39 protein-coding genes, 3 tRNA genes, 3 rRNA genes and 1 pseudogene are annotated in these 42,046 nt (G+C 38.8%); 19 read left to right on the top strand and 27 right to left on the bottom strand.

What is annotated here, in order from left to right; genetic code table 11:
- From F3H01_RS02335 to F3H01_RS02305, 7 genes are all read right to left on the bottom strand, one after another.
- Positions 1–1,323 (bottom strand): class I SAM-dependent methyltransferase (locus F3H01_RS02335; RefSeq protein WP_149724756.1); only part of this gene is annotated, 1,323 nt, incomplete at its 3' end.
- Between the two features lie 8 nt (positions 1,324–1,331).
- A complete protein-coding gene (locus tag F3H01_RS02330; protein WP_149724708.1) occupies positions 1,332–1,829 on the bottom strand; it encodes a redoxin family protein in 498 nt (165 codons plus the stop codon).
- A gap of 48 nt (positions 1,830–1,877) precedes the next feature.
- Positions 1,878–2,555 (bottom strand): molybdate ABC transporter permease subunit, encoded by a 678-nt coding sequence (gene modB / locus F3H01_RS02325; protein ID WP_149724707.1) that lies wholly within the window; start codon positions 2,553–2,555, stop codon positions 1,878–1,880.
- Positions 2,552–3,409, bottom strand: coding sequence for a sulfate/molybdate ABC transporter ATP-binding protein (locus F3H01_RS02320; RefSeq protein WP_149724706.1), 858 nt, complete (start codon positions 3,407–3,409; stop codon positions 2,552–2,554). Before F3H01_RS02320 ends, modB begins: the two co-directional genes overlap by 4 nt.
- Positions 3,406–3,801 (bottom strand): TOBE domain-containing protein, encoded by a 396-nt coding sequence (locus F3H01_RS02315; protein WP_149724705.1) that lies wholly within the window; start codon positions 3,799–3,801, stop codon positions 3,406–3,408. Before F3H01_RS02315 ends, F3H01_RS02320 begins: the two co-directional genes overlap by 4 nt.
- Positions 3,798–4,553, bottom strand: a complete 756-nt coding sequence (modA, locus tag F3H01_RS02310; protein WP_149724704.1) for a molybdate ABC transporter substrate-binding protein — start codon at positions 4,551–4,553, stop codon at positions 3,798–3,800. The genes F3H01_RS02315 and modA (F3H01_RS02310) overlap by 4 nt, the downstream gene beginning before the upstream one ends.
- Positions 4,554–5,336: a TOBE domain-containing protein gene (locus F3H01_RS02305; RefSeq protein WP_149724703.1), complete on the bottom strand. Its 783-nt coding sequence runs from the start codon at positions 5,334–5,336 to the stop codon at positions 4,554–4,556.
- A 165-nt stretch (positions 5,337–5,501) separates the two neighbouring features.
- Here F3H01_RS02305 and F3H01_RS02300 point away from each other — a divergent pair, with 165 nt between their 5' ends.
- From F3H01_RS02300 to F3H01_RS02290, 3 genes are read left to right on the top strand one after another with little or no spacing between them, the layout of a single operon-like run.
- A complete protein-coding gene (locus F3H01_RS02300) occupies positions 5,502–6,212 on the top strand; it encodes an MlaA family lipoprotein (protein WP_149724702.1) in 711 nt (236 codons plus the stop codon).
- Positions 6,213–6,214: 2 nt separating this feature from the next.
- Positions 6,215–6,817 carry a Tgt2/MlaC family protein gene (locus tag F3H01_RS02295; protein WP_107691983.1) on the top strand — a complete coding sequence of 201 codons (603 nt, stop codon included), beginning with the start codon at positions 6,215–6,217 and terminating at the stop codon, positions 6,815–6,817.
- Positions 6,817–9,261 (top strand): efflux RND transporter permease subunit, encoded by a 2,445-nt coding sequence (locus tag F3H01_RS02290; RefSeq protein ID WP_149724701.1) that lies wholly within the window; start codon positions 6,817–6,819, stop codon positions 9,259–9,261. Before F3H01_RS02295 ends, F3H01_RS02290 begins: the two co-directional genes overlap by 1 nt.
- A 7-nt stretch (positions 9,262–9,268) precedes the next feature.
- On the opposite strand, the gene F3H01_RS02285 is transcribed toward F3H01_RS02290, so the two are convergent.
- Entirely contained in the window at positions 9,269–9,844 is a 576-nt protein-coding gene (locus F3H01_RS02285; RefSeq protein WP_149724700.1) for a BON domain-containing protein, read from the bottom strand.
- 75 nt (positions 9,845–9,919) lie between these two features.
- Between F3H01_RS02285 and F3H01_RS02280 the strand changes: the two genes are divergently transcribed.
- A tRNA-Sec gene (locus tag F3H01_RS02280) sits at positions 9,920–10,017 on the top strand.
- A 6-nt stretch (positions 10,018–10,023) separates the two neighbouring features.
- On the opposite strand, the gene F3H01_RS02275 is transcribed toward F3H01_RS02280, so the two are convergent.
- Entirely contained in the window at positions 10,024–10,683 is a 660-nt protein-coding gene (locus F3H01_RS02275; RefSeq protein ID WP_107812047.1) for a molybdate ABC transporter permease subunit, read from the bottom strand.
- Between the two features lie 8 nt (positions 10,684–10,691).
- A complete protein-coding gene (gene modA, locus F3H01_RS02270) occupies positions 10,692–11,390 on the bottom strand; it encodes a molybdate ABC transporter substrate-binding protein (RefSeq protein WP_149724699.1) in 699 nt (232 codons plus the stop codon).
- 124 nt (positions 11,391–11,514) lie between these two features.
- On the opposite strand from modA (F3H01_RS02270), the gene F3H01_RS02265 reads away from it, so the two are divergent.
- The 11 genes from F3H01_RS02265 (at position 11,515) to F3H01_RS02215 (ending at position 20,287) form a co-directional block, all read left to right on the top strand.
- Entirely contained in the window at positions 11,515–12,603 is a 1,089-nt protein-coding gene (locus F3H01_RS02265; RefSeq protein ID WP_149724698.1) for a nicotinate phosphoribosyltransferase, read from the top strand.
- Positions 12,604–12,611: 8 nt separating this feature from the next.
- Complete coding sequence (locus tag F3H01_RS02260) at positions 12,612–13,109, top strand: chemotaxis protein (protein WP_149724697.1); 498 nt, start codon at positions 12,612–12,614, stop codon at positions 13,107–13,109.
- Positions 13,110–13,221: 112 nt separating this feature from the next.
- Positions 13,222–14,037: a menaquinone biosynthesis family protein gene (locus tag F3H01_RS02255; RefSeq protein WP_410470348.1), complete on the top strand. Its 816-nt coding sequence runs from the start codon at positions 13,222–13,224 to the stop codon at positions 14,035–14,037.
- Positions 14,034–14,303 carry a flagellar biosynthesis protein FliQ gene (gene fliQ / locus F3H01_RS02250; RefSeq protein ID WP_223154231.1) on the top strand — a complete coding sequence of 90 codons (270 nt, stop codon included), beginning with the start codon at positions 14,034–14,036 and terminating at the stop codon, positions 14,301–14,303. The genes F3H01_RS02255 and fliQ overlap by 4 nt, the downstream gene beginning before the upstream one ends.
- Complete coding sequence (locus F3H01_RS02245) at positions 14,300–15,097, top strand: UDP-N-acetylmuramate dehydrogenase (RefSeq protein WP_149724695.1); 798 nt, start codon at positions 14,300–14,302, stop codon at positions 15,095–15,097. Before fliQ ends, F3H01_RS02245 begins: the two co-directional genes overlap by 4 nt.
- An 8-nt stretch (positions 15,098–15,105) precedes the next feature.
- Positions 15,106–15,594, top strand: a complete 489-nt coding sequence (locus F3H01_RS02240) for an addiction module antitoxin (protein WP_149724694.1) — start codon at positions 15,106–15,108, stop codon at positions 15,592–15,594.
- Between the two features lie 62 nt (positions 15,595–15,656).
- A complete protein-coding gene (gene recA / locus F3H01_RS02235; RefSeq protein WP_087580781.1) occupies positions 15,657–16,754 on the top strand; it encodes a recombinase RecA in 1,098 nt (365 codons plus the stop codon).
- On the top strand, positions 16,754–18,004 hold the full coding sequence (gene eno, locus F3H01_RS02230; RefSeq protein ID WP_149724693.1) for a phosphopyruvate hydratase: 1,251 nt from the start codon (positions 16,754–16,756) through the stop codon (positions 18,002–18,004). Before recA ends, eno begins: the two co-directional genes overlap by 1 nt.
- The gene (locus F3H01_RS02225; protein ID WP_149724692.1) at positions 18,001–18,291 is read left to right on the top strand and encodes a septum formation initiator; all 291 of its coding nucleotides are present in this window, start codon (positions 18,001–18,003) and stop codon (positions 18,289–18,291) included. The genes eno and F3H01_RS02225 overlap by 4 nt, the downstream gene beginning before the upstream one ends.
- A gap of 5 nt (positions 18,292–18,296) precedes the next feature.
- On the top strand, positions 18,297–19,157 hold the full coding sequence (locus F3H01_RS02220) for an AMIN domain-containing protein (protein ID WP_149724691.1): 861 nt from the start codon (positions 18,297–18,299) through the stop codon (positions 19,155–19,157).
- Between the two features lie 68 nt (positions 19,158–19,225).
- Positions 19,226–20,287 carry a tyrosine-type recombinase/integrase gene (locus F3H01_RS02215; RefSeq protein ID WP_021091832.1) on the top strand — a complete coding sequence of 354 codons (1,062 nt, stop codon included), beginning with the start codon at positions 19,226–19,228 and terminating at the stop codon, positions 20,285–20,287.
- Positions 20,288–20,509: 222 nt separating this feature from the next.
- On the opposite strand, the gene F3H01_RS02210 is transcribed toward F3H01_RS02215, so the two are convergent.
- The 7 genes from F3H01_RS02210 to F3H01_RS02180 form a co-directional block, all read right to left on the bottom strand.
- Positions 20,510–23,500, bottom strand: a complete 2,991-nt coding sequence (locus F3H01_RS02210; protein ID WP_149724690.1) for a molybdopterin-dependent oxidoreductase — start codon at positions 23,498–23,500, stop codon at positions 20,510–20,512.
- Between the two features lie 13 nt (positions 23,501–23,513).
- Entirely contained in the window at positions 23,514–24,251 is a 738-nt protein-coding gene (locus F3H01_RS02205; protein ID WP_149724689.1) for a 4Fe-4S dicluster domain-containing protein, read from the bottom strand.
- A gap of 193 nt (positions 24,252–24,444) precedes the next feature.
- Positions 24,445–25,578 carry a glycerate kinase family protein gene (locus tag F3H01_RS02200; protein ID WP_149724688.1) on the bottom strand — a complete coding sequence of 378 codons (1,134 nt, stop codon included), beginning with the start codon at positions 25,576–25,578 and terminating at the stop codon, positions 24,445–24,447.
- On the bottom strand, positions 25,575–26,969 hold the full coding sequence (locus tag F3H01_RS02195) for a GntP family permease (RefSeq protein WP_149724687.1): 1,395 nt from the start codon (positions 26,967–26,969) through the stop codon (positions 25,575–25,577). The genes F3H01_RS02200 and F3H01_RS02195 overlap by 4 nt, the downstream gene beginning before the upstream one ends.
- A 166-nt stretch (positions 26,970–27,135) precedes the next feature.
- A complete protein-coding gene (locus tag F3H01_RS02190; protein WP_223155328.1) occupies positions 27,136–28,104 on the bottom strand; it encodes a phospholipase A in 969 nt (322 codons plus the stop codon).
- On the bottom strand, positions 28,094–28,669 hold the full coding sequence (locus F3H01_RS02185; protein WP_087586027.1) for a molybdenum cofactor guanylyltransferase: 576 nt from the start codon (positions 28,667–28,669) through the stop codon (positions 28,094–28,096). The genes F3H01_RS02190 and F3H01_RS02185 overlap by 11 nt, the downstream gene beginning before the upstream one ends.
- Before the next feature lie 105 nt (positions 28,670–28,774).
- Complete coding sequence (locus F3H01_RS02180; protein ID WP_087586026.1) at positions 28,775–29,263, bottom strand: DUF7832 domain-containing protein; 489 nt, start codon at positions 29,261–29,263, stop codon at positions 28,775–28,777.
- A gap of 129 nt (positions 29,264–29,392) precedes the next feature.
- On the opposite strand from F3H01_RS02180, the gene F3H01_RS02175 reads away from it, so the two are divergent.
- A complete protein-coding gene (locus F3H01_RS02175) occupies positions 29,393–29,650 on the top strand; it encodes a SemiSWEET family transporter (protein WP_021091682.1) in 258 nt (85 codons plus the stop codon).
- 65 nt (positions 29,651–29,715) lie between these two features.
- Here F3H01_RS02175 and F3H01_RS02170 read toward each other — a convergent pair whose 3' ends face one another.
- The 4 genes from F3H01_RS02170 to F3H01_RS09370 form a co-directional block, all read right to left on the bottom strand.
- Positions 29,716–30,183 carry a hypothetical protein gene (locus F3H01_RS02170; protein ID WP_149724686.1) on the bottom strand — a complete coding sequence of 156 codons (468 nt, stop codon included), beginning with the start codon at positions 30,181–30,183 and terminating at the stop codon, positions 29,716–29,718.
- A gap of 8 nt (positions 30,184–30,191) precedes the next feature.
- On the bottom strand, positions 30,192–31,457 hold the full coding sequence (leuC, locus tag F3H01_RS02165; RefSeq protein ID WP_149724685.1) for a 3-isopropylmalate dehydratase large subunit: 1,266 nt from the start codon (positions 31,455–31,457) through the stop codon (positions 30,192–30,194).
- Positions 31,458–31,540: 83 nt separating this feature from the next.
- Positions 31,541–33,526, bottom strand: a complete 1,986-nt coding sequence (locus tag F3H01_RS02160; RefSeq protein WP_223155339.1) for a TonB-dependent siderophore receptor — start codon at positions 33,524–33,526, stop codon at positions 31,541–31,543.
- Complete coding sequence (locus tag F3H01_RS09370; protein ID WP_223155327.1) at positions 33,511–33,684, bottom strand: hypothetical protein; 174 nt, start codon at positions 33,682–33,684, stop codon at positions 33,511–33,513. Before F3H01_RS09370 ends, F3H01_RS02160 begins: the two co-directional genes overlap by 16 nt.
- A 234-nt stretch (positions 33,685–33,918) precedes the next feature.
- On the opposite strand from F3H01_RS09370, the gene F3H01_RS02155 reads away from it, so the two are divergent.
- The 3 genes and pseudogenes from F3H01_RS02155 to F3H01_RS09365 all read left to right on the top strand — a co-directional run.
- Positions 33,919–35,241, top strand: a complete 1,323-nt coding sequence (locus tag F3H01_RS02155) for an NFACT RNA binding domain-containing protein (RefSeq protein WP_149724684.1) — start codon at positions 33,919–33,921, stop codon at positions 35,239–35,241.
- A gap of 2 nt (positions 35,242–35,243) precedes the next feature.
- Positions 35,244–35,588: a hypothetical protein gene (locus F3H01_RS02150; RefSeq protein WP_107696099.1), complete on the top strand. Its 345-nt coding sequence runs from the start codon at positions 35,244–35,246 to the stop codon at positions 35,586–35,588.
- Positions 35,589–35,649: 61 nt separating this feature from the next.
- Positions 35,650–35,853 (top strand): annotated as a pseudogene (locus F3H01_RS09365) (Rrf2 family transcriptional regulator); the annotation flags it as partial.
- Between the two features lie 145 nt (positions 35,854–35,998).
- Here F3H01_RS09365 and F3H01_RS09670 read toward each other — a convergent pair.
- The 6 genes from F3H01_RS09670 to F3H01_RS02115 form a co-directional block, all read right to left on the bottom strand.
- Complete coding sequence (locus F3H01_RS09670; protein WP_149724683.1) at positions 35,999–36,442, bottom strand: ComEA family DNA-binding protein; 444 nt, start codon at positions 36,440–36,442, stop codon at positions 35,999–36,001.
- A gap of 180 nt (positions 36,443–36,622) precedes the next feature.
- Positions 36,623–36,741, bottom strand: a 5S ribosomal RNA gene (gene rrf / locus F3H01_RS02135).
- A gap of 133 nt (positions 36,742–36,874) precedes the next feature.
- A 23S ribosomal RNA gene (locus F3H01_RS02130) occupies positions 36,875–39,777 on the bottom strand.
- Between the two features lie 326 nt (positions 39,778–40,103).
- Positions 40,104–40,179 (bottom strand) — tRNA-Ala (locus F3H01_RS02125).
- A 12-nt stretch (positions 40,180–40,191) separates the two neighbouring features.
- A tRNA-Ile gene (locus tag F3H01_RS02120) sits at positions 40,192–40,268 on the bottom strand.
- 94 nt (positions 40,269–40,362) lie between these two features.
- Positions 40,363–41,873, bottom strand: a 16S ribosomal RNA gene (locus tag F3H01_RS02115).
- Together the 16S, 23S and 5S rRNA genes with 2 tRNA genes alongside form the textbook arrangement of a ribosomal RNA operon.
- Positions 41,874–42,046: the final 173 nt, after the last annotated feature.

Genomic DNA, 42,046 nt, shown 5'->3' with positions numbered 1-42,046 from the left:
GCTAAATTTATTAGCAAAAACAACATCGTCATTATTTTTATGATTTAAAAAATATCTTACATAATTTATTAAATTTTGACTAAGTCTTGAATGTCCGGGCCTATACTCGATATTTTTTTGCTCATCTTTTAGGATCATTGCATCAGACGAGTTTGTTAAAATTCTTACAAAAGCGCTATAAACCATAAGCTTATCTTCTGGCAAAATTTCTAAAATCTGAGAAAGGTTTATGCTAGCTGGATACATCTTATAAAATACCTCACAAAGCCATGATATGTCTTGTGGCATAGCGCCATAACTATCTTGCCACTCATTATCTTTTTTTATAAAATCTGCCACAACGTGAATTTTGTTAATATCGCTTGGACCTATTTGTTTATTGGCTATGCTCTCATAAGTTTTGCTATGGACTATTAGGCTTTGTCTAAAGACTTTGTTGCTAATCATATCCATGAATTGCTCTAGATCGATCCTGTCTTTAAACTTGTTATTTTTGTATTCATCTACTACGGCCGTGCCAACATCTGGGGTAAAAATATCATCAAGTGTATACTCACAAAGATAAGTAAGCTCATTTTTGGCAAGCATGGCATTAAAATCTTTAAAATAAAATGGATCATTTGTGTATTCTAAAAACTCATGAGCTATGTAAAAGTCATCTTTTGAGAGCACATGTTCTGTTACAAAAAGAAGCATCTTAAGAGGTATTTTTCCCTCATAAATTTCTTCATCTCTTGTTAGCAAATATTCTTTATAGACTAAAAGTGCTTCTTTGGCTGCTTTTAACCTCTCTTGCATGCTCTCTTTATCTTTTGCGGCAAGTAGCATTATATCTCTTACGATGTCTTTTACTTTCCAACCAGGATAAACATTATAGGAGATAAATGCTACGCCATTTGCACTTAAATTCTCTCTTACAACTTTTAATATAGCTTCTTTTACAAAGTCAGGTACCCAGCTAAAAACGCCATGAGCGATAATGTAGTCAAATTTCTCATCACTTTTAAATTCGCAAATATCGCCGTGTATAAGCTCTAAATTTGCAAGCCCCATCTCTTTAACGATCTCTTGCCCACGCCTTATCTGCTCGCCGCTAAGATCTATGCCAACTACTTTTGCATTTTTGTTATTTACTGCAAATGGGATCAAATTTCCGCCAAAGCTACATCCTATCTCTAAAACTCTTGCATTTTCGCATGGAGGTGGAGTTATGCCAAGAAGTGTAGCACAAGCTTCAAGCCTATATGGCGACGATTGGGCAAAAGCTATTGATTTATAAGTTAGCTCATCATAAGACTTTTCGATTTTGCTATTTTGGCTCATTTTAGCTCCTAGTAGTCTTTTTCTTTGATTTTTTCTAGCATATTTTTAGCATCATTTTCTGGATCATCCACTATATATGCGCGCCTTATCTTACCATCTTTTATGATAAGTGTTTGTCTAAAATAAAATTTATGTCCATTTGACGCAGAAAAAACTGGAAGCTCAAGCGCCCTTTCAAGCATAAACTCACTATCGTTTAGAAACATAACACCAGTTGAAGTCTCTTCTTGAAATTTCTTTTGAGCTGCGATATCTTGTGAGCTAATGGCCACTACCATGAAACCAAGATCGTTAAAATCTTTTAAAAATTTCTTGTAGTTTATCGCTTGTTTAGTGCAGCCCTTCATGCCAGGTGTATTTTGTAGTTGCTCACTTAAAAGACTAAAGTCCTCGCCTATCTTTGGATAGATGAAAATAACGCAGTCATGCGTCCTTGCAAAGGCGGTAAAATCAAATTCCTTACCGTCTAGGGTATTTAAATATATACTTGTAGGCACGTTTATCATATTTCATCCTTTAAAATTTTTTACTATTATATCTTTATAAGCTTTGTCTTAAGCTTTTTTAGAATTTAAAAGATAAACTATAAAAAGGACAAAAAAGCTAATTATTAACATCAGAAGTGCATAGACATGAGCCTTGGTGTAATCAAGCATTTCAACTGCTTCAAATATCGCAATACTTGCAACCTTGCTCTCTCCAGCTACGCTACCGCCTATCATCAAAACAACACCAAACTCACCCATAGTGTGAGCAAAGCTAACGACAGTGGCTGTTAATAAATTTGATCTGATGCTTGGCAAAATTACTCTAAAAATAGTCGTGAGTTTGTTTTTACCAAGACTATAGCTCGCTTCAAAAAGGCTCTTTTTTAGGCTATTTAGTCCAGCATAAATCGGCCCAAACATAAATGGCAATGAATAGATACAACTTGCCACAACAAGACCTGTGAAGTTAAAAACAAGCCTAACTCCAAAAATTTCTTCGATAAATTTACCAAAAGTGGAATAAGGCGAAAGAAAAATGAGCAGATAAAAGCCAAGAACGCTTGGCGGCAATACCAAAGGCAGTGAGATTATCGACTCTAAAAATGATTTGCCAAAGAATTTTTTCTGCGACATAAAATAAGCAAGCGCAATGCAGGCAAAAAACAAAATAAAAGTAGTTATAAAAGATAGTTTTAACGAGAGCCAGAACGGTTCGTAATCGATACTTCTTAACTCGTCTATCATGCTTTTTCCAAATTTACGCTAAATGCTTTTGTGCTAACTACTACCATATCGCCTGCTTTTAGATTCATTGCTTCGCTGCTACTTAGCACCACTTCACAAATTTGGCGGTTTATTAATACATTTGCCACATAAATAGCATCACGTTTTTTTATCTCTAAAATTTTAGCATTAAAGGCAAATTTCTGTGATCCTGCACTCTTTAAAAATATCTCACTTGCACTACCTGATCTTGAAATTTTGCCGTTTTCAAGGACAAAGACTTTATTGCAAAGCTTATAAATTTCAGCGATATCATGGCTTACTAAAATAATGCTCATCTTAAACTCATCATGAAGTGTTAGTAAATAGTCTTGAAGTTTCTCACGCATGGCGTTATCAAGTGCACTTAACGGCTCATCAAGTAGTAAAATTTCAGGCTTTCTCATAACCGCACGAGCCAAAGCAACACGTTGCTTTTGACCGCCAGAAAGAGTGCTAATTTTTGCATTTTTTAGGCTTGTTAGACCGCAGATATCAAGAAGTTTATTTGCCAGGCTTATGTCATCTTTTGCAAAGAGCAAATTTTTAAAGACATTCATATTTTCAAACAAAGCATAATCTTGAAATAAAAAGCCAATATTTCGTTTTTGTGGAGCTAAATTTCTCTTTTCATCAAAGAAAATTTTATCCCTAACCTTTATAAATCCGCTTTGTGGCGTTTCAAAACCAGCAATCAATCTTAAAATAGTAGTCTTTCCGCCGCCACTTGCTCCATAAAGTGCGACAAAATCGCCATTTTCAAAGCTAAGGTCTGCCTCAAGTAAAAATTTTCTGCCACCGCCATTTAGCTCTTTTTTACAAGAAATTTCTATCATTTTTGAGTACTTATGTGAATGCTTGTAGATTTTATATAGGCAAAGACTTCATCGTTTTCACCTATGTTCATAGTTTTTAATGCGTGATTTGAGATAATAGCTTCAAAGTAAATTTCGCCACACTTTAAGCTAACAACACTTAAAATTTCACCAAAATTTATAGCTTCAATCACGCACTTTAGCTCGTTTTCAAGCGAGCTATTATTTAGTTTGTCTTTTGCCAAGATAACATCGGAGCTTTTAAAACCTAAGTCAATCTCATCATCTAAGGCAAATTTGCTAGCCTCATTCAAGACTAGCATAAATAAATTTGCCTCTAAATTTAGACCCTTTAGCTCAAATAAGCTAACGTCATCTTTAGTTAAAATCCCAACGATCTTTGCTCTTATCATTTAGCTGGAACGTTGTAACCAAATTTCTTGAAAATTTCTCTTGATTTATCACCTAAGATAAACTCATAAAATGCTTTTGCATCATCATTTTTTTCAGCATGTTTTAGAAGAACGATACCTTGATCGATCGGAGTGTATAGCTCTTGCGGAACAAAGATGTAATTAACGCCCTCTTTGTATTTTGACATTTTCTCATCAAAGAGTGCACTAGCAGCTATAAAACCTACATCAGATGCACTTAATGCCTGAGATAGAGTTTCAGAAATTTTTTGAGCATAAACGATATTTTTTTCTACTTCATCATAAAGTTTTGCATTTTTTAGTGCTTCTATACTAGCTTTGCCGTATGGTGCAGTTTGTGGATTTGCAATAGAAATTGCCTTTAAGCCACGAACAACCTCAATACCTTTTTTAAAATCAACATCTCTAATAGAAAAAATAGCAACAGCGCCTTGTGCATAAACTTTTGGCTCAGTGCTTGCAAAGCCTGTATCATAGGCTTTTTGTGCAAAGCCCATATCAGCAGCCATGAATATATCAGCTGGAGCTGAATTTTGTATCTGTGTGACAAGACCACCGCTTGCACCAAGGGTTAGGTTGATTTTAGTATCTGGATGAAGCTTATTAAACTCTTTTATAAGCTTTGGAAATGCGTATGTTGTGTTTGCTGCTGCATATACATTTACTTCAGCGCCAAATGCGTTTATGGCAAGCAAAGCTGCCGCACATAAAAATTTAAAAACTTTTCTCATTTAAACTCCTATAATGATTTGAGATGATTTTACTATTGCTAAAAGTGTATCGCCAACACCTATTTTCATCTGGATAGCACTATCTTTTGTAATGATGGCAGTTAAAGTCTGTTCATTACTTAGTTTTAAAGTGATTTCAGCATTTACAGCACCTATCTTTGCTTCGATCACCTCGCCTTTTAATTGATTTTTTGTGCTTATTTTTATATCTAGATCCTTAGCCAAAATGACAGCTGGAGCTTTAAAAATATAAATAACTTTTTGTCCAACTTTTAGGCCTAAATTTTTCTCACTTTCAACCGTGATGTTTGACTCAAGCGTGCAGCCATTACTTAGTTTTGCAATTATTTGAGAATTTACCGCACCGCGGTTTATGCCAATAATCTCGCATGAGAGCTGATTTCTAGCACTTAAGTTCATATTCATTCTTTGAAGATTTATAATATCTACATCCTCAAAATCTACTTTTTGACAAATTTTTTGTAAAAAGTCCTTTTGGGTCTCGAGAATGGTATCATAAATTTTTATCAGTTTATTGGCATACTCGCTTAGCTCAGAGCCACTATTTTTTTTATTTCCATCAGCTCTAATAATAAGCGGCTTGCTGCTTTTGTTATTTATCGTATCAAGGCAGTCCCAAGCATTTTTGTATGATATGCCAACCAATTCTGCTGCTTTTGTGATACTTTTTGTCTCTTTTATGGCCTTTAATAATGTAATATGTTTAGCTAAAACCTGTGTATCTTCGCCTAAAAATAGTTCTAAATTTATATCTGCTTTCAAAATTTTTACCTTTACTATATTGGAGAATAATTTGTGAAGTATATCTAATTATATTAATCCTTAAGCTTAAAGATTTAAGCCAATTTATAAATTTCTCTTAATTTCTTGTAAAGTTTTTAAAAGATAAAATCGAGCTACATTTTATAAATAAAAATAAGGCTTAGTATGAAATTTTTGCTTTCTATCTTTTTTAGTTTGCTTTTAGCCTGTGCTAATACGGACATAAATACGAATAGCGAAAGCGACGAATTTGATGTTGAATTTGAAGCAAAAAAAGATGTTTTTGACCCGCTTAGTGGTTACAATAGAATGATGACACATGCAAATGACTTTATATATGTAAATATGCTAACTCCGGTGGCAAAAGGCTATGCCTATGTTGTGCCAAAAACAGCTAGAACAATGGTTTCAAATTTCTTTGATAATCTGCTTTTCCCGGTTCGCTTTGTAAATAATCTACTTCAGTTTAAATTTCAAAACGCTGGCGAAGAGACATTGAGATTTTTAGCAAATACGATAATAGGCTTTGGCGGACTAACAGACGGAGCAAAATACTACAACCTCAAAGCTCACGATGAAGATTTTGGACAAACGCTTGGATATTGGGGGCTTGGCAGCGGTTTTCATATCGTTTGGCCACTTATTGGACCATCAAATTTAAGAGATACTGGTGGCATGGTCGGAGATTATTTTGCTGATCCTATTAGCTACGTTGATCCTATACTTTTATCAACTGGCATTAAGTCATATAGAGCGTTTAATAGCTTTTCGCAAGATCCAACTGCTTATGAAAAACTAAGAAAAGATGCTATTGATCTTTATCCATTTTTACGCGATGCTTACGAGCAAAGACGTGACAAGCTTATCAAGGAGTAAATATGAAAATTTTAAAAATTCTAACTATGATTTTACTTTTTACAAATAGCCTTTTTGCTATTTCAAAAGAGCAGATCAAACCTGAAGTAGAGATGAAAACAACAAAGGTTATTGAAATTTTAAAAGATACAAATTTAGACAATAATGCAAAGACAAAAGAAATTTTTGCTCTTCTTGATTCATTTTTCGACTATAAGCAAATGGCAAAGATTAGCCTTGGTAAACGTTACAACAGCTTAAGTGGCGATGAGCAAGCCAAATTTGACGCAGCATTTGAGCAAAAACTAAAAAGCTCATACATAGATAAACTTTTAGGATACAAAGATCAAGAGATACATATAACTGGCGAGAGCGAACCTCAAAAAAATAGATATTGGCTCACATCTGAGCTCATAAATGATGGCAAGAGCTACGAATTTGTCTATAAATTTTATGACGCTAAAGAGCGTGGCTGGCTCATTTATGATCTTGATATCGTTGGTGTAAGCATCATTCAAACTTATAGAAGTCAGTTTGGTGATGTGCTAAATAACGCTGATTTCAATACTCTTTTACAAAAGCTAAACGAAGCTGTTTTGCCTGATCAAAATAAAACCAACCCTTAATGCGACAAATTTTTAAATTTATCATTGCCAAAAACAAGCTTATTATTGCTCTAATTTTAGCTTTAAGCGTAGTTTTTGGCTATCTTAGCACTAAGCTTAGCGTTGATGCGTCAGCTGAAACGCTACTGCTTGAGCATGATCCTGACTTAAAAGCTTATAGAGAGATAGCCAAACGCTACGACTCACCTGGATTTTTAGTGGTTGCTTTTACTCCAAAAGATGATCTTTTTTCATCTAAAAATTTAGAACTTATTAAAAATTTAGGCGATGAACTAGCTAAAAACGATATGGTAAATAGCGTCATCTCTATAATAAATATTCCGCTTTTAAATAGTGTAAAAGGCGGGATTACTGGTATCTTAGATCATACTCCAACGCTAAGTGATAAAGATATAAATATTTCAAAAGCAAAGCTTGAGTTTGCCAAAAGCCCGATTTACAGCGGAAATTTAATAAGCAAAGATCTAAAAACCACAGCAATTGCTCTAAATTTAAAACAAGATGAAAAATTTAATGAGCTTGTAAATGAGAGAAATTTGCTTAGCCAAAAAGAGTCAAACGGCACTATCACACAAGCTGAGCGACTTAAGCTAGAGGCTCTTGCCTATGAGTTTAAAGCCTACCGAGATGAGCTTAGAAAGAGCGATCACGAAAACCTTGAGGCCATAAAGGCAACTATAGCTAAATTTAACGCAAATGACGAGCTATTCTTAGGCGGTGCAAATATGATCGCTGATGATATGATAGGCTTTATAAAGAGCGATCTTTTAGTCTATGGCTTAAGCGTACTTGCTCTTCTTAGCTTTAGTTTGTGGCTATTTTTCAGGCAGGTTAGATGGATCGTTTTACCGATGTTTATATGTGCTATAAGTGCCATTTTTACGACCGGAATTTTTGGCATATTTGACTGGGAAGTGACGGTCATTAGCTCAAACTACATCGCACTTCAGCTCATCATTACCATTTCAACTGTGATTCATCTTGTCGTTAGCTACCGAGAATTTTACGCAAAGCATCCAAAATATAGCCAAAATCAGCTAATTTATCTAACGCTTCGTGATAAATTCTCTCCATCTTTTTGGGCGATATTTACCACGGTTATTGGCTTTAGTTCGCTTATGAGCGCTGACATAAAGCCAGTTATCATGCTTGGCATTATGATGAGCACTGGCATTAGCGTTTCGCTTGTACTTGCGTTTTTGCTATTTGGCGCGATAAATGTAAATTTAAATAAATTAGCTCCCATTAGAACCTTTGAAAATAGCTTTAAATTTACAAAATACTGCGCAAATTTAGCCCTAAACTCAAGAAAGATTATTTATATAGTTTGTGCGCTAGTTGTCTGTTTTGGCGTTTATGGTATCAGCAAGATAAAGGTTGAAAATAGCTTCATTGGCTACTTTAAAGAAAGCACAGAAATTCGCCAAGGAATGCAAGTTATTGATACCAAACTTGGCGGCACGATACCAGTTGATGTGATAGTGAAATTTAAAGAACAAAAACAAGATAAAAATACTGAGCAAGATGAGTTTGAAAATGAGTTTGAAAGCAACGCTAAGGATGCAAAATACTGGTTTAATAGCTATCACACAAGGGTTGCTGAGAAGATTCACGACTATATAAAAGAGCAAAAATTTGTCGGACATGTAAGCTCGCTAGCAACCCTTATAAAAGCCATAAAAGAGCTAAATAACGGTGTAAGTGATGATTTTTTATTAGCTGCGATGTATGAGAAATTGCCACAAAATTATAAAAATATCTTATTAAGCCCCTATGTAAGCGTTGAAGATGATGAACTTAGATTTAGTATAAGGATCGTCGATAGCGACTCTGAACTTAGACGAAATTTATTTCTAAAGGAGCTTAGAGAAGGGCTAGCACAGCTTACTGAAAATGACAATGTAAGCATAGAAGTTGCTGGAATGATGGTGCTTTATAACAATATGCTTCAAAATTTACTTAGCTCACAAGTTGATACTTTTGGACTAACTGTCGCTATACTTTTTGTCATATTTTGCTTTATTTTTAGAAGTATAAAGCTAGCAACCATTGCAATAGTTTCAAATTTAATCCCGCTTTGCACGCTCTTTGGTGTGATGGGATTTTTTGGCATTCCACTTGATGTGATGAGCATCACGATCGCAGCCATTAGTATTGGTATTGGCGTTGATGATATCATTCACTATATCCACCGCTTTAAAGAAGAAATGCTTACAAAAAGCGTTTTTGAGAGCATTAAAGTCGCGCATGCAAGCATCGGATATGCGATGTATTACACATCGTTCACCATTTTTCTTGGCTTTAGTGTGATGATAACTAGCAATTTTATTCCAACTATATATTTTGGCTTACTAACCGATCTTGTTATGGTATTTATGCTTCTTGGCGCACTAATCATCTTGCCAAGCCTAATAGCAAGCTTTGTAAAAAAGCGCGATATTTAAGCTAAATTTATTTGATAACTTTGATGAACGAGTAGACATCTGCCACGCCATCAATATGCTTAGCGTACCAAATAGCATGTTTTTCTTGCTCAATGCTATCAACTACGCCACTAAATACAACATCGCAACCAACGATACTAACACGCACATTTGTTCCTTCGACTATACTATCTTTGAAAAGGTTTTGTTTTAAATTTGCAAGGATTTTTAGACTATCGCATGGATATTCTGGCTTTTTTATGCGAAGATAGGTGTAAATTTCTCGTACACCATCTGTATTTTTAGCTAGTTCTACTAGCTTATCTTCAAGCTCTTTGCTATCAACCAGCCCTATAAGGTAGACATCGCCGTAAAAACACTCGATCTCAATATCTATATTGCTAAGACCTTTTGAAAATAATATTTTACTTTGTAATTTGCTTTGGATAAATTTGTCACGAGTGATAGAGTAAATACCCCTTTTATCGCGTGAAATAGAGTACGCATCATATACATTTAGCGGCGCAGTTGCTGGAGAAAGAACCGAAGAACAAGAGCAAAAAAATAGAGCAAAAAATACAAAAACGCTAAATTTTAAAATCAGAAATCCTTTTGTAATTTCAAAAAGTTTATAGAAAATGGGCTAAAATTTATCTAAATCTGCTAGAATAACGCACACGGAGGATAAAGTAATCTGGTGATGCTCACGGGCTTCAAACCCGATGACTGGGCGGTTGACCGTCTGGTGGGGAGTTCGATTCTCTCATCCTCTCGCCACTCACTTTAAATTTTACTTTTATCAAGCAAATTTATAATCCCAAACAAAATAAAACTTAACACAACCAAAACAAGGCTTAAAACCAGCGCTTCATCACTTTTGCCATCGTATACGGCATTATAAATGGCAAGCGAAATAGTGTCGGTCTTTCCTATTATATTTCCACCAAGTATAAGTGTTATGCCAACCTCGCCAAGCCCACGCGAGATCGCTAAGATAAAAGCCGCTGCTACGCTTTTCGCAACGCATGGAAAGAGCACGAAAATAGCTGTTTGAAATTTATCTTTCCCAAGGCTGTATGCTGCTTCACTTAGGCTTTTTGAAAGTGAGCCAAGAGCAGAAGCGACAGGCTTTACAAATAGTGGTAAAGAGGCTATAAAAGCAGCTAGCACAAGAGCCTTAAAACTAAAAATAATTTCTAAATTTAAAGCCTTGCCGACGATGCCATTTTTACCAAGTAGATAAAGCAGTAAAAATCCAGTCGCAATGGGCGGAAAGATGAGCGGAAAAGTTACGATCATCTCTAAAATAGCTTTAAATTTAGCCTTTCCAAAAGCTAAATAATAGGCTAAAGCCAGCCCAAAAATGATAAGCAAAGCCCCTTGGCACAAAACGACCTTTATGCTTAAAAATAGCGGATCAAACAGCCAAGAGAGCTCTTGCAAATTTCGCCTTATCTTATGCCAAATTTAGTGTAAATTTCTTTTGATCTCTCACTTTTTAGCTCATTTAGAAATTTCTCACAATCAGCCTTTTTATCGCATCCTTCAAGCTTTGCAGCTACGATGTTTGCTGGAGCGTAAAGCGATTTGTCTATCAAGACAAAACTACCAAATTCATCTTTGTGTGCATTTAGTTCGGTCTGATTAATAAATCCAGCATCAACTTCGCCGTTTAATATATAAGTAACAACTTGTGGCACACCAGCAACTGCTAAAATTTTATCTTTTAGCTCGCTGCTTAAGTCTGCTTTTTGCATAAATTCATTCGCTCTTTTGCCATAAACTGTCTTTACGGCATCTGGGATAGCGATCTTAGAAAGAGCTTTTAGCTCATCAACTTTTTCTATTTTCACGCCCTTTTTGGTAGCTAGCACCAAAGCGCCTGAGCCTAAATTTACATACTCAGCGATCTTTAGATCAGACTTTTTCAAAAAGTCTTCATCGCCCACAATGACGTCAGTTTTGCCCTCTTTTGCCTGCGCCATGATCGCTGTGATGTTTGCAAAAGAAGTGTCGATATTTACGCCATCTTTTTTGAGATTTTGCGCGACTGCTTCGACTATCTTTTTATATCCACCACCCGCACTTACTAGCAAATTTTCATTGCCAAATGCAAATAGTGCAACCATTAGAAGTAAGAACTTTTTCATATTTTTCCTTTAAAAGTAAAATTTCAAGATTTTATAAAATATACTCTTATACATTCTTAAAATATATTTTTATAATTTTCACTTTTCTACTAAAATGCTATAATCACGCTAAAAAAGGACAAATATGAACGAACTTGAGCTAAAGATGCAAGGCAAGATAAAAAGGCTAACAGATAAGACTTTTAGGCTAGATCCAAGGATCGGCGAGGGCTACTTCACGGCGAAATATTTTTTAAAAGTAAATGAGATAATTAAGCAAAATTTACCAGATCAGCACGTGACGATGCAGTTTTTCCAAAGGCGTGATGATATCGTGCTTTGCGGCATTGACGAGGTTTTAGCCATCATCAATAAATTTGCCAAAGACCCAAGTGAGCTTGAAATTTATGCACTTAATGATGGCGATATAATAAATGCAAACGAGCCAGTTTTAAAGATAAGCGGCAAGTATGAAAATTTTGGCTTTTTAGAAAATGTGATCGACGCGACGCTTACTAGAAGAAGCTGCGTGGCGACAAACTCCAGAGACGTGATAAGAGCGGCAAATGGCAAGGACGTTTTTAGCATGGCAGACAGGCAAGATGACATCTGCACGCAACCAGGCGACGGCTATGCATCATTTGTAGGCGGTATCAAAAAGGTCGCCACAGATGCTCAAGGCGAGCTTACTGGGCTAAAAGGTGGTGGCACCATGCCTCATGCGCTTATTCAAATGTGTGGTGGGGATATAGTAAAAGCCTCAGAAATTTATGCTAAAACCTTTGAAAATGAGAAGGTCACGGCCTTAGTGGACTATAACAACGACGTGATCACAGATGCATTAAGGGCTGCAAATGCCCTAAAAGAGAGGCTTGGCGCGGTTAGGGTTGACACTAGTAAAAATTTGATAGATAAGTATTTTGAAGGCAAAGATACGAGCAAATTTGACCCACATGGCGTTTGCAAGGAGCTTATATTTGCTCTAAGAGAGGCGCTTGATAAAGCTGGCTTTAAATACGTTAAAATCGTCGTTAGCTCAGGTTTTAGTCCTAAGATTATAGAAGATTTTGAAGCTCATAACACGCCGGTTGATACTTATGGCGTGGGAAGTTATCTTGTCAAAAATGACATTTGTGGCTTTACTGGCGATTTAGTCGAGCTAAACGGCAAAGATGAGGCAAAATTTGGTAGGAAAAATTTCGCCTCAGATAGGCTAAAGAGAGTGAAATTTTAAGAGAAAAGATGAAATTTATAAAAATTTTAACGTTTCTAGCGCTTTTTCTAACCGCTTGCACCGCCGCAAACTACGCTAATGCCTTTGAAAAGGTTGGCATCCTTGAAGACGGAGTTTATCGTTTTAGCAAAAATGGACTTGGCGTCAAAAAAGACCTGCTTGTAAAGGTAATCTCTGTGCAAAACGCAGAAATTCCTCGCAAAAAGATCATCTCCATGCTAAATATCCCTAAAAAATCTAAAATAAACGACTTTAAAACAAACGATGCAGGCGTGATAGTCTGGCCATTTTACGAGTTTGAGGGCAAATTTATAACGACAATAATCGTTGAAAATATAAAAAAAGAAGATAGCGATCAAAAACTGATTAAGATGCTTGAACTTAAGCATCCGTTTTACTCGACGATCCTAGCACGAAGAAAGGGTACTAAAGACGCTATAGACGTGAAATACGTGCTAAATTTCAAAGAGGCAAAGCTGGTAAAATCGTTTAAAAACCGCCCTTAAAACTTTATTTTAAATAAATTTCATTAAAATGGCGTAATCAAAAAAAGGATCATCTTTGCACAATCTAAAAACTATAAACGTCGCTCACTCGCCTGATGCTGACGATATTTTTATGTATGCCGCGGTCAAATTTGGCTGGGTTAGCAGTAAAAATTTAGCCTTTACATCAAAGGCGCTTGATATAGAAACACTAAACGAAGAGGCGCTAAAAGGCACTTATGAAGCCACAGCGATCAGCTTTGCACTCTATCCTAAAATTTGCGATGAATTTGCACTTTTACGCTGCGCGGTGAGCTTTGGCAAAGGCTATGGCCCAAAGCTTATCAAGCTAAAAGGCAAGCAGCTAAAGAGAAATTTTAAGGTCACACTTTCAGGCAAAAATACGACAAATGCTCTACTCTTTCGCATAGCCTACCCAGAGGCAAGGATAGTTTATAAAAATTTCCTTGAGATCGAAAATGCTGTACTTAGCGGCGAGGTCGATGCTGGTGTGCTTATACATGAAAGCATCTTAAATTTCTCAGACCAGCTCTGTGTAGAACGTGAAATTTGGGATATCTGGAGCGAGCTAAATGGCGAAAATTTACCGCTTCCACTTGGTGGCATGGCACTTAGACGAAGCCTACCCATAACCGACGCGATCGAGTGCGAGAGAGTGCTTAGCGAGGCGGTTAGGATCGCCACTTCGCACAAGCCATTTTTATCTCACATGCTAATGGAGCGAAACCTCATCAGAGTTGGCAAAGAGGATCTTAAAGCGTATCTAAATTTATACGCAAATGACGAGTCAATAAGCATGAACGAAACGCAGCTAAAAGCGCTAAATAAGCTCTATCAAATAGGCTATGACAAAGGCTTTTTCGAAAAGCCAATCGACGTAAACGACTATTTAATTCCAACTGAATACAACGAAGTAAGGTTTAGCTGATGCAAAGTACGCTTGTCTCGCTTGGAGTTGAAACCTTTAAGATCGCCCTTTACATCAGCCTTCCGATGCTGCTAAGCGGCCTAATCGCAGGTCTTATCATCTCCATTTTTCAAGCGACCACGCAGATAAACGAAACCACGCTAAGCTTTGTGCCAAAAATTTTGCTAGTCGTCGTTGTAATCATATTTTTAATGCCTTGGATGATCTCGATGATGGTTGAATTTACCACTCGAATGCTTGATTTTATACCGGAATTTATCCAGTGACGAGGTTTGTTGATTTTTCTAAATTTACCTCGGTTAAGATAGGCGGCGTGCATGAAGTTTTTGAGCTTAATTGCCTTGATGATCTAAATTCGCCTGAATTTTTGGGTGCTGTGATGATAGGCGGAGGCAACAACCTACTCATCTCGCCAAATCCTCCCAAAATGGCGATGCTTGGCAAGAGTTTTGACTATATAAATTTAGAAATTTGTGATGAAAAAATTTGCCTTGAGATAGGCGCTGCGACAAAGTCAGCCAAAATTTATAACTTCTGCAAACAAAACAACATAGCTCACCTTGAGTTTTTAAAAAATATCCCAGGCACACTTGGCGGACTTATCAAAATGAACGCTGGGCTGCTTAAATTTAGCATAAGCGACAACCTCACGCATGTGCGTCTGGCTCGTGGCTGGGTGAGCAAGGATGAGATAAACTTTAGCTACCGCCACAGCGGCATAGATGAGGCTATTTTGGGAGCTAAATTTAAGCTTCAAAGTGGCTTTGACGCAAGTATATCTGAAGCTATAAGTGCTAAGAGAGCAAATCAGCCAAAAGGAGCTAGCTTTGGCAGCTGCTTTGTAAATCCTGAGGGGCACTTTGCAGGGGCGCTGCTTGAGGCAGTTGGGCTAAAGGGGTACGTGATCGGCGGAGCGAAATTTAGCGAAGAGCACGCGAATTTCTTGATAAATTTTAACCACGCAAGCTTTGAGGACGCCACTAGCCTTATAAATTTGGCAAAGGTTAGGGTTTTAGAGAAATTTGGCGTAGAGCTTAAGACTGAAGTTTGCATTTTATAAGGATGATGATGAGTGAGTTTTTGAGCGAAGTTTTTACCCTTTCACTTTTGTTTATAGCTATCGGTCTTTACGCTGTTTATAGGGCTAAAAAGGCGCAAAGCAAGCATGAGAAAAACGTGGCTAGTTATGATAAAAATCTGCTAAATTTTGCCAAAATTTTAGATGTTCAAAATCACATCGATCTAGTTAAATTTGATGAAATTTTGGCTGAAGCCTTAAAAGAAAAACTAATTTTTAAATTTAATAAATCCACCTCTCAAGAGAAATTTATCTCTTTTATAAAAGATGGAAATTTCAAAACCAAACCACAAATTTCACAAAATAGTATCGACGAAGCCTTTCTTACACTTTGCGCAAGCTCACTTGTAGAGCCACTAAAGCTTGCGATACTAAAAAACGAAGATCAATTTTATGGATTTTTGTTTGAAAAAGAGCATCTTTTTGCTCTTATTGATAGCGCTGCGCTGCTTGGCGAAAATATTATAATTTGCGAGTAAATCAAGTAAAATTCATCTCTTTTTAGGTAAAATCAAGCCAAATTTCAACTATAAGGTAAAAAATGGCAAAAGAAAAAGATAGTGACAAAAAGATAGCTATCCCAGAGAGCGAAGCGGACAAGAAAAAGGCGCTTGAGCTTGCGCTAAAGCAGATCGATAAAGCTTTTGGTAAAGGCACGCTTTTAAGACTTGGCGACAAAGAGGTTGAGGCTATCGAGTCGATACCTACTGGCTCGCTAGGGCTTGACCTAGCTCTTGGCATAGGTGGCGTTCCAAAAGGCAGGATCATCGAGATCTACGGACCAGAGAGCTCTGGTAAGACCACGCTCACGCTTCATATCATAGCTGAAGCGCAAAAAGCTGGCGGAATTTGTGCATTTGTCGATGCAGAGCACGCATTAGACGTAAAATACGCTTCAAATTTAGGCGTAAATACCGACAACCTTTATGTCTCTCAACCAGATTTTGGCGAGCAGGCACTTGAGATCGTTGAGACACTTGCAAGAAGTGGTGCGATCGATCTTATTGTAGTTGATAGCGTCGCTGCTCTTACTCCAAAGAGCGAGATAGATGGCGACATGGGCGATCAGCACGTTGGTCTGCAAGCTAGGCTTATGAGCCAGGCGCTTAGAAAGCTAACTGGAATTTTAAGCAAGATGAAGACAACTGTTATCTTCATCAATCAAATTCGTATGAAGATCGGTATGATGGGATATGGCACGCCAGAGACCACAACTGGCGGTAATGCGCTTAAATTTTACTCATCTGTAAGGATTGATGTGAGAAAGATAGCCACACTTAAACAAAACGACGAGCCTATCGGCAACCGCACAAAAGCAAAAGTTGTCAAAAATAAGGTCGCGCCTCCATTTAAAGTGGCTGAATTTGACATCATGTTTGGCGAGGGTGTGAGCAAAGAGGGCGAGATCATCGACTATGGCGTAAAGCTCGACATCATCGACAAATCAGGCGCGTGGTTTAGCTACAAGGCTGAAAAACTAGGTCAAGGCAGAGAAAACGCCAAAGCCTACCTAAAAGAGCACCCAGAAATTTCTGATGAGATAGTAGCGGCGATCAAAGGCTCAATGGGGATAGATCACCTAATAAGCAGCGGTGCAAAAGATGAAGATGATGAAACAAACGAAGCAGGAGATGAATAATGGTATTTATTGAAGATGTAGAAGCTCACGAGGTTTTAGACAGCAGAGGCAACCCAACAGTTCGTGCGACAGTTAGACTAAGCGACGGAACCGAGGCAAGTGCGATCGTACCAAGTGGCGCAAGCACTGGTAAGCGCGAGGCGCTAGAGCTTCGTGACAAAGACGAGAGATACGCTGGTAAAGGCGTTTTAAAAGCCGTTTCAAACGTAAATGAAAAGATCGCTGAGGCGATAATCGGCCTTGATGCCTACAATCAAAAAGCAGTCGATGCTGAGATGCTTGAGCTTGATGGCACGCACAACTACTCAAATTTAGGCGCAAACGCAGTCCTTGGCGTATCTATGGCGGTAGCTCGTGCAGCTGCAAAGAGCCTAAATATCCCGCTTTATCGCTACCTTGGCGGTGCAAACGCCAGCATCTTGCCAGTGCCGATGTTTAACATCATAAATGGCGGCGCACACGCAAACAACAGCGTTGATTTTCAAGAATTTATGATCATGCCATTTGGCTTTAGCACATTTAGCGAGGCGCTAAGAGCCGCAACTGAAATTTATCACAAGCTAAAATCTATCCTAAACGCAGCTGGACACAGCACGGCTGTCGGCGATGAGGGTGGTTTTGCTCCAAATTTAAAAGACAACGAAGAGCCACTAAAACTGATCTCACAAGCTGTAAAAGAGGCTGGATATGAACTAGGCAGTCAGATAAAGCTAGCCCTTGATGTTGCTTCAAGCGAGCTTTATAAAGACGGCAAATACGAGCTTGAAGGCAAGAAATTTAGTAGCGACGAGCTCATTAGCTACTACGAAAAACTTTGTGAAAAATATCCGATATTTTCTATCGAAGATGGCCTTAGCGAGGACGACTGGAGCGGCTGGGCTGAGCTTACAAAAAGGCTTGGCAGCAAAGTGCAGCTAGTTGGCGATGATCTTTTTGTCACAAATGAGAAAATTTTACGCGAAGGCATTGAGAAAAAGATCGCAAATGCAATCCTAATTAAGCCAAATCAAATAGGCTCAGTCACACAAACCATGCAAACTGTCCGCCTTGCTCAAAGAAACGGATATCGCTGCATAATGAGTCATAGAAGCGGCGAGAGCGAAGATGCGTTCATCGCTGACTTTGCAGTCGCACTAAATACTGGCGAGATAAAGACAGGTGCCACTTCAAGAAGCGAGCGTAACGCAAAATACAACCGCTTACTTGAGATCGAACTTGAGACTGGAGAGTTTTTGGGGGATAATATTTGAGCGAAATTTTAGACGAATATGGCAACACTGATGGCATATTTCATAAAATTTTAAAATACATTAGACCAACATTACGCTATGTCATAGCCACCATTTGTGTGGCTATGTTTGCTTTTTATGTAGGCAATATAATGTTTGGCAAACGCTCACTTGATGTTATGCTAAGCCTTCAGAGTAAAAAAGAGAGGCTTAGCGAAGACGTGGAAATTTTAAAAAAAATGAACGCGCGTCTGCAAAAAGATTATTTTGAATTACAAGGCCTTGAGCCAGACTTTAATAAAAAGTAGGAATGATGAAAAAATTTTGGTTAGTTTTATCTATATTTGCAGCAAGTATGTTTGCTAGAGAGAACCCATTTATGCCTATTAGCGAGCTAAATACAAGCGTTATGACAACAAATATCATAGAAAAATTTGATAGATTTGATTCTCTTTCGTTTAAATTTCCAAGCGATGCGGCACTTTTACTAGATGTCACCATAAGATATAGGGCGAATGACGGTACTATAAAGGAAAAAAGGCTAGCTGATATAAATAAAACTATCGATTACAGCGATGAATTTGCTTTAAATAAGGTAAAAAATCCAGAACCAGTTGTGGCAAAAAAGCTAGATGTTTCGGTCACAATGGCAAATATGCCTAGCCAAAAAGTAAGCACTCCTGTGATAATAGAAAAAAATGAAACTAAAATTTCAAATAAAGATAGAAATAAAACCTCAGATATGCCAACTCCAAGTGTTGTAGTGATCGATCTTAGCACAGACAAAACAAAAGAAACTACCACAAAGCCTGAACAAAAGGTGGTCGAGATAAAGATTGAGCCTAGTACAAAACCAGTTGATAGTGTAAAAAATGGAAAAAATGTTAAATTTCTAGGTTTTATAAGCTTTCTAGCCAACGGTAAAGAGCTAAAAATCGCTACAAAAGCTAAAAATTTAAAGCATTTTGCTTATGAGAAAAATAAGATCGTTCTTGACTTTGCAAGGCCGCCAAGAAGCTTTAAAACTAAGAGCTTAAAACTTGAAAATGAACATTTTAAAAATGTGATCATAGGCTGGCATGATAGATATTTCAGGGTGGTTTTGGAGCTTGATAAGATGCATAAATATAAGCTCGAAGCCGCTGAAAATGGATATTTGCTTAAGCTTTTATAGTTTTTGAATTTTATTTCATAAAATTTCAAATATAATACTTTTCAAAATAAAAATTTAAGGTTATTGGTTTGAAATACCCGCTTGATTGTAAAGATAATTTTGAAAACTCATTTATATTTTGGCTCACTCGCTACGTCAAATTTAAACTTAGCTCACTTTCGAATAAAGAGCTTAGGGATCCAAAGGCACTTGCAAGTGTGAATTACGCTCTAAGCCGCGAGATAAAAAACATAGACCAGCTTGATGGTTTGGTAAAAAGCGCGAGAAATGCGGGGCTTACTGGCATAAATACCTACTTTAATCCACTTAAAAAAATATATGAAACGATGAAATTTTACGAGCTTAGCAGCCTAAAGCAGATCGATGAAGAGCTGTTAAGTGAAATACTAGCTAGCACAACCGGCGGGCTAAGCGATGCTAGCAAGAAAAATTACCGCATCTCAGTGATAAATTTCTTTGCGTTTTTAGACAAACAAAACGAAGAGGATGGCAAGGCCCATGTTTTTGATATAAATTTAAAAAACTGGGGCGGAGTGAGCGGTAACAAAGGGCAAAAGTTGCCTGAGTTTATGGGCGAAGATGAGGTCAAAAAATTTCTTGATGCGATCGAGGAGAGCGATTTTAAGCAAAACTCAAATCGCAATAAGCTCATAATAAAAACGATAATTTTTACTGGCATTCGTGTGAGTGAGGCTCTAAATTTAAAGCGAAAAGATATCACTGAAGATGGCGATCTTTTTATCATTAGGATACGAGGCAAAGGCAACAAATACCGCATCGTTATGATAAAACGACACTTAATAGAAGCTCATCTAAATGCGATCGCAATAAATTATATCAATAAAGAAGGCTATCTTTTTATAAATAAAAAAGGCACCAGGCTGACGCAAGCCTACGTAAGCCGCATAGTAGAGCAGATCCTTTTTAAAGCTGGTATCAGAAAAGAGAAAAATGGTGCTCACATGCTGCGCCACACCTTTGCAACGATGCTTTACAAAAAGCAAAAGGACCTTGTTTTGGTGCAAGAAGCTCTAGGTCATGCAAGCTTAAATACCTCAAGAATTTATACTCACTTTGATAGCGATAAGCTAAAACTTGCTGCAAAAGTGGCTGAGGATCTAGCAAACTAGAGCGCTTAAAGCCAAAGCAAACTAGCAATACTAAATTTAACTCATGCAAAATTTAAAACATTATTTAACTATGAAACCCTATAAATATATGAGGAAATTTTAGCTTGCAAGCAGCCTAAAAGCTTGCTCTGTATCTAAATTTACAATCCACCAGTCAAAAGCTCTTACAAAAAGTGAAATTTGGCAAGCAAATTTTATTCTACTCGCCAAATTTATATCGGCCTAGCCGATCTTTCTTATCTTTGCAGGAAGTGCTTGTCTAGCGCAAGTGCCAACCAACCAGTCATTTAAACTAAATTCGCCATTTCTTTTTGGATCAAGAAGTCCAAGCTTATTATGATTGACCCCTTTTTCTAAATTTGCGGTCCCAAAAGCTGGCTTTCCATCGACGATGTGCGTTCTTATACCAAACTCATCATGACCAAATCCATGCTCGATACTAATAACCCCGCTAGCAACGCCATCTGTCACAAATGCCTCACCAACTTGCGCACCATAAGGTGTAGTCACTTTGACCTTATCGCCTGAGCGTATGCCTTGCTCGCTAGCCACATCTGTCGATATCCTTATGAAATTCTTAGGATGAACAGATCTTAGCCTTGGACTAACAAAGGTGTAGAAGTGCTGGATATTTGACTTTCTTGAGCTCACTGTGTATTTCCACTCAGAGCGTGGGAAAAATTTCTCAAGCGGCGTGCCGTCACTTGCTACTGGTAACATCAGAGTCGGCACTCCTGGCATAAATTCGCCAGTAATAGAGTGTCTATGTCCGCCAAGTGGCTCATAGTAGATCGAAGCTGGTGTAGGCGCTGGCACTTTTATGGTTGCTTTATCGCCCTTGTATGCATTCTCGTAGCTGTCATATCTGCCGCCTTTTGCTAGCACGTGCGCCACTTTTGGCTTCTCTTCGTCTTTTAGATAAGGATTGAGTTTTGTCATCACTCTTGATATCTTACTAAGCTTTTTGTCCTCGTCGCTTATATCTTTCACACCCTCGCCATCAAAGGCTAAATTTGCTAGTGCAGCCGCGTAATACTGCTCTTTTACGTCAAGGTCCATGAAATTTCCGTCTTTGTCTTTGAAGGCATTTTTGCCAAAGCCTTTTAGTCCAAGCCTCTTTGCCACGGCTATATAAAATGCCTCAACGTCGATCGCGCTACCGTTTTTATCCTTTGCCTGCTTTGAGCTAACAGCTGGATAGCGCACGACTGAAGTTTTAGCGATCGTTCCCCAAAGAGAGTTTGGAAGTGCCCAGTTTTCTAAATTTACTCCATCTGGCACGATGTAGTCAGCATAGGCGTTTGTCTCGTTCATAAAAGCATCGATGCCCACAAAAAGTGGTAAATTTTTACTATCTTTTAGTACGTCTAAGACCGCTCTTTCAAGTCCTGCTTGTCCGTAAAGTACGTTTGTCATGTAGTTTATGAAAACTTTTACTTTGTATGGATAGCCGGCCTTGTGACTTGTAAGCGTTTCGTTTACAAGTGGCATAGAGATAGGATACCATGGCTGAGTTGATGGATAGCCGCTGCCGCCAGCTGCTACTTTGCGCTTATACTCAGAGCTTGTTTCGTAGTATTTGCCTGATCTTGATAAATTTAGACCATTTGGTTTATAAGCGCCCTCAAAGCTCTCAAGGTCATATCTGCCCTTTAAAAACTCGTGTGTGCCGGCACTTGCATTGACATTGCCGCCTTTATAGCCGTAAGTGCCCATGAGCGTGTTTAGACAAAGGATCGCAAAAGTAGTCATACCAGCTTGCGTATGCATCATACCGCCATGTACGTTTGTGCTCACTTGTCTGCCATTTTTGGTGAAATTTTCGCAAAGCCAGATGATATCTTCAATGCTTACACCACAAATTTTTGAGTACTCCTCTAAGCTATGTTTATAAGCTGATTCTTTTAAAAGCTGCATTGAGCTTTTTACCTCGACTTTTTTGCCGTCTATTAAAATTTTACCTTTGTAGTAGAGCTTGGCTGGTTCATTTACCTTGTAGCTTTGTATCTTGCCATCTTGCGAGCAGACCTGCCACTCGTTATTGATAAGTACAAATTTGCCATAGTCTTTGTGGTCTTTTTCGGTAATGACTAGATGCGTGGCGTTGCACCAGTGTATCTCGCCTGCTAGCTTTGCCTGGTCTAAATTTGGCTGGATAAGGTAGTTCGTTGCGTATTTTTCATTTTTTATGATCCAGCGTATCATAGCCATAGCTAGAGCTGAGTCGGTACCTGGCTTTATCGCTATCCAGCGGCCTTTGTCCGAAGAGGCGTATTTTACAGCATTTGTAACACTTGGATCGACCACTGCGTAGCTAAAGTCATCTCTCGTGCCTCTTGCATAAGAGAGCATTTTTGCCTGTTTTTGGAAAGGGTTGCCACCATTTGACGGCGAAGTGCCCCAGTAGATAACAAATTTAGAGTTTTCATAGTCTGGTTTTGTATGTGCAAAGCCCTTTGCATTGTGCGCGATCTTGCCGCCGACCCTAAAGCCGCCGCCGCAAATTCCGCCGTGTGAGTAGTGATTTATAGTGCCAAATGACTTTTTGACAAAGCGATCAACGATGTCAGAGCGCCCGTCATATAGATAAAAACTTAAAAATTGATTGCGTTTGGTACCGTACTCTGGGTTTTCGCTGTCGATTAGCTCATCGCTATATATTGCTCTTAGCCCATCAACATGCCCCTCACCAAAGAGATCTCCGCCCTCCACTACCTCTTCTACTAGCTGCTCAAAGCTTATGCTCTTCCACTTTCCCTCACCCCTTTTACCAACTCTCTTTAGTGGCGTTAGTATCCTTGCAGGTGAGTCTATCATCTCAGGCAATATCGCTCCTCTAGCGCAAACTGTGGCTCGCTTTTCGTCTTCGCCACTTAGTGTTGTGGCAAGAAGTGCGTCATTTATCGATGTGTCAAAATTTGCCCAGTGTACGTTTGAGAGTGGGTGGTATGGGTTGCCACTACATCTTAAAACGCGGTCGTTTTTGTCGTCTACGTGAAGTCTTATGCCACACTTCGTCGTACAGCCATGGCACATCGAAAAAATAACACTATGTCCATCACTAAGTGAAATTTTGCCGTCCTTTACTCGAAATTCAGGCTCTAGTGAGTTTGCCTGCGGTTTATAGTCGTCCTTATCTTCATCTGCCAGCATAGCACTCGTGGTTAGTGTTGAGAGCACGGCTGATCTTTTTAAAAATTCTCTTCTTTGCATTACTTATTTCCTTTTACTGTGCTATCTCTTCGCTCCAGCTGATAACCTTTTTATATCCATTATCAAGCTCGAGTTTCTTATCGTTTTTAGCCAAAATCTCACTAACGCCGTGGTAGAAAACCTGCGGATTTGTATTTTTAGGGCTATCTATGACCATAGTCTCGTGTGTGGCTAGAAATTTTCTGATATTTGAGTTAGGATCATTAAGATCGCCTATTATACGGCTACCGCCCACACAGCTCTCTACGCATGCTGGCTGAAGCCCTGCTCTTAGTCTGTGGTCACAAAAAGTACATTTATCAGCCTTGTAGGTATGTAGGCTAAGATATCTTGCGTGATATGGACAGGCCTCTACGCAAAGCGCACAGCCTATGCACTCTTTTGTATCAATCTTTACTATGCCATTACTTCTTTGATGGCTAGCACCAGTTGGACAAACACTAATACAGGCTGGATTGTTGCAGTGGTTGCAAAGCCTTGGAAGTGACGCAATGACTGCCATTTTACCGCTTTTATCCTTTGCCTCGTACTCGGAAACAATGGTTCTAAAAGCACCTGGCTGAACGTCGTTTTCCAACATACAGCTCATAGTACATGACTGACAGCCAACACATCTTGTTAGATCTATCGCCATGCCGTAGCGAACGCCACTACCACTAAAGTCCTTTGGTGATGCCTTTAGCGCGGTCGTAGCAAAAAATAATCCTGCAGCTGCAATGAAGCTGCGACGAGAATTTAAGGTCTGTTGCATAAAAATTCTCCTTTCTTTTTAGAATTTTTTCTTATTTTAACATAGTAAATATTTTTTCTAAAGTTTATTTTATATTTTTGCAAAATGTATTAAATTTTGAGAATTTTTGTAGCACTTAAAAGATAGAATTTGGATAGTAAAATTTAGAAAGAAGTGGAAAAAAGATAGAAAATAAACTTCTATCTTCTTAAATTTATGCTTTGTAGTTTAGCATATAAAGGCGAATGGCTTGCTCCGCTGTCATCTTTAAATTTCTAATCGCAACATCTTTTCTCATCGCTTCTTCAAGACTCACTGGCTCATTTAATATACAAAAATAGGCATCAATCCCATTTTTGTGGCAATCTTTGGCACATTTTTGCACGCTTCCAGCAAATGCAATCACTGGCTTATGATACTTTTTGGCTAGTTTTGCAACCCCAGTTGGTGTCTTGCCCATTGAGCTTTGAAAGTCCATGCGGCCTTCACCAGTGATGACTAGATCAGCCTTTTTGATCTCATCTTCAAGTGCAATAGTCTGCGTAATGATCTCAATACCTGGGCGAAGTTTCGCTCCTAAAAATGCCACGAATGCAAAGCCAAGTCCGCCAGCGGCACCAGCACCTTTTTGTGTGTGAAATTTACTATTAGTCTTTTCCTTTACAAGAGTTGCAAAGTGTTTTAGCCCATCATCAAGCTCTTTTACCATACGGCCATTTGCACCCTTTTGAGGGGCATAAACATGGGCTGCTCCATTCATGCCATAAAGCGGATTATCTACATCGCAGGCGATTAAAAACTCGCACTCCTTTAGCTCTTTTAGTGCCTCTTCATCTGTAAACTCATAAATTTTGGCTAAATTTTCGCCTTTTCCTTCAAGTAAAGCACCATCTTTATCATAAAATTTAAAGCCAAGTGCGCTAAGCATGCCTGTACCAGCGTCATTTGTCGCACTTCCACCGATGCCAATGATAAATTTTCTAGCGCCTTTAGCAATGGCATCTTTTATCATCTGACCAAAACCAAATGTACTAGTTTTTAGTGGATTTCTCTCATCTGGATTTATGAGTGTAAGGCCCGAAGCACTTGACATTTCAAGTATTGCAAGGTCATCTTTTAGTGCATATCTAGCTAAAATTTCAATTCCAAGTGGATTTTTAACTATCGTATCTATAAATTTCGCACCAAGTGCATCAGCCATCGCCTCTACACTACCCTCGCCACCATCTGCGATAGGCTTGACAACGACCTCACAGCCGATCTCTTCTAGTCCTTCTTTTACAGCAAGGCCCGCCTCAAGCGAGCTAAGCGAGCCTTTTAATGAATCAATCGCAACTAAAATTTTCATAAAAGCACCAAATATAATATGTAAACGCTAATTATACCAACGATACCCATTATAAACGTCATAGCTGTTTGTGTGCGATATCCTTGTTCTGCGCTCATCTTACTAAAATTTGTCACAACCCAGAAGTAGCTGTCATTTGCGTGAGATACGCACATCGCACCAGATGCTATTGCCATGACGCAAAGTGCAGCTGAAAGCTCGGTCGTAAAGCCAAGTGTATGCATGAGCGAGTTATCAGCGCTAAATGCGCCCATGATAGATGCTGTCGTGATGATAGCCACGGTCGAGCTTCCTTGAGCGGTTTTTAGTACGGCTGAGATAATGAATGGGAAGAAAATTCCTATTGCTTTTATGGCGGTTGCGTTTTCTTTTATGAAATTTACAAAGCCGGCCTCAGTGATGACGTTGCCCAAAACACCGCCAGCTGCTGTGATAAAGAGTATCGGTCCAGCGATCTTTAAAGACTCGTTTGTGATGTGGTCAAATTCTCTTATTTTTCTGGCTTCGACTAATAAAAATACGCAAAAGATCACGCCGATTGCAAGAGCAATGATAGGATTTCCTAAAAATAAAAGTATCTTTGGTAAGAGAGCCATTTTATCAAACATGCCTTGTTTTGCTAAAACATCGACAATAGAACCAATCGCCATAAAGATGATAGGCATGATGATAGGTGCAAGGCTCAAAAATCCACTAGGTAGCGTGCCAAATTTCTTTAAAAGATCTTCATAGCTAGCTGTGATGGTAGCGTCAGCATCTTTGTCGCTGATAGTCACACTTTTGCCAACACTCTTTGAAAAGAAATAAACAGCTATCAACACAGGCACTGAAACGACTGTTCCCATGATGATGACAAGGAGTAAATTTCCGCCAAGACCAAGTGTTCCTGCAGCTGCTATTGGACCAGGGGTTGGCGGGATAAAGACGTGAGATGCGTATAGACCGCCACTAAGTGCGACTGACATCGCGACTGGGCTTGCTGAAATTTTCTTATAAAGTGCCTCGCGAATAGAGTTTAAAACGACAAATCCACTATCACAAAATACCGGAATGCCGACAACCCAGCCCATGATGAGCATAGCAAGCTCTGGACGCTTTTGTCCGACTAACTTTACGACCATATCAGCTAGCTTTAAAGCAGCTCCCGTTTTTTCAAGCACAGTGCCAATGATCGTTCCAAAGATAATAACGATACCGATACTCTTAAATGTGCCACTAAAACCGACACCTATCATCGCTGGGATCTTGGACAGATCAATGCCTGCGACGATCGCAAGAACTAAAGATATGCTCATAAGTGCCAAAAATGGATGCACTTTTAGCTTAGAGATCATAACGATCATAAGTATGATGGCTACAACAAAACAGACAATTAGTGAGATTCCACTCATAAAAACTCCTTTGCTCTGAGATTTTGCTTAAGATTTTAGCAAAATTTGCTTGTATCTTTTCTAATATTTTTAAGTTTTTTGATTAATTAAAATTTTTTGACATATTTGAGTAAATTTATGACTATTTGCCTAAATTTAGCCATTTTATAAGTTTAAAATTTTTATCTTATTTTAAAATAACAAAACCAAGACCAAATTTATCAGTATGCCTATTATAATCAATCAAACTCTCGCCATATCCAGTAAAATACTGCAAATAGCCATAAACTCCGGTTGAGAAGATAGGAAACATATATGAAATTTCAGCAGCACCTTTATTTGTTTTATCAAAATGTAAGTTATTTCTTAGCATCAGGCTAAAAATGTGATCATTAAGGTTGTAGCTAAGCCTTACATCGCCGTGTCCTATGTATTTTAATATATCTTTATTATCGCCCTTATTGCCCACTACCATCCAAGCTCTTGGCGAAATACTAAGCTTGCCAAAAACAAAATCACTTTGCACATAAGCTCTATTCCAGCTTCTTGAATTGCTACCATCTCGTCCATTTGACTCATGCAAAAGTCCAAATTTTAGGTTTTTTACACCTATTTGCTCCAAATATTTTGGAGAAGCAAAATTTAGAAAAATTTCTGGCTGATAGTTCGTCTCACGAAATGGCGCTGAAGTTCTTGTTATCTGCCACCAAGATGTCTGGGTGTAGGCTGCTACAAGGCTCTCTCTAAGCCCAAATAGGTCATAAAATAACGGCTTTGCAAGGCTTATTTGAAACTTAGTTTCAACGCTTTTTCGCTCATCATTTGGCACATTTTTAGCATAAGTTACTGGTAAAAGGTAGTTAAATTTATAAAGCTCAATACCAAGTGCATTTTGTAAATTTTTACCACTTTTATCTTCTCTTAAAAGATCAGCTTGCTTTAGCTTTGCCTCTCTTGGCGCTGGCTCACTCTCTTGCACATTTTGTATCACGCTTTGCTCGTTTAAAGAGCTTTTGGCTAGCTCTTTATAAATTTGCATCGCAGCCTTTATGTCGCCACTTTGCTCCAGCTCTTGTGCTCTTTTAAAATCGTCCAGTCCACTTGCCATCAAAAAACTAAGGCCAAGGCTTAAAAATAATAAAATTTTACTCATCATCTATCTTCTTTTCTTGGATTTTCTTTGCCATTTCGTATTCGTCAGGGAAATTTACGTTAAAAAACTGCTCACTATCTTTAAAATTTACGACTTTGCATTTACAGCTTTTTCTCAAAAGTCCGATTTTATGCTCATTTTTTAAATAAAACTCATGAGCCAAAGTGGCAAGCCTTGGGCTAAAAAAACCACAAAGCGAGTGAATGTGCTCATTATCACTAGCCACAACCATGTCAAATTCATCTTTAAATTTAACAAGCTCCTCTAAGCTTTTAAGATCAAAAAATGGCATATCGGCTGGGATCACAAAAACACTATGATCAAAATTTTTAAGAATGGAGTAAAGTGCGAGCATTGGCGAATAGTTATTGCTATTTTCATCTTTTATAAGCTTTAGTGGCGGGCTAAATTTCTCAAATTTCGAGCTTACATAAACTTCGCCAAAAACTTTGCTAAATTTCGCAACCTCATAATGAGTAAGCGTCTTAAAACCACCAAATGGCAAAAGTGTCTTATCTTGCCCCATACGCGAGCTTTTGCCACCTGCTAAAATCACGCAAGTTTGCATCTTTTCCCTTAAGAAAGTTATGAGGCTAAATTTAGCTAAAAGCGGCTTTGATCTACCAAAAATATGTGATAAAAACTTATTTTTGTTTATGCTACTTGTAAAATTTTAAGCCTGCTTTGCCCTTTTCATTGTTAAAAATTCCTCGTAGCGACGATCAATGATAGCTTTGATCAAGGCATAGTTTTCTTGTGAATTTTCTATATAAAAATAGGCGTTATCAAAGTATTTTTCACCAAATTTTTTCGAAACAAAATCCGTATAATCCTGCAAATACCAACCATACATTTTGGCAAATTTTGTCCGATCGGTCGTATAGTAAGCTTTTGCAAAGGCTTTACCAGCAGTATTTAGCTCCGCGCTTCCAAGTACGCCGTCCATAGCGTCAAAAAGATACTGACGATAGTTAAAATTTTCGTCCATCTGTGCTATATCGTCCGCAAAATCTGCCGCAAATTCCTTTGAATAAAATTTGTGTTCCATGCACCAGCGAAAGAAAAATGCAATGTGTGTCGCACCGTTTTCATGCGGTATATCAGTCGGCGCATCTTTCGCACCCCAATGCCATTTTGCTTTGTCATATACTATATCTGGCATTTTTATCCTTTTAAAATGCTCAATTTTACCAAAACCATCTTAATCGCAGTAAAAATCATGGCTATTTTATCCATTTGCTTGCTATGGTTAAAAAAAAGATATAATGGCGCTTTTATTTAAGGAGAAGCAATGAGCGAAAAAAATCTACAAATTTTAGGCTGGATCGGCACATGCCTATCAGTTGTTATGTACTTTTCATACATCCCACAAATAATGGGTAATCTTGATGGCAACAAGACGCCTTTTATACAGCCACTGGCAGCCGCACTAAACTGCACAATCTGGACAAGCTACGGCCTATTAAAAGCTAAAAAAGACTATCCACTTTCTGCTGCAAACTTCCCAGGTATAATTTTTGGTCTTTTGGCAACTATAACAGCGTTTTAATACGCCATTTAGATGTTGCGGTGATTTTACAATAAAACATTATTTGCTTCGCCGCAACAACTAATTTATAGTGTTTGCGCTATTTTGGCTAACTTTTCTTTAATTATATTGCCTTTTGAGCTTAGCGAAAAGATCATTTGTACTAGCTCCTCAGTTGTTGCCTCTATTCTTTTGTCATCACTATCTAAAGTTCTGAATTTGTTTAGGATAAGCGGACCGAATTCTTGATATGTAGACATAAAATCCTTATAGTCCTCTTGCAGTTCTGGTGCGTAAAAACTGATAAGCGAGTGTAATTTACCAATTTCAAATTTTGGATTTTCTATATTTAAATTTGGATTTATTAATAAAGCTACTTTGTAATGTATTCCCCCTAAAATATCCCCAACTATAATAAACGCTTCCTCTAGCTTTTGTCGCCTGAGTTTATTTTTCTCTTTTTTCGTGTTTAGATTAGCGTACACCCATTGCGCACACATTGTTAGGACTGCACCAAGTACAATTTTCAATGAGTCAGATATCAAACTATCCATATTATTTTTTATAAGTCCCTCGGATCGGCGATTTTACCTGCTATGGCTGAGGCCGCTACAACTGCTGAGTTGGCTAGATAAATTTCACTCGTTCTATCGCCCATACGTCCGACGAAATTTCTATTTGTCGTCGAGATGCAGCGCTCATTTGCACCTAAAATTCCCATATATCCGCCAAGACAAGCGCCACAAGTTGGATTGCTCACAACCGCTCCTGCATCAATGAAAATGTCAATTAAGCCCTCTTTTTCGGCAGCTCTTGCGATCTTTTGCGTCGCTGGAGTGATGATAAGCCTTGTCTTGCGAGCTACTTTTTTGCCTTTTAAAATTTGTGCTGCGATTCGAAGGTCGCTTAGGCGGCCATTTGTGCATGAACCGATAAATGCTTGATCAATGGCTAAATCGTCACGAACCGCCTGCCTTACGCTCTTGCCGTTGCTTGGCAAAAATGGATATGCGATAACTGGATCAAGATTAGTCACATCAATCTCTAAAATTTTGTCGTATTTTGCGCCCTCGTCTGAGTAGAAAAATCTTGGTTTATCGCGTAAATTTTTATCTTTTAAAAACTCTTTTGTGATCTCATCAACCGCGATGATACCGCTCTTTGCACCAGCTTCAATCGCCATATTACACATTGAAAATCTATCATCCATACTAAGGCCCTCTATCACCTCACCGCTAAACTCAAGCGCCTTGTAAAGTGCGCCATCAACGCCTATTTGACGGATGATCTCAAGGATAAGGTCCTTGCCGTAGACGTGCTTATCAAGTTTGCCTTTAAAAATGACCTTGATGCTCTCAGGCACTTTAAACCAGTTTTTGCCAGTGATCATCGCATAAGCTAGGTCGGTACTGCCCATACCAGTGCTAAACGCTCCAAGAGCGCCGTGCGTACAGGTGTGACTATCTGCGCCGATGATAACGTCACCTGGGATGACTAGCCCCTTTTCAGGCAAAAGCGCGTGCTCGATGCCCATATCTTTTTCATCAAAATAGTTTTTAAGGTCGTGTTTATAGGCAAATTCGCGTGAAATTTTGGCTTGGTTGGCGCTTAAGATATCTTTTGTCGGGATGTAGTGATCCATAACGATGGCAAAGCCGTCTGGGTTAGCTAGCTTTTTAGCGCCGCTTCGCTCAAACTGCTTGATCGAAATAGGTGTCGTGATGTCGTTGCCTATGATCATATCGATCTTGCTCTCGATGATCTCTCCTGCGCCTACCTCTTTGCCAACGTGATCTGAAAATATTTTCTCGGTGATAGTTTGTTTCATAAATTTCCTTTAAATTTTGAGGCGATTTTAACGAAAATTGCTAAATTTAAAGAAAATTTACTAAGCCAAAAGGCCTAGTAAATTTAAAATTTAACGCTAGCTGTTAGCATAAACTGACGAGCATAACCTGGGGTGATAGGCAACACTGAAGAGTCGGTTCCAGATGATGCTGTTACGTAGTAAAGTTTATCAGTTAGGTTTTTCACATTAAATGCAAAATTTGTCTCATAGCCTGAAATTCTAGTCGTATAGCTAACAAAAGCATCGTAAGTAATAGCATGTGGTAATTTATAAAAGCTTCCATAAGCTGCTGAGTTTTTTTGTTGATTGTAAGTATACCAAGAGCCAAAATACCTGGCGCCACCACCTATTCTTAGACCTTTTACGCCAAGATGGGTAAAATCGTAATTAGCAAATAAACTCGCTTGATGCTTTGGAGTAGCCTCAAGCGGCCTACCCACTTTCCAAGCCATATTTCTATCTTCTTTTAGTTTAGTTTTGGTATAGGTATAGCTTGAACTTACACTAAGTCCATCTGTAATACGTCCATTAAAATCAAACTCTACTCCTCTAGAATTTGCTTTACCACTCGTATATGATATATTGTTTACATTGTTTATAATATTTTTCTTATCGATATTAAATAAAGCTGCCATTGCGGTTATGCTATTGTTTTGAAATTTTGTTCCAAACTCGATAGATTTTCCCTCTTCTGGCTCTAATGAGACAGCACCTTTGTTGCCGATAGAGGTTTGTGGCTTAAAGCTTTGAGAGTGGCTAGTATAAACTAACCACTCAGGAGTTAGTAGATATAAAAGTCCGACATTATAAAGCAGCTTGCCACCACTTTTATCTATACTTTTAGTAAAAGGCAAAGGTCTGGCAATATATCTGTTTTGATCGCCTACTATTTGGTTGTAGTATTCATACCTTAGTCCCGCTACAAATATTAAGCTATCAGTTAAATTTATACTATCTTGTGCGTAAGTACCGATCGTTTTTAGTTTGTGGTATTGCGTCTTTTTGCTAGCACCTCTACTTTTGATGTCATCTACGCTAACTCTACCATAAATAGGCGAGTAGATATTTATATTATTTCTAGCATCATTTGCTTCGATCTGACGAGCTTCTGGACGTTGTCTTAGATACTCTTTAGCATCTACTCCAAATAAAAGATTATGAGTTATGCTTCCAGTTTCTACTATACCGTTTAATGTAAGTGATCCAGCATGGGTCTTATGCTCAAAATCTTCATACCACTCCATACGTCTTTTTGCGATTCCACTAGCCAAATTTATATTCATAATGCGAGCTTGTCCGTACTCATGTAGTGAGCGTGAAAATGCATAAGCTCCTTTTAATAGCCAATTCTCGCCAAAATTTTTCTCAAAACTTAGATCAAAAGTATCTACTTTGCCGTCTATTTCGTTGAATGGCTCATCTAACCTGACTTTTTTATCTATGTCTAAAATTTGTCCTGATTCTAGCATATACATGCCGCGATCTGCGGGGTCGGTGTATTTTGTATGGGAGTAGGCAGCATCAATACGATAGTCGTCGCCTTTATAACTTATACTTGGAGCGATGAGTAAATTTTTATATTCGCCATACTCTCTCCAATAATCCTTACCCGACCAATCAAATATAAATCTATATGCAAAACCGCTCTCACCCAAAGCTCCAGTTGAATCAAAGCCAAAATCTCTATACTTTTTATTACCGGTGCCAAGCCAAATTTCATTGCTATTTTCATAAAGCGGTTTTTTAGTTACTAGATTTATGATACCGCCGGCATCTTGAACGTCGTAAAGCAAGCTTGCTGGGCCCTTTAACACCTCGACGCTTTGTACAGTTGCATTAAAGTTGTGCGTCACACCAGCTGATACACCATTACGCATTATAGAGCCGTCACGTCCGCCACCAAAGCCACGCTTTAAAGCCGCATCAAAATTTCCTGAAGTTGTATTCGCATAGCTAACACCACTTACGTTTTGAAGCGATTCCATTAAATTTTCTGGCTTTTTATCCTTTAGCTGCTGCTGGGTTACAACGTTTACAGTTTGTGGTATCTCAAGAATTGGCGTATTTGTCTTGCCACCTCACTCGTTGTGGCTCTATAACCATCGTCTGCGCTATCTTCAATGCTAATTCCATCTAAGCTTACATCAGCAGCATTTAAAGCAGAAATAGCAAAACAAAGCACCGCACTAATGCGAAATTTATTCATTTATCATCCCTTAAAGAAAATTTAATATTATAAAAATAGTTATCATTATATAAAAATATATTTTAAATTTTTATGAAAAAAATTTACGAAAAATTTATATTTTAATAACATTACAAATAAAACATTTGAAAAAATTAAACATGGATCAGAAAACAGATTTTTACTATTCTTTTCATAGCTAGCGATAAAGCTTTTATTAAAACATTTTTGCAACATTTCTGATATAATCCCCACATGAAGTACGCACATTTAGTTCAAATAGCAAGTTATCTATCAAATTTTACAAAGATAAACCAAGCAAAACGCATTAATGATATGGCTATTTTGATCGAATTTAATGGAGAGAAGATCATCTTTGATCTAAACAAATCAAACTCCGCTATCTACAAAGATGACGAGCTAAAAGAAGCAAAAATTTATCAAGCACCCTTTGATAATGTGCTAAAAAAGCGATTTAATGCCTCGCATATAAAAAGCGTTGAATGCTTAAAAGACAATAGAATTTTAAAATTTATCTGCACGCAAAGTGGCTCATATAAAAGTGAAAATTTTGTGCTTTATCTTGAATTTACTGGCCGCTTTACAAATGCTGTAATAACTGATGAAAACAACGTAATCATTGAAGCGTTAAGACACATCGACAACAGCTATCGAAAGATAGAAACTGGCGAAGTTTTAAGAGAGCTTTCAGCTATCACCATCAAAGAAAAACCGTGCGAGCCCATAACTGACTTTGAGGCGTTTTTTAAGAGCGAAGCGGACAGAGTAAATGAATCCAGGATAGCTAGCTTAAAAGAGGCGAAGCTTGCAAGCGTACAAAAAAAGATAGATAGCATGAGCGAAATTTTAAACTCACTTGAAGATAAAGATGAGCTAATAAAAAAGAGTGAAGAAGCTGCGAATTTAGGATCACTTTTGCTTGCAAATTTAGGGAATTTTAAAGGTTATGAGAGGGAAATTTGTCTAAAAGATTTTGATGGCAACGAGATAAAACTAACTCTTAGCGATACACCAAAAAATAGTGCAAATGAGTTTTACACAAGATCAAAAAAGCTTCGTGCAAAAGCTATTGGCGTGGAGATAGAAAAGAGAAATTTAAGTGAAAAGATCGAGTTTTTTGAAGGTCTAAAATCTCTTTTAAAAGAAGCGAACAGTCTTTATGAGCTTGAAATTTTAAGCCCAAAAAACAAGGCAAAACAAAGAGAACGTAATGTGAAAGATGTGAGTGAAAATGCTGAAATTTTTTACGTTAGAGAATTTAAAATTTTAGTTGGTAGAAATGAAAAAGGTAATATAAATTTGCTTAATCTTGCTAAAAAAGATGACATCTGGCTTCATCTAAAAGACGCCCCAAGCGCCCATGTCATCATCAAGACAAACAAGAGTAGGGTGCCTGAAGATGTGCTAGAAATGGCAGCTAAATTCTGTGTGGAATTTAGTGTAAAGGGAGCTGGCAGATACGAGGTAGACTACACTAAGCGTGAAAATTTAAAACGTGAAAACGGTGCAAATGTCACTTATACGAACTATAAAACTATCATCATAAATAAAGGCTAAAAATGGCTGTAACACCTTTAGGAAATAGTAACTTTATAAATCAAAATGCCCCAGTAGTATCGCAAGTGCATGCAAATCAACAAGCTAGATTTGATATGCAGTCTTTAATGGCAGCTGAGCTTGCCTCGCAACAAAGTGAAGAGATCAAAGAGGTGCGTCCGATGGAAGAGTCTTATAAAATAGACCCTGAAAAGGAACATGAACGCCAAAAAAATGAAGAAGAGGCAAGTGAGTTTGAGAGCGAAAAACAAAATTCAAGAGATAGTGACGGAGAAAATTTGGACGATATAGCAGATAATGAGGAAATAGTGCCTAGCGAACATCATATGCTTGACATAACTATTTGATGCCTAAACACCCCGGCCCCACAAACACCATATCTCAAGTCAGTGATACCCTCCCCAATACCTAACCCTCCTTCAAATTTTTAACGCAGTAAATGATAAAGAAAAACTTTTCAAGATCCACTCTGACTCACCTAAAGCTTGCCCACTTGGTGGCAAGATCGAAGGCCTCTTAACCCCTCCCCTCCTAAAAGCACAAGAAGCTTTAGAGGATAGTTTAAGAAGCATTACTTTACAAGATCTATTAGATGAACTTATTAATCTATAAAATTTAAAAAGTTGACAAACTAAGTTATAGAATTTAAAAAGTAGGCAAATATATAAAAACCAATCTATTTTTTATTAGGAACGCTATGCGCTCCTAACTATTTTTATATACTTTATATAAGAATTTTATAAATTCCTAGATTTTATTACTCTTTGCTTTTCTCTTTTTTAGCTTTGCTCTTTTTCTCTGCTTTATCTTTTGGGCTTTCTTTCTTATCTTTGACTTCTTTTACGCTATCTTTAGCACCATCTTTTTTCTCTTTTACTTCATCACTCTTTTTACTTACTTTTTCTTTTATCTCATCTTTTTTAGATTTTATTTTTGATTTTGTGTCATCTATCTTTGTAGTGCCTGATACTGATATATCTGATTTTAAATTTTCAAATGTCTTATCACCTATACCATTTACATTTTTTATATCTTCTATTGAGTTAAATTTATTCGCTTTTCTATACTCAATTATTGCATCTGCCTTTGAAGATCCTATGCCATCTAAACTCATTAGCTCTTCTTTTGTGGCAGTGTTTAAATTTATGGCTGCTAGTAATGTAGAAGCTGCTGCTAATAGTGAGAATATAATCTTTTTCATTTTTGTCCTTTTTGGGTAAATTTGGGTTTGGAGTCTATCATATTTGGTGTTTTTAGTCAACACTCGTATAAAAGCATAAACTAAAAGATATTTATAAATGTAAAGATAAAAAGTCTAATTATTTAAGAATATAAATATTAAAAGATGATTGTTTAGATAAAGAATATTAAAAATTAACAAAGCCCGCAACGACCTACTTTTCCAACATCCCAGTAAGGGAGAGTATCATCAGCCAGGACGAGCTTAGCTTCTTGGTTCGAGATGGAGCAAGGCGTTTCCTCGTCTGTATAGTCACGGGCAGTGTTAAATAAAAGATATATCAGATAAATCTCTTATTTAACACTACTTGATAAAGTTAAAAGTCATAAACAAAGTTTTATAAAAACATATCATATTAAGTTTTTATCCTTAACAAGGAAGTGATGCTTATTAAAAGATAAGCAGACGAGCTATTAGTACTGGTCAGCTAAAGGACTTTCATCCATTACACACCCAGCCTATCAAACACATAGTCTATATGAGCTCTTAAAAGAAGATTCATCTTGGAGTTGGCTTCCTGCTTAGATGCTTTCAGCAGTTATCACATCCCAACATAGCTACCGAGCGGTGCTCTTGGCAGAACAACTCGTACACCAGTGGTTGGTTCGACCCGGTCCTCTCGTACTAGGGTCAACTCTCCTCAATCTTCTTACGCCCACGGCAGATAGGGACCGAACTGTCTCACGACGTTCTGAACCCAGCTCGCGTACCGCTTTAAATGGCGAACAGCCATACCCTTGGGACCTGCTCCAGCCCCAGGATGCGATGAGCCGACATCGAGGTGCCAAACCTCCCCGTCGATGTGAGCTCTTGGGGGAGATCAGCCTGTTATCCCCGGGGTACCTTTTATCCTTTGAGCGATGGCCCTTCCACACAGAACCACCGGATCACTAAGACCGACTTTCGTCCCTGCTTGACGTGTATGTCTCGCAGTTAAGCTGGCTTTTGCCTTTATACTCTGCGAACGATTTCCAACCGTTCTGAGCCAACCTTTGTAAGCCTCCGTTACATTTTGGGAGGCGACCGCCCCAGTCAAACTACCCACCAGACATTGTCCTACTTGAGGATAACTCAAGCTAGTTAGCTATCAGAATAAAAAAGAGTGGTATCTCAACAATGGCTCACCATAAACTGGCGTCTATGGATCAAAGCCTCCCACCTATCCTGCACATTTTTATCCCAATAGCAGTGTCAAGCTGTAGTAAAGGTCCACGGGGTCTTTCCGTCTTGCCGCGGGTAGGAGGAATTTTCACCTCCACTACAATTTCACTGGATCCCTCTTCGAGACAGCTCCCATCTCGTTACGCCATTCATGCAGGTCGATATTTAATCGACAAGGAATTTCGCTACCTTAGGACCGTTATAGTTACGGCCGCCGTTTACTCGGGCTTCGATCAAACGCTTCGCAGAGCTAACGTCATCAATTAACCTTCGAGCACCGGGCAGGCGTCACACCCTATACATCCTCTTACGAGTTAGCAGAGTGCTGTGTTTTTGGTAAACAGTCGGGAGGGACTCTTTGTTGTAACCTTCAATGCTTACGGAGTAAATCCTTCACAAAGTTAGGCACACCTTATACCGAAGATACGGTGCTATTTTGCAGAGTTCCTTGAAGAGAGTTCTTCCACGCGCCTTAGAATACTCATCCCACCCACCTGTGTCGGTTTACGGTACGGGCAACTATAACTAAACTTAGAAACTTTTCTTGGCTCGACAGTATCGGCAATTCGCTATCCATTCCGAAGAACTTCAAACGCCTGTGGGGTCTCGGCTTAAAAAGATCCGGATTTGCCTGGATCTTAACCTACACCTTTCGACTAGCACTACCATTCGCTAGCTTGCTTAACTCTAAGCGTCCTTCCATCGCACATTATAGTTGGCATTGGAATATTAACCAATTTTCCATCGCATACCCCTTTCGGACTTTGCTTAGGACCCGGCTAACCCTACGATGACGAGCATCGCGTAGGAAACCTTGGGTTTACGGCGTTGGGGATTCTCACCCCAATTATCGCTACTCATGCCTGCATGCTCACTTGTATTCGCTCCAGCACTCCTTACCGGTATACCTTCAACGCAAATACAACGCTCTCCTACCACTTAGAAAACTAAGTCTAAAGCTTCGGTACTCATTTTAGCCCCGTTATATTTTCCGCGCAGAATCACTAGACCAGTGAGCTATTACGCTTTCTTTAAAGGATGGCTGCTTCTAAGCCAACCTCCTGGTTGTTTAAGTAACTCCACATCGTTTTCCACTTAAATGAGATTTAGGGACCTTAGCTGTTAGTCTGGGTTGTTCCCCTCTCGACGACGGATTTTATCACTCGCCGCCTGACTGCCATGATTACACACTAGGTATTCGGAGTTTGATAGGGTTTGGTACATTGGTGTATGCCCTAGCCCATTCAGTGCTCTACCCCCTAGTATTACTACATGACGCTATACCTAAATATATTTCGGAGAGAACCAGCTATCACGATGTTTGATTGGCCTTTCACCCCTATCCACAAGTCATCCCATAGCTTTTCAACGCTAGCGGGTTCGGTCCTCCACCGGCTCTTACACCGGTTTCAACCTGCTCATGGATAGATCACATCGTTTCGGGTCTGCAACGTCTGACTAAACGCCCTATTAAGACTCGCTTTCGCTACGGCTCCGGGTTTCCTTAACCTTGCCAGACATCACAACTCGCAGGCTCATTATGCAAAAGGCAGTCCATCACCCTGATAAATCATAGGGCTCTGAATGATTGTAAGCAAATGGTTTCAGGTTCTATTTCACTCTGATCACCTCAGTTCTTTTCACCTTTCCCTCACGGTACTTGTGCACTATCGGTCTAGTAGTAGTATTTAGGGTTGGATAGTGGTCTACCCAGCTTCAGACAGAATATCACGTGTTCCGCCCTACTCAGGATACTGCTAAGTAAAACAAAGCTTTCATATACGGGAGTATCACCCTCTATGCTTAATCTTTCCAGATTATTCTATTAGCTAAGTTTAGTCTATATTGCAGTCCTACAACCCCACTAGTAAACTAGTGGTTTGCCCTCTTACGCGTTCGCTCGCCGCTACTAGCGTAATCTCTTTTGATTTCTTTTCCTGAGGGTACTAAGATGTTTCAATTCCCCTCGTTCGCTCCATATTAGGTAGTTAAGCTCGCACTTAACTGGGTTGCCCCATTCAGAAATTCCCGGATCAAAGCCCCTTGACGGCTCCCCGAGACTTATCGCAGCCTGGCACGTCTTTCATCGCCTCTACTAGCCAAGGCATCCACCACTTGCTCTTTGTAGCTTACCTTTTCTATATTAGATTATTCTAATTCGCATCACTTCCTTGTTAAAGATAACTTTATGTTACTATATTTAAATTCTAGCTCTCAAGACGGAAAGCATTGACTACTATTTAGATAAGTTTTAAATCCTAAATAGATTGTGACATCAAACTTTTGCATTAAATGCAAAGAGAATAGAAATTTAAATCTTTAACAAGTCCTGTAAAATTGTTTTTAAAACTTGCTTGTGACTATTAACAATATTAATTAAAAGAACATTTAGACAAAAGTCTAATTAGAAAGTTTAATTTTTAAGCTCTCTAATTAGACTTAATATAGTTAAACTATTTTATGGTGGAGAATAGCGGGATCGAACCGCTGACCTCCTGCGTGCAAAGCAGGCGCTCTCCCAGCTGAGCTAATTCCCCAATTAAATTCTCTGGTGGGCCTAACAAGACTTGAACTTGTGACCTCACCCTTATCAGGGGTGCACTCTAACCAGCTGAGCTATAGGCCCCTATAGGTCTATCAATCTTTCAAAACTAAACAAGGATGATTGAGAATATCTTTCTTATAGATATCTTGTGAGAGAATATCTATATGTACTCTAGAAAGGAGGTGATCCAACCGCAGGTTCTCCTACGGTTACCTTGTTACGACTTCACCCCAGTCGCTGATTCCACTGTGGACGGTAACTAATTTAGTATTCCGGCTTCGAGTGAAATCAACTCCCATGGTGTGACGGGCGGTGAGTACAAGACCCGGGAACGTATTCACCGTAGCATGGCTGATCTACGATTACTAGCGATTCCGGCTTCATGGAGTCGAGTTGCAGACTCCAATCCGAACTGGGACATATTTTATAGATTTGCTCCATCTCGCGATATTGCTTCTCATTGTATATGCCATTGTAGCACGTGTGTCGCCCCGGACATAAGGGCCATGATGACTTGACGTCGTCCACACCTTCCTCCTCCTTACGAAGGCAGTCTCATTAGAGTGCTCAGCCGAACTGTTAGCAACTAATGACGTGGGTTGCGCTCGTTGCGGGACTTAACCCAACATCTCACGACACGAGCTGACGACAGCCGTGCAGCACCTGTCTTAACATTTCTGCAAGCAGACACTCTTCTATCTCTAGATGATTTGTTAGATATCAAGTCCGGGTAAGGTTCTTCGCGTATCTTCGAATTAAACCACATGCTCCACCGCTTGTGCGGGTCCCCGTCTATTCCTTTGAGTTTTAATCTTGCGACCGTACTCCCCAGGCGGTATACTTAATCCGTTAGGTGCATTACTGCCAAGACTAGCTTAGCAACAACTAGTATACATCGTTTAGGGCGTGGACTACCAGGGTATCTAATCCTGTTTGCTCCCCACGCTTTCACGCATTAGCGTCAGTTGAGTTCCAGCAGATCGCCTTCGCAATGGGTATTCCTGGTGATCTCTACGGATTTTACCCCTACACCACCAATTCCATCTGCCTCTCCCTCACTCTAGATTATCAGTTTCCCAAGCAGTTCTATGGTTAAGCCATAGGATTTCACAAGAGACTTGATAATCCGCCTACGCGTCCTTTACGCCCAGTGATTCCGAGTAACGCTTGCACCCTCCGTATTACCGCGGCTGCTGGCACGGAGTTAGCCGGTGCTTATTCGTTAGGTACCGTCATTATTCTTCCCTAACAAAAGGAGTTTACGCTCCGAAAAGTGTCATCCTCCACGCGGCGTTGCTGCTTCAGGGTTTCCCCCATTGAGCAATATTCCCTACTGCTGCCTCCCGTAGGAGTCTGGACCGTGTCTCAGTTCCAGTGTGACTGATCATCCTCTCAGACCAGTTATGCGTCATAGCCTTGGTGAGCCATTACCTCACCAACTAGCTGATACAATATAGCCTCATCCTACACCGAAAAACTTTCCCTATCTAACTTATGTAAGATAGGAGTATAGAGTATTAGCAGCCGTTTCCAACTGTTGTCCTCTAGTGTAGGGCAGATTAGCTATACATTACTCACCCGTGCGCCACTAACTCATAAGAGCAAGCTCTTACTTGTCCGTTCGACTTGCATGTATTAGGCACGCCGCCAGCGTTCACTCTGAGCCAGGATCAAACTCTCCATATTAATTACCTAGCAAAATTTATTTGATAGGATTTTATTATGAAGTTTTTAATCAAAAAACTTTTAGTTTTATTTATTAGTTTGTCTAATCTATTATAAATTATAAAATAATAGACTGGCTCAATCGATCACTTGTTTAGATTTCAAAGATTGACTAATAGTTTAACAATTGTAAG

This window comes from Campylobacter concisus, from assembly GCF_902460875.1.
GTDB classification, from domain to species: domain Bacteria; phylum Campylobacterota; class Campylobacteria; order Campylobacterales; family Campylobacteraceae; genus Campylobacter_A; species Campylobacter_A concisus_AA.
This window is presented reverse-complemented; position numbering and strand designations above follow the sequence as displayed.

Excerpts from the sequence above, each read along its gene's own strand:
- F3H01_RS02330 (WP_149724708.1), bottom strand. The coding sequence starts at position 1,829 with ATGATAAACGTGCCTACAAGTATATATTTAAATACCCTAGACGGTAAG.
- modB (WP_149724707.1), bottom strand. The coding sequence starts at position 2,555 with ATGATAGACGAGTTAAGAAGTATCGATTACGAACCGTTCTGGCTCTCG.
- F3H01_RS02320 (WP_149724706.1), bottom strand. The coding sequence starts at position 3,409 with ATGATAGAAATTTCTTGTAAAAAAGAGCTAAATGGCGGTGGCAGAAAA.
- F3H01_RS02315 (WP_149724705.1), bottom strand. The coding sequence starts at position 3,801 with ATGATAAGAGCAAAGATCGTTGGGATTTTAACTAAAGATGACGTTAGC.
- modA (WP_149724704.1), bottom strand. The coding sequence starts at position 4,553 with ATGAGAAAAGTTTTTAAATTTTTATGTGCGGCAGCTTTGCTTGCCATA.
- F3H01_RS02300 (WP_149724702.1), top strand. The coding sequence starts at position 5,502 with ATGAAATTTTTGCTTTCTATCTTTTTTAGTTTGCTTTTAGCCTGTGCT.
- F3H01_RS02295 (WP_107691983.1), top strand. The coding sequence starts at position 6,215 with ATGAAAATTTTAAAAATTCTAACTATGATTTTACTTTTTACAAATAGC.
- F3H01_RS02290 (WP_149724701.1), top strand. The coding sequence starts at position 6,817 with ATGCGACAAATTTTTAAATTTATCATTGCCAAAAACAAGCTTATTATT.
- modA (WP_149724699.1), bottom strand. The coding sequence starts at position 11,390 with ATGAAAAAGTTCTTACTTCTAATGGTTGCACTATTTGCATTTGGCAAT.
- F3H01_RS02265 (WP_149724698.1), top strand. The coding sequence starts at position 11,515 with ATGAACGAACTTGAGCTAAAGATGCAAGGCAAGATAAAAAGGCTAACA.
- F3H01_RS02260 (WP_149724697.1), top strand. The coding sequence starts at position 12,612 with ATGAAATTTATAAAAATTTTAACGTTTCTAGCGCTTTTTCTAACCGCT.
- F3H01_RS02255 (WP_410470348.1), top strand. The coding sequence starts at position 13,222 with ATGTATGCCGCGGTCAAATTTGGCTGGGTTAGCAGTAAAAATTTAGCC.
- F3H01_RS02240 (WP_149724694.1), top strand. The coding sequence starts at position 15,106 with ATGAGTGAGTTTTTGAGCGAAGTTTTTACCCTTTCACTTTTGTTTATA.
- recA (WP_087580781.1), top strand. The coding sequence starts at position 15,657 with ATGGCAAAAGAAAAAGATAGTGACAAAAAGATAGCTATCCCAGAGAGC.
- eno (WP_149724693.1), top strand. The coding sequence starts at position 16,754 with ATGGTATTTATTGAAGATGTAGAAGCTCACGAGGTTTTAGACAGCAGA.
- F3H01_RS02220 (WP_149724691.1), top strand. The coding sequence starts at position 18,297 with ATGAAAAAATTTTGGTTAGTTTTATCTATATTTGCAGCAAGTATGTTT.
- F3H01_RS02210 (WP_149724690.1), bottom strand. The coding sequence starts at position 23,500 with ATGCAAAGAAGAGAATTTTTAAAAAGATCAGCCGTGCTCTCAACACTA.
- F3H01_RS02205 (WP_149724689.1), bottom strand. The coding sequence starts at position 24,251 with ATGCAACAGACCTTAAATTCTCGTCGCAGCTTCATTGCAGCTGCAGGA.
- F3H01_RS02200 (WP_149724688.1), bottom strand. The coding sequence starts at position 25,578 with ATGAAAATTTTAGTTGCGATTGATTCATTAAAAGGCTCGCTTAGCTCG.
- F3H01_RS02195 (WP_149724687.1), bottom strand. The coding sequence starts at position 26,969 with ATGAGTGGAATCTCACTAATTGTCTGTTTTGTTGTAGCCATCATACTT.
- F3H01_RS02190 (WP_223155328.1), bottom strand. The coding sequence starts at position 28,104 with ATGATGAGTAAAATTTTATTATTTTTAAGCCTTGGCCTTAGTTTTTTG.
- F3H01_RS02185 (WP_087586027.1), bottom strand. The coding sequence starts at position 28,669 with ATGCAAACTTGCGTGATTTTAGCAGGTGGCAAAAGCTCGCGTATGGGG.
- F3H01_RS02180 (WP_087586026.1), bottom strand. The coding sequence starts at position 29,263 with ATGCCAGATATAGTATATGACAAAGCAAAATGGCATTGGGGTGCGAAA.
- F3H01_RS02175 (WP_021091682.1), top strand. The coding sequence starts at position 29,393 with ATGAGCGAAAAAAATCTACAAATTTTAGGCTGGATCGGCACATGCCTA.
- F3H01_RS02170 (WP_149724686.1), bottom strand. The coding sequence starts at position 30,183 with ATGGATAGTTTGATATCTGACTCATTGAAAATTGTACTTGGTGCAGTC.
- leuC (WP_149724685.1), bottom strand. The coding sequence starts at position 31,457 with ATGAAACAAACTATCACCGAGAAAATATTTTCAGATCACGTTGGCAAA.
- F3H01_RS09370 (WP_223155327.1), bottom strand. The coding sequence starts at position 33,684 with ATGAATAAATTTCGCATTAGTGCGGTGCTTTGTTTTGCTATTTCTGCT.
- F3H01_RS02155 (WP_149724684.1), top strand. The coding sequence starts at position 33,919 with ATGAAGTACGCACATTTAGTTCAAATAGCAAGTTATCTATCAAATTTT.
- F3H01_RS02150 (WP_107696099.1), top strand. The coding sequence starts at position 35,244 with ATGGCTGTAACACCTTTAGGAAATAGTAACTTTATAAATCAAAATGCC.
- F3H01_RS09670 (WP_149724683.1), bottom strand. The coding sequence starts at position 36,442 with ATGAAAAAGATTATATTCTCACTATTAGCAGCAGCTTCTACATTACTA.